This is a genomic window from Stenotrophomonas maltophilia (assembly GCF_003970865.1).
In the GTDB taxonomy this organism is placed as follows: domain Bacteria; phylum Pseudomonadota; class Gammaproteobacteria; order Xanthomonadales; family Xanthomonadaceae; genus Stenotrophomonas; species Stenotrophomonas maltophilia_AR.
This window is the reverse complement of record NZ_RXLZ01000024.1, coordinates 1-56,253: the sequence shown is the minus strand read 5'-3', so window position 1 is coordinate 56,253 and position 56,253 is coordinate 1. Positions and strand designations below refer to the sequence as shown.

At 67.7% G+C, this 56,253-nt stretch carries 51 protein-coding genes and 1 pseudogene (1 of these 52 only partly in view); 23 read left to right on the top strand and 29 right to left on the bottom strand.

Features of this window, described 5'->3' with window-relative positions; translation table 11 throughout:
* On the bottom strand, positions 1-692 hold the start of the coding sequence (locus EKL94_RS10020; protein WP_126928981.1) for an FdhF/YdeP family oxidoreductase. Its footprint begins 1,594 nt before the window's first position; 692 of the gene's 2,286 nt are visible here — the first part of the coding sequence; it begins with the start codon at positions 690-692; the stop codon falls past the left edge of the window.
* A 244-nt stretch (positions 693-936) separates the two neighbouring features.
* Between EKL94_RS10020 and fdhD the strand changes: the two genes are divergently transcribed.
* Positions 937-1,776 (top strand): formate dehydrogenase accessory sulfurtransferase FdhD, encoded by an 840-nt coding sequence (gene fdhD / locus EKL94_RS10015; RefSeq protein ID WP_126928980.1) that lies wholly within the window; start codon positions 937-939, stop codon positions 1,774-1,776.
* 71 nt (positions 1,777-1,847) lie between these two features.
* Here fdhD and EKL94_RS10010 read toward each other — a convergent pair whose 3' ends face one another.
* Positions 1,848-2,384, bottom strand: coding sequence for a carboxymuconolactone decarboxylase family protein (locus tag EKL94_RS10010; RefSeq protein WP_049396107.1), 537 nt, complete (start codon positions 2,382-2,384; stop codon positions 1,848-1,850).
* 112 nt (positions 2,385-2,496) lie between these two features.
* On the opposite strand from EKL94_RS10010, the gene EKL94_RS10005 reads away from it, so the two are divergent.
* A complete protein-coding gene (locus EKL94_RS10005) occupies positions 2,497-3,372 on the top strand; it encodes an AraC family transcriptional regulator (RefSeq protein ID WP_126928979.1) in 876 nt (291 codons plus the stop codon).
* Positions 3,373-3,557: 185 nt separating this feature from the next.
* Here the strand turns inward: EKL94_RS10005 and EKL94_RS10000 are convergent, their stop codons facing one another.
* The 8 genes from EKL94_RS10000 to EKL94_RS09965 all read right to left on the bottom strand — a co-directional run bounded on the left by EKL94_RS10000 (position 3,558) and on the right by EKL94_RS09965 (position 10,190).
* Positions 3,558-4,118, bottom strand: coding sequence for a TetR/AcrR family transcriptional regulator (locus tag EKL94_RS10000; protein WP_126928978.1), 561 nt, complete (start codon positions 4,116-4,118; stop codon positions 3,558-3,560).
* 4 nt (positions 4,119-4,122) lie between these two features.
* Positions 4,123-5,655: an MFS transporter gene (locus tag EKL94_RS09995; RefSeq protein ID WP_126928977.1), complete on the bottom strand. Its 1,533-nt coding sequence runs from the start codon at positions 5,653-5,655 to the stop codon at positions 4,123-4,125.
* A 153-nt stretch (positions 5,656-5,808) separates the two neighbouring features.
* On the bottom strand, positions 5,809-6,555 hold the full coding sequence (locus tag EKL94_RS09990; protein ID WP_126928976.1) for a hypothetical protein: 747 nt from the start codon (positions 6,553-6,555) through the stop codon (positions 5,809-5,811).
* Positions 6,555-7,175 carry a DUF3299 domain-containing protein gene (locus tag EKL94_RS09985; protein WP_126928975.1) on the bottom strand — a complete coding sequence of 207 codons (621 nt, stop codon included), beginning with the start codon at positions 7,173-7,175 and terminating at the stop codon, positions 6,555-6,557. The genes EKL94_RS09990 and EKL94_RS09985 overlap by 1 nt, the downstream gene beginning before the upstream one ends.
* Positions 7,165-7,716, bottom strand: a complete 552-nt coding sequence (locus tag EKL94_RS09980) for a DUF3299 domain-containing protein (protein WP_126928974.1) — start codon at positions 7,714-7,716, stop codon at positions 7,165-7,167. Before EKL94_RS09980 ends, EKL94_RS09985 begins: the two co-directional genes overlap by 11 nt.
* A gap of 2 nt (positions 7,717-7,718) precedes the next feature.
* Positions 7,719-8,972 carry an ABC transporter permease gene (locus tag EKL94_RS09975; RefSeq protein ID WP_126928973.1) on the bottom strand — a complete coding sequence of 418 codons (1,254 nt, stop codon included), beginning with the start codon at positions 8,970-8,972 and terminating at the stop codon, positions 7,719-7,721.
* Positions 8,965-9,660, bottom strand: coding sequence for an ATP-binding cassette domain-containing protein (locus EKL94_RS09970; RefSeq protein WP_126928972.1), 696 nt, complete (start codon positions 9,658-9,660; stop codon positions 8,965-8,967). Before EKL94_RS09970 ends, EKL94_RS09975 begins: the two co-directional genes overlap by 8 nt.
* Entirely contained in the window at positions 9,657-10,190 is a 534-nt protein-coding gene (locus EKL94_RS09965) for a ZrgA family zinc uptake protein (protein ID WP_126928971.1), read from the bottom strand. Before EKL94_RS09965 ends, EKL94_RS09970 begins: the two co-directional genes overlap by 4 nt.
* Positions 10,191-10,222: 32 nt before the next feature.
* On the opposite strand from EKL94_RS09965, the gene EKL94_RS09960 reads away from it, so the two are divergent.
* Entirely contained in the window at positions 10,223-10,696 is a 474-nt protein-coding gene (locus tag EKL94_RS09960) for a MerC domain-containing protein (RefSeq protein ID WP_126928970.1), read from the top strand.
* A gap of 153 nt (positions 10,697-10,849) precedes the next feature.
* Here EKL94_RS09960 and EKL94_RS09955 read toward each other — a convergent pair whose 3' ends face one another.
* Positions 10,850-11,752: a LysR family transcriptional regulator gene (locus EKL94_RS09955; protein WP_126928969.1), complete on the bottom strand. Its 903-nt coding sequence runs from the start codon at positions 11,750-11,752 to the stop codon at positions 10,850-10,852.
* 118 nt (positions 11,753-11,870) lie between these two features.
* Here EKL94_RS09955 and dkgB point away from each other — a divergent pair, with 118 nt between their 5' ends.
* The 8 genes from dkgB (at position 11,871) to EKL94_RS09915 (ending at position 18,445) form a co-directional block, all read left to right on the top strand.
* Positions 11,871-12,674 carry a 2,5-didehydrogluconate reductase DkgB gene (gene dkgB / locus EKL94_RS09950; protein WP_126928968.1) on the top strand — a complete coding sequence of 268 codons (804 nt, stop codon included), beginning with the start codon at positions 11,871-11,873 and terminating at the stop codon, positions 12,672-12,674.
* Between the two features lie 11 nt (positions 12,675-12,685).
* On the top strand, positions 12,686-13,660 hold the full coding sequence (locus EKL94_RS09945) for a TIGR03571 family LLM class oxidoreductase (RefSeq protein WP_126928967.1): 975 nt from the start codon (positions 12,686-12,688) through the stop codon (positions 13,658-13,660).
* A 19-nt stretch (positions 13,661-13,679) separates the two neighbouring features.
* Positions 13,680-14,618 (top strand): cyclase family protein, encoded by a 939-nt coding sequence (locus EKL94_RS09940; protein WP_126928966.1) that lies wholly within the window; start codon positions 13,680-13,682, stop codon positions 14,616-14,618.
* Positions 14,615-14,938 carry a MoaF-related domain-containing protein gene (locus tag EKL94_RS09935; protein WP_126928965.1) on the top strand — a complete coding sequence of 108 codons (324 nt, stop codon included), beginning with the start codon at positions 14,615-14,617 and terminating at the stop codon, positions 14,936-14,938. Before EKL94_RS09940 ends, EKL94_RS09935 begins: the two co-directional genes overlap by 4 nt.
* A 126-nt stretch (positions 14,939-15,064) precedes the next feature.
* Positions 15,065-15,442, top strand: coding sequence for a copper homeostasis periplasmic binding protein CopC (copC, locus tag EKL94_RS09930; RefSeq protein WP_126928964.1), 378 nt, complete (start codon positions 15,065-15,067; stop codon positions 15,440-15,442).
* A 10-nt stretch (positions 15,443-15,452) separates the two neighbouring features.
* Positions 15,453-16,337: a copper homeostasis membrane protein CopD gene (gene copD, locus EKL94_RS09925; protein ID WP_126928963.1), complete on the top strand. Its 885-nt coding sequence runs from the start codon at positions 15,453-15,455 to the stop codon at positions 16,335-16,337.
* A 45-nt stretch (positions 16,338-16,382) separates the two neighbouring features.
* Positions 16,383-17,081 (top strand): heavy metal response regulator transcription factor, encoded by a 699-nt coding sequence (locus tag EKL94_RS09920; protein ID WP_126928962.1) that lies wholly within the window; start codon positions 16,383-16,385, stop codon positions 17,079-17,081.
* Positions 17,078-18,445, top strand: coding sequence for a heavy metal sensor histidine kinase (locus tag EKL94_RS09915; RefSeq protein WP_126928961.1), 1,368 nt, complete (start codon positions 17,078-17,080; stop codon positions 18,443-18,445). Before EKL94_RS09920 ends, EKL94_RS09915 begins: the two co-directional genes overlap by 4 nt.
* A 65-nt stretch (positions 18,446-18,510) precedes the next feature.
* Here the strand turns inward: EKL94_RS09915 and EKL94_RS09910 are convergent, their stop codons facing one another.
* A complete protein-coding gene (locus EKL94_RS09910) occupies positions 18,511-19,452 on the bottom strand; it encodes a LysR family transcriptional regulator (RefSeq protein WP_126928960.1) in 942 nt (313 codons plus the stop codon).
* A 106-nt stretch (positions 19,453-19,558) separates the two neighbouring features.
* Between EKL94_RS09910 and EKL94_RS09905 the strand changes: the two genes are divergently transcribed.
* Positions 19,559-20,302 carry an SDR family oxidoreductase gene (locus EKL94_RS09905; RefSeq protein ID WP_126928959.1) on the top strand — a complete coding sequence of 248 codons (744 nt, stop codon included), beginning with the start codon at positions 19,559-19,561 and terminating at the stop codon, positions 20,300-20,302.
* 100 nt (positions 20,303-20,402) lie between these two features.
* On the opposite strand, the gene EKL94_RS09900 is transcribed toward EKL94_RS09905, so the two are convergent.
* The 3 genes from EKL94_RS09900 to EKL94_RS09890 are packed head-to-tail and all read right to left on the bottom strand — an operon-like array spanning position 20,403 to position 25,893.
* A complete protein-coding gene (locus tag EKL94_RS09900) occupies positions 20,403-23,480 on the bottom strand; it encodes an efflux RND transporter permease subunit (protein ID WP_126928958.1) in 3,078 nt (1,025 codons plus the stop codon).
* Complete coding sequence (locus tag EKL94_RS09895) at positions 23,477-24,649, bottom strand: efflux RND transporter periplasmic adaptor subunit (RefSeq protein WP_126928957.1); 1,173 nt, start codon at positions 24,647-24,649, stop codon at positions 23,477-23,479. Before EKL94_RS09895 ends, EKL94_RS09900 begins: the two co-directional genes overlap by 4 nt.
* The gene (locus EKL94_RS09890) at positions 24,646-25,893 is read right to left on the bottom strand and encodes a TolC family protein (protein WP_126928956.1); all 1,248 of its coding nucleotides are present in this window, start codon (positions 25,891-25,893) and stop codon (positions 24,646-24,648) included. The genes EKL94_RS09895 and EKL94_RS09890 overlap by 4 nt, the downstream gene beginning before the upstream one ends.
* Before the next feature lie 62 nt (positions 25,894-25,955).
* On the opposite strand from EKL94_RS09890, the gene EKL94_RS09885 reads away from it, so the two are divergent.
* A complete protein-coding gene (locus EKL94_RS09885) occupies positions 25,956-26,630 on the top strand; it encodes a response regulator (protein ID WP_057501575.1) in 675 nt (224 codons plus the stop codon).
* The gene (locus EKL94_RS09880) at positions 26,623-28,005 is read left to right on the top strand and encodes a sensor histidine kinase (protein ID WP_126928955.1); all 1,383 of its coding nucleotides are present in this window, start codon (positions 26,623-26,625) and stop codon (positions 28,003-28,005) included. Before EKL94_RS09885 ends, EKL94_RS09880 begins: the two co-directional genes overlap by 8 nt.
* 520 nt (positions 28,006-28,525) lie before the next feature.
* On the opposite strand, the gene EKL94_RS09875 is transcribed toward EKL94_RS09880, so the two are convergent.
* From EKL94_RS09875 to EKL94_RS09865, 3 genes and pseudogenes are all read right to left on the bottom strand, one after another.
* Positions 28,526-30,877 carry a GH92 family glycosyl hydrolase gene (locus EKL94_RS09875; protein ID WP_126928954.1) on the bottom strand — a complete coding sequence of 784 codons (2,352 nt, stop codon included), beginning with the start codon at positions 30,875-30,877 and terminating at the stop codon, positions 28,526-28,528.
* Positions 30,878-30,973: 96 nt separating this feature from the next.
* Positions 30,974-31,296, bottom strand: a pseudogene (locus EKL94_RS09870) (thioredoxin family protein).
* Between the two features lie 5 nt (positions 31,297-31,301).
* Positions 31,302-31,718, bottom strand: coding sequence for a baeRF12 domain-containing protein (locus EKL94_RS09865; protein ID WP_126928953.1), 417 nt, complete (start codon positions 31,716-31,718; stop codon positions 31,302-31,304).
* A gap of 188 nt (positions 31,719-31,906) precedes the next feature.
* Here EKL94_RS09865 and EKL94_RS22680 point away from each other — a divergent pair, with 188 nt between their 5' ends.
* Positions 31,907-32,035, top strand: a complete 129-nt coding sequence (locus tag EKL94_RS22680; RefSeq protein ID WP_254919678.1) for a hypothetical protein — start codon at positions 31,907-31,909, stop codon at positions 32,033-32,035.
* 261 nt (positions 32,036-32,296) lie between these two features.
* Positions 32,297-33,784 carry a glycine betaine/L-proline transporter ProP gene (gene proP, locus EKL94_RS09860; protein WP_126928952.1) on the top strand — a complete coding sequence of 496 codons (1,488 nt, stop codon included), beginning with the start codon at positions 32,297-32,299 and terminating at the stop codon, positions 33,782-33,784.
* An 84-nt stretch (positions 33,785-33,868) separates the two neighbouring features.
* Here the strand turns inward: proP and EKL94_RS09855 are convergent, their stop codons facing one another.
* From EKL94_RS09855 to EKL94_RS09810, 10 genes are all read right to left on the bottom strand, one after another.
* Positions 33,869-34,486: a hypothetical protein gene (locus tag EKL94_RS09855; RefSeq protein ID WP_126928951.1), complete on the bottom strand. Its 618-nt coding sequence runs from the start codon at positions 34,484-34,486 to the stop codon at positions 33,869-33,871.
* Positions 34,487-34,598: 112 nt separating this feature from the next.
* On the bottom strand, positions 34,599-35,222 hold the full coding sequence (locus tag EKL94_RS09850; protein ID WP_126928950.1) for an ATPase: 624 nt from the start codon (positions 35,220-35,222) through the stop codon (positions 34,599-34,601).
* Between the two features lie 3 nt (positions 35,223-35,225).
* Positions 35,226-35,567, bottom strand: coding sequence for a type II toxin-antitoxin system prevent-host-death family antitoxin (locus tag EKL94_RS09845; RefSeq protein ID WP_126928949.1), 342 nt, complete (start codon positions 35,565-35,567; stop codon positions 35,226-35,228).
* A gap of 70 nt (positions 35,568-35,637) precedes the next feature.
* Positions 35,638-37,233 (bottom strand): sensor histidine kinase, encoded by a 1,596-nt coding sequence (locus EKL94_RS09840; protein WP_126928948.1) that lies wholly within the window; start codon positions 37,231-37,233, stop codon positions 35,638-35,640.
* Between the two features lie 9 nt (positions 37,234-37,242).
* Positions 37,243-37,647, bottom strand: a complete 405-nt coding sequence (locus EKL94_RS09835) for a response regulator (protein WP_019337750.1) — start codon at positions 37,645-37,647, stop codon at positions 37,243-37,245.
* A 136-nt stretch (positions 37,648-37,783) separates the two neighbouring features.
* Positions 37,784-39,238, bottom strand: a complete 1,455-nt coding sequence (locus tag EKL94_RS09830; protein WP_126928947.1) for a surface lipoprotein assembly modifier — start codon at positions 39,236-39,238, stop codon at positions 37,784-37,786.
* A gap of 90 nt (positions 39,239-39,328) precedes the next feature.
* Complete coding sequence (locus tag EKL94_RS09825) at positions 39,329-40,093, bottom strand: Slam-dependent surface lipoprotein (protein WP_126928946.1); 765 nt, start codon at positions 40,091-40,093, stop codon at positions 39,329-39,331.
* Positions 40,094-40,146: 53 nt separating this feature from the next.
* Positions 40,147-43,269: a TonB-dependent receptor gene (locus EKL94_RS09820; RefSeq protein ID WP_126928945.1), complete on the bottom strand. Its 3,123-nt coding sequence runs from the start codon at positions 43,267-43,269 to the stop codon at positions 40,147-40,149.
* Between the two features lie 182 nt (positions 43,270-43,451).
* Positions 43,452-44,408 (bottom strand): FecR family protein, encoded by a 957-nt coding sequence (locus EKL94_RS09815; protein WP_126928944.1) that lies wholly within the window; start codon positions 44,406-44,408, stop codon positions 43,452-43,454.
* A gap of 82 nt (positions 44,409-44,490) precedes the next feature.
* The gene (locus EKL94_RS09810; protein ID WP_126928943.1) at positions 44,491-44,994 is read right to left on the bottom strand and encodes an RNA polymerase sigma factor; all 504 of its coding nucleotides are present in this window, start codon (positions 44,992-44,994) and stop codon (positions 44,491-44,493) included.
* Between the two features lie 185 nt (positions 44,995-45,179).
* Here EKL94_RS09810 and EKL94_RS09805 point away from each other — a divergent pair, with 185 nt between their 5' ends.
* Genes EKL94_RS09805 through EKL94_RS09790 form a run of 4 tightly spaced genes read left to right on the top strand, consistent with a single transcriptional unit; the run spans position 45,180 to position 51,830 of the window.
* On the top strand, positions 45,180-47,123 hold the full coding sequence (locus EKL94_RS09805) for a TonB-dependent receptor domain-containing protein (protein ID WP_126928942.1): 1,944 nt from the start codon (positions 45,180-45,182) through the stop codon (positions 47,121-47,123).
* Between the two features lie 2 nt (positions 47,124-47,125).
* Positions 47,126-51,034: a cobaltochelatase subunit CobN gene (gene cobN / locus EKL94_RS09800; RefSeq protein WP_126928941.1), complete on the top strand. Its 3,909-nt coding sequence runs from the start codon at positions 47,126-47,128 to the stop codon at positions 51,032-51,034.
* Entirely contained in the window at positions 51,031-51,507 is a 477-nt protein-coding gene (locus tag EKL94_RS09795) for a MotA/TolQ/ExbB proton channel family protein (RefSeq protein WP_126928940.1), read from the top strand. Before cobN ends, EKL94_RS09795 begins: the two co-directional genes overlap by 4 nt.
* Positions 51,507-51,830, top strand: a complete 324-nt coding sequence (locus EKL94_RS09790; protein ID WP_099554015.1) for a DUF2149 domain-containing protein — start codon at positions 51,507-51,509, stop codon at positions 51,828-51,830. Before EKL94_RS09795 ends, EKL94_RS09790 begins: the two co-directional genes overlap by 1 nt.
* A 106-nt stretch (positions 51,831-51,936) precedes the next feature.
* Here the strand turns inward: EKL94_RS09790 and EKL94_RS09785 are convergent, their stop codons facing one another.
* On the bottom strand, positions 51,937-52,863 hold the full coding sequence (locus EKL94_RS09785; protein WP_126928939.1) for a LysR family transcriptional regulator: 927 nt from the start codon (positions 52,861-52,863) through the stop codon (positions 51,937-51,939).
* A gap of 150 nt (positions 52,864-53,013) precedes the next feature.
* Here EKL94_RS09785 and EKL94_RS09780 point away from each other — a divergent pair, with 150 nt between their 5' ends.
* The 3 genes from EKL94_RS09780 (at position 53,014) to EKL94_RS09770 (ending at position 56,132) form a co-directional block, all read left to right on the top strand.
* On the top strand, positions 53,014-53,880 hold the full coding sequence (locus EKL94_RS09780) for a pirin family protein (protein WP_126928938.1): 867 nt from the start codon (positions 53,014-53,016) through the stop codon (positions 53,878-53,880).
* 72 nt (positions 53,881-53,952) lie between these two features.
* Complete coding sequence (locus EKL94_RS09775; RefSeq protein ID WP_126928937.1) at positions 53,953-54,633, top strand: hydrolase; 681 nt, start codon at positions 53,953-53,955, stop codon at positions 54,631-54,633.
* Positions 54,634-54,710: 77 nt separating this feature from the next.
* On the top strand, positions 54,711-56,132 hold the full coding sequence (locus EKL94_RS09770) for an alginate export family protein (protein WP_126928936.1): 1,422 nt from the start codon (positions 54,711-54,713) through the stop codon (positions 56,130-56,132).
* Positions 56,133-56,253: the final 121 nt, after the last annotated feature.

Genomic DNA, 56,253 nt, shown 5'->3' with positions numbered 1-56,253 from the left:
ATCATCCGCGGTGAATTGGTGCCGGTGTTCTGGCCGATCACGAAGATCGCCTCGGCGTGCTCGAAATCCTGCAGCACGATGGTGCCCTTGCCCACTCCGATGGCTGGCGGCAGGCCACGACTGGTCGGCTCGTGGCACATGTTCGAGCAGTCCGGGAAGTTGTTGGTGCCGAACTCGCGCACGAAGATCGAATACAGGAACGCGGCTTCGTTGGGGGTGCGGCCCGACGTGTAGAACTCGGCCTGGTGCGGGCTGTCCAGCGCCTGCAGATGGCGGCCGATCAGCGCGAAGGCATCGTCCCAGCTGCACGGCACATAGTGGTCAGTCGCCGCGTCGTAGCGCATCGGCTCGGTCAGCCGACCCTGCATCTCCAGCCAGTAGTCGGTCTGCGCCATCAGTTCGGTAACGGTGTGCTGGGCGAACAGCTCACGACCGGCACGGAACTGCGTGGCTTCCCAGGCCAGTGCCTTCGCGCCGTTCTCGCAGAACTCCAGCTTCTTGCGTTCGTCGGCGTCGGGGAACGCGCAGCTGGGGCACTTGAAGCCGCCGGGCTGGTTCATCGCCAGCAACGCCTTCGACCCCTTGCCGATCACGCTCTGCTGCAGCAGCACCTTGGCCGTGGCGCCGGCGGCTCCCCAGCCACCAGCGGGCTGGTTGTAGGGCTTGTAACGCGGCGGTTTCTGCTCGGACATGTTCGGGAACCTGACGGGAGGAACGCGGCAACAATGGGCACAACGCGGTCCGGCGGCGCTTTCAATCGCACGGCCAGCCCCACAGTCAAACACGGCCTGCGTGGCTTCGCCAGTGGGTGCACGCTGTTTTCAGCGCAGCCTGCCATGGCAACGGTTACACCTGCGTCAGCGCATGGCCACTGCGCTATTCTCGATGCCGTGGGTGGTCCACCACCTGCGTATCTCCCTTGTCCGGACGCGCTGCATGCCTGATTCGACCCCACCGCACACCCCGCCTGCCGGCACGGCCCAGCGCCCGTTGCAGCGCTGGCGCAGCGAGGGGCAACAGCCGCAGGTCGACGTGGTGGCCGAGGAAGTGCCGGTAGCGCTGCGTTACAACGGCGCCGCCTTCGCAGTGATGATGGCCACGCCCTGCGACCTGGAAGACTTTGCGCTGGGCTTTTCACTCAGCGAGGGACTGATCGCTACGCCCTCGCAGCTGCTGTCGATCGACATCCGCCCGCAACTGGAAGGCATTGAACTGCAGATGACGGTGACCGACGATGCGCCCGGCGCCGACCTGGATCCGGCCAATGGGCGCCTGCTGCCCGGCCGCGGTGGCTGCGGCCTGTGTGGCACGCGGCAGCTGGAGGAAGTGCTGCGACCGCTGCCCGAGGTGCGCGAACGGCGGACCTACCCGCCAGCAGCCCTGCAACGGGCGCTGGCCACGCTGGCGCAGCATCAGCCGATGAATGCGGTGAGTGGCTCGACCCATGCCGCGGCCTGGGCCGACGCCAGCGGTCGCATCGGCTGGGTGCGCGAAGACGTCGGCCGCCACAACGCGCTGGACAAGCTGATCGGCGCCCTGCATCACAATGAACACACGATCGAGGGTGGGCTGCTGGTGATTTCCAGCCGCGCCAGCTACGAAATGGTCAGCAAGGCCGTGCGGGCCGGGGTCAGTGTGCTGGCTGCTGTCTCGGCACCGACCGCGCTGGCGATCGACCTGGCCCGCAGTGCAGGCCTGTGCCTGGTCGGGTTCGCGCGGGAGAGCGGGTTCAATGTGTATACCCATCCCGAGCGGCTGCAGGCGGACGACAGCTAGAGTCGCCCCACCCCGGCTGCACCCTTCGGCCTGGCCCGGGCGGCCCACTGCCACCCGGGCCAGGCCGCATCTCAGCGCAGCGCGACCTTCGGGAAGTCCACCGGCACGTCAAACGCTACGTTGACGTAGTTGGTGAACAGGTTGAGCGCCACGTGGGCGAGGATCTCAACGATCTGCTCATCATCGAAGCCTGCCGCACGCAGCGCCTGCACATCGCCATCGGCAATCTGCGCACGCTGCTCGACCACCTTCAGCGCGAAGTCCAATGCCGCCGAGGTGGCCGGATCGCTGGACTGGCCGATCTGCGCGGCAGCCATCTGCTCGCTGCTGGCACCGGCCTTGCGGCCCAGCGCGGTGTGCGCGGCCAGGCAGTATTCGCAGGCATTGCGGTTGGCGATGGCCACCGCGATCTGCTCGCCCAGCAGTGGCGACAGGCGACCGCCGCCCAGCGCGCCGAACGAACCCCACATGCTCTGCAGCGCGGCCGGCGAGTTGGCCACGGCACGGAACATGGCCGGGGTGGCGCCGAAGGCGGCGTGGACCTGGCCCAGCAGAGCCTGGCGGTCAGCGGTGGTGTTGGCAGCATCGATCAGGGGGACACGGGACATGGTGAATCTCCTTGGGAAAGCGCCCGGGATTGGACGACCCGCTCATCCTAGGTAGACTCTCCGGACGCATCAGGCGTAATCAGCCACACATATTGTCTATTCGTCCACGAGCATGCCCGCCGACACCTCCGCACCCGACCGCCTCTCCTCCCTGCTGGAACGCTTCCGGGTGCAGGCCGCGCTGTTCCACAGCGGTCCGCTGTGCGGGCGCCACGTCTTCGAACCGCAGCCCGGCCGTGCCTTCCTGCACATCCTGCGCCAGGGTGAAATGGAGGTCCGTCATCCCGGGGGCGATACCGCGCTGCCCCGGTTGAAGATCGACACACCCAGCCTGCTGCTGTATCCGCAGCCGCTGCACCATGTGTTCTTCAACGCACCGCTGGATGGCCCGGATTTCACCTGCGCCACGCTGGACTTCGATGGCGGCGCGCGCAATCCGATCGTGCAGTCGCTGCCGCCGGTGATGGTGGTGCCGCTGGCGGCGATCGGCGAACTGGATGACACCCTGCATCTGCTGTTCGCCGAGGCCGATCGCCAGCGCTGCGGGTCACGGCTGCTGACCAACCGCCTGTTCGAGGTGGCGCTGATCCAGGTCCTGCGCTGGGTGGTGGACCACCCGGATGCGGCCGGCGTCAGCCATGGGTTGATGCGCGGGCTGTCCGATGCGCGGCTGGCCCGTACGCTGGTGGCGATGCACCAGGCGCCGCAGGACGAATGGACGCTGCCGCGCATGGCCGCGACTGCCGGCATGTCGCGCAGCGCGTTCGCGGCCGTGTTCAAGGAGGTGATGCAGGCGACGCCGGCCGCTTATCTGTTGGACTGGCGGCTGAGCCTGGCCTGCGCGCAGCTGCGGGCCGGCGTGGCGGTCAAGCAGGTGGCGATCGAGGTGGGGTTTGCCGATACCGCCTCGCTGTCGAAGGCGTTCCGCAAGCGATTGGGGGCATCGCCGAGGGCGTGGCTGGCCGCGAGCGCCTCACAGGCTGGGTAAATAGGTGAGGGGTAGAGTCGACCGCTGGTCGACTATCGCGCGACGCGCGGGGGTTTCGTTGTCTGACCGAAGGGCAGTCGACTGACAGTCGACCCTACCGAAGCGGCATTTTCGTGCCCTGACCGAAGAGCAGCCGACCAGCGGTCGGCTCTACCACGGGCGATGTCTGCGCGCCGGCTGGCCGCTCAACTGGACGTTCCGTCAGACTTCGCCAACAACCCGGCGATGCGCTCGGCCACACGGGCGCGCACGCCTTCGTCCAGCTGGCCTTCGTACATTGCCTCGTAGATCCACAGGCCATCGGCGGCCAGCCGCGCCACGAAATTGTCGAGCGCGGCGCTATTTTCCGCTGCACCCGCCTCCGGCGGCAGCGGTGCCCAGCGCCGCACCGCCGGTCCCCACGGGCGCTCATCGGCGTCCGGGTCGGCCGATTCCAGCATGAACATCAGCTCGGCACGGGTGGCACTCTGCGCCGAGACACGCACGAAGGTCTGGTAGCGCTCCAGTGCCGTCGCTTCATCCGCGCGCTTGCCCAGCAGCGTTTCCATCGACGTTTCCCAGGCCTGCACCAGGTGCTCGTCGATGCCGCGCAGCAGTGCCTCGCGCGACGGGAAGTGGTACAGCAGGCCGCCGCGGGTCAGCTTGGCCTCGGCCGCCACCGACTCGAAGGTCACCGCACGCACGCCGTCACGATTGATCACGTTGACGGCGGCGTCGAGGATGCGGTCGCGCTTGCTGGTTCTCATCGCTTCATTTTACGCGATCGGCCGCACCCTCGCGGCTGCCGACGCGGCCCCGCAGCAGGCGCGCCAGGATCGTCGCGCCCAGCGCCAGCACTGCGGTGATCACCAGCAGCACGATCTGGTAGCCACGGTCATACGCGGCCGCAGCCAGTGCGAACCACTCACCCTGCCCGCTCGCGCGCGCGGCATGCAGCGCCTGGGTGAAACCCTCGCGGGCAAGCGCCGGCATATCGGCCGAGACCGGCAGGAACGCGCTGTACATCGCGGCGCTCAGGCTGCCCAGCATCGCCACCGCCAGCAGGCCGCCGAATTCATAGGACACTTCTTCCACCGACGAGGCCATGCCCGCGCGGTGCGCGGGCACGTTATTGAGGATGGCAGTGGACGCCACCGAGATGGCCGAACCCATGCCGAAGCCGGTGATGGCCATACCAGCCACCACCCAACCAAGGCCGTGCGGGAAGCCGAACGCCACCACGCCGACGCCCAGCGCACCTGCGGCCAGGCCGCCACAGATCAGCGGGCGCAGGCCCACCCGGTGCAGGATGCTGCCGCCCAGCAGCGCGCTGGGCAGGCTGCCCAGTGCCGCCACCGAGACCAGCAGGCCCGCCTGCAGCGGCGTGAAACCTGCCACCAGCTGGAAGCGCTGGGTGGTGACCAGCTGCAGGCCGGCCATCGCGAACAGGGTGAACACCGCCGACAGCGTGCCGGCCAGGAACGCCGGGTTGCGGAAGATCGCGAAGTCCAGCAGCGGGTACGGCAGCTGCTGCTGGCGGCGTGCGAACATTGCGCCGCTTATGACGGCCAACAGCAGCGCGCCCGCGCCCAGTGCATACGACGGCGGCGTAGCGATCAACGACTTGATCGCCAGCACCAGGCCGGACAGTGCAGCCAATGCCAGAACCGAGGACACCAGGTCCCACGGCCGCGAGGTGTCGCGCTGTCCTTCCGGCGCCAGCAGCAACGTGGCCACGAACGCGACCACCACCACCGGCACGTTGATCAGGAACACCGAGCCCCACCAGAAGTGCTGCAGCAGCCAACCGCCAATGATCGGGCCGAGCGCCGCACCGACGATGGCCACCGAACCCCAGATCGCGATGGCGATGTTGCGTTCGCGCTCTTCGTGGAAGCTCAGTCCGATCAACGCCAACGTGGCCGGCATCATCGCGGCCGCGCCGATCGCCAGGAACGCCCGTGCGGCAATCAGCTGCGCTGCGGTGTCGGCGAACGCTGCTGCCAGCGAGGCGACGCCGAACACCACCAGGCCGATCAGGAACATGCGCCGGTGGCCGATGCGGTCGCCCAGCGTGCCCGCACCCAGCAGCAGGCCGGCCATCACCAGCGGATAGGCGTTGATGATCCACAGCGCCTGGCCGGCACTGGCCGAGAGTTCCTCGGTCAGCGTGGGCAGTGCGGTGTAGAGCACGGAGTTGTCGAGCGTGACCAGCAGCAGGCCGGCGGCGACGGTGAACAACAGTGCCCAGCGACGGGCACGCGACAGGGCCGGAGCACCGGCCAAGGGCTGGGACAAAGCCATGGGAGAACCTGATGGGGGATGGAGTACGGCCATAACTATACAGGATGTCCTGTATAGTTATGGCCGTCGGAGCCAGCCGGTTCAGCTTTTGTAGAGGCTGCCTTGCTCGGCTGAACCGCCAGTCAGGCATGGCCTGGCTCTACTGTTGAACGTTTACCGGCAGTCTTCCGGCAGCGCGGCGATGGCCGATACCACGGCCGCCTGCATGCCCTGCCCTACGGCCATGTCCAGCTCCCCGCCCGTTGCCCCATGCTGGCGCTGCAGCTCGTCCTCGCACAGCCCGCGCACACGCGAGCGCGCATTCGCGCGCAGGCTGCTGCACCGCCAATCGGTGCCGCCCAGCGGCAGCACCGAGTACACCACGCTGTTGCAGGCGTTGCCGGCGCGCTGCTGCAGCGACAGTCCACCGAAATCCCGCGGTTCGCTGCTGCGTTGCGGGTCGAAGTAGCTGTCCGGGAACGTGCGCGCGTACTGTTCGATGTCCACGGCCATGCGGCGCCCACCGGCCAACGGCATCTGCAGCGGCTGGCCGCACTGCGTCGCGTCGGCGCGATGCTGGATGTACTGGTAGATCGGCCGGTCCAGCCAAGGATCGTGCTGGGTCACCGCACTCACCGCCGCCAGCACCGGCAGTGACGCACGATTGGCCATGCGCGCCAGCAGCCCCGCCTGCGATGGCTGGCAGCGGTCGCGCAATGTTGCCGCGAGCAGGAACAGCACGTCGTTGCGGAACGCGTGATCGTCACCCAGGCGCTGTTCGATGCGCTGGCTGGCGTCGGACGCCGGTGCCGGAAACGCGACCGCCGGCGGCGCGATGGGTGCGCGCTGCTGCTGCCACCACATCAGCAGCACCACTGCACCCAGCAGCACCCCGGCAACCATGATCCAGCGTCGGCGCATCAATTGCGGATCGCCGTCAGCGTGGCTGCCGCGGCATCGTAGGACGCGCTGGCGATGTCCGCGTCGAAACGCTTCACCTGCAGGCGGCCGGCAAGCCGGTACGGATCCCACAGATCGCCCAGTGCGATCGGTGTCGCCAGGGTCACGTGGATGATCTGGTTGGGCGGCGGTGGTGGCACATGGATGCAGGCGCCGTAGAACGGCACGAACAGCAGTTCATCGACCAGGCCTGCATCGTTGGTACCGAGCGGTACCACGTAGCCATCCAGATCCACCGCGCGACCATCGACAGCATCGACCACGCGCGAAGAGCCGAACTGCTTGGCGCGGTCGGGGCTGGAATGGTCGATCTCCTGCCCCGGTGGCGTGCCCGAGCCGGTGTCGTCAATCAGGCCACCCACGCCGTCCATGCCATTGCGTGACAGGCCGATCTGCGGCGGCGGTCGCTGGTAGGTCACTTCGTCGGGCCGCAACGCGTCCCAACGGTCGATGGGGGCTTCGGCGGTGGCGGAGGGCGCCGGTTTGTCCTGCGGCGTGACCACCACCGCATCGCCGCCAGGCGCCGTACAGCCCGCCAACCACAGGCATCCCAACGCCAGCAACAGATGACTACGGTTCATAGGGCCTCAGCTGTGCATCGCGCATGGTGTAGGCGGAGCCGGCCAGATCATCATCCAACCGTTCGGCACGTAGGGTACCGGCCAGGAAGAACGGCGAATACATGTCGGGCATGTCGATCGGGCGCGGCAGCACCACGTGCACGATCTGGTTCGGTGGCGGTGGTGGCACGTGGATGCAGGCGCCGTAGTACGGCACGAACAGGAACTCGGTCAGCCGCCCGTCCTGCGCGTTGGCCAGTGGTACCACGTAGCCCGGCAGGCGCACCGGCCGCTGCAGTACCGTGTCCACGGTGCGGAAGGTGCCGAACTGCGGCATGCGCCGGTTGCCGTTGTGTTCGACTTCCGGGCCCTCGCCGCGTTCCAGCGCGGCCAGCTCGTCCTTGGGCATCATCTGCAGCCAGTCCAGCTCCTGCTCTGCAACGTCTGCAGGGTCATCGCGGTCGACAACCGGCGCGGGAGGCAGGGCCTGCACACCGGTATCCGCCGGCCGCTCACAGGCGGCCAGCGCCAGCGCCATCGGCAATACCCACATCCAGCGCATGCTCAGCCTCCCGGCGACAGGCCATCGACTAGCGTTCGCCGGTAGGCCAGCAATGCCGGCACCAGCCCGGCCACCGCACTGATCGCCAGCACGCCTGCCACCCAGGCCATCTCGCGGCCATCCGGCCAGACATGCGTGATCGACAGGCCGAAGGTGGCCAGTACCCAGCCGCGCCCGGCAATGCTGGCGGCCACCAGCAGCGACAGGGCCAGCACGCAGGCCACCGCACTGGTCGCCACCGCCTCCACCACCAGCAGGCCAGCGATGTAACCCGGTCGCGCGCCGGTCGCGCGCAGGATGGCCATCTCGCGCCGCCGCTCCTGCAGGGTCGAGACCAGCAGCGCCACCAGCGAGACCATGCCCAGCAGCACCACCATTGCACTGATCAGCTGCAACGCCCGCTCAGCGGTGCCCAGTGACTGCCACAGCTGTTGCAGCGTGACGCCGGGCAGGATCGCCAGCATCGCCTCGTCCGGATACTCGTTGATCCTGCGCTGTACCGAGAACGTGGCGATGCGCGAATTCAGGCCGAGCATGAAGGCGGTGATGCTGATCGGTGTCAGGTCCAGGTGACGCGCCTGCTCGGCGCTGACGCGCTGGCTGCGCAGCTGCACGCCCGATCGCCAGTCGACATGGATCGCCTCGATGGCCGGCAGCGAGACCAGCAGCGACGAATCCACCGGCGTGCCGGTGCGCTGCAGGATGCCGGCAATACGGAACGGCTTGTCGGCATGCGTGGCCAGCGTGACCGCGCCCGTGCCGTGTGCCAGCACGATCTCATCGCCGAGGCCGACCTTCTGCGCGCGTGCCACCTCCGCACCGATTACCGCGTCATACAGATCATCGAACGGCCGCCCCTGTGCAAAGGCCAGCTCGTGACCGGAACCATAGCGATAGTGTTCAAAGTAGCCGCCAGTGGTACCCACTACCCGGTAGCCGCGCCAGGAATCGCCCAGCGACAACGGCACCGCCCACTTCACCTGCGGCAAGGCGGACAGCTCCTGGTAGGACTGCCAGGACACGTTGTTGGTCGGGTCGCCGATATGGAATACCGAGTACAGCAGCAGGTTCACCGGTCCCGAGCGCGCACCGACGATCAGGTCGGCGCCCGATACGGTGCTGGCGAACCCCTCATGCGCCTGCGTGCGCACACGCTCGACGCCCAGCAGCAGCACCACGCTGAGGGTGATGACCAGCACGGTCAGGCCGACACTCAACGCACGGCTGCGCAGACTGGCCCAGGCAAGCTCAAGCATGGCCGGCACCTGCCTGGTTGATCTCGGACAGTGAAATGATGCGGTCGAACAACGGCTGCAGGCTGTCGTCATGGCTGACCACCAGCACCGTGGTGCCAGCCGCCTGGCACTGCGCGGACATCAGCTGCAGGAAGGCGGTCGCCGCTTCGCGGTCGAGCGCCGAGGTGGGCTCATCGGCCAGCAGCAACGCCGGGCGGCCGATCAGGGCGCGTGCCGCCGCCACGCGCTGCTGCTGGCCAACACTGAGCGTGCCTGCGCGCCGCTGCATCAGCGCCGGGTCCAGCTGCAGGGCCTGCAGCAGGCGGGCGATCTCGGCATCCAGCGGGCCGCTGATGCGTGCGCTGCGCAGGCGTGAGAAGCGCAGGCCCAGTGCAATGTTGTCGCGCACGCTGAGAAACGGCAGCAGGTTGAACTGCTGGAAAATCACGCCCAGCTGGTCGGCACGGAAACGATCCCGCGCCGCGCCTCCCATGTCCTGCAGCGCCTGGCCGGCCACCTCGACACGGCCCTTGCCGGGCAGCAGTACGCCCGCCAGCAGGCCCAGCAAGGTACTTTTGCCGCCACCACTGATTCCGCGCAGCAACACGCTGCTGCCCTGCTCGACCCATAACCGCGGGATATCCAGCACCAGCTGCATGCCGTAGCCGAACTGCACGTCTTCCAGCGAGATCACCGGTGCCGCGCTCACGGTGCCAGCACCACGCGCAGGTTGTCGGGCGTCAGCACACTGCGGTTCTGGCCATTGGCGGTTGCACTGTTGACGATGACTTCATGCAGGCCCGGGAACAGCACGGGCAGGCGCACGACGATCGCCCGCAGCTCGGCAGGTTTGGCACAGTGGTACTGCAGCGTTGCGCTGAAACCTGCGTGCCGGTGCTGACCGGATGGCGGTGCGGCAGCCGTCGCATCGAATCCCTCGGCCTTGGCATCGTTGCCTGAAAGGCGGCAGCCCGCGGCGGTAGGCAAGGTGACCCAGCTGCCGCCCTGCAGCAGCGCAGTCGCACGCGCCAGCGCGGCCTGCTCGGCTGTATTGGCCGGCGGCCGCTCGAAATCAAGGATGCCGATGCCGGGGGCCTGCAGGGCGAATTCCAGCGTTTGCTGGTCCAGTGCAACGTCCACGGTCGCTTGGCCGTGCACGTGCGGTGCGTGCTGGCGGATGTCATGGGCCTGCGCGGCACTGGCAGCCAGCAGCAGGAAAAGAGCAGCAGAACGCTTCATGGGGGAGGCTCCAATTGTTACTATGTAACATTATGGACCACATCCCCACGACGCCCGCAAGGGCCCTGGCCCAGCCGCCAACTTCGGCACGCTGGCACCCCCGCTTCGATCTTGCCGGGGCCTGGCTGTCCCTGGCCTGCGCCGCCCACTGCATCGCCCTGCCCCTTCTGCTGGCCTTCGTGCCGGCAGCGATGATGGCGCTGCGCTCCTTCCAGCATCCCGGCCATGGCGCGATGACACTGCTGCTGATGATGTCGCGCTGGGAGTGGCTGTTCGCGCTGCTGGCCTCGTCGCTGGCGTTGGCGAGTACCTCGGCCGGGGTGCACCGGCATGGACGCTGGCGACCTGTGCAGCTGGCCTGCACCGGCGCGATTCTGCTGCTGTCGGCCTCGCTGTACCTGCCGCTGAAGGAATCGCTGCTCTGGCATGGCGTGGCGACGGCATGTGGTGGCGTGTTGTTGGCGGCGGCGCACATCGGTAACCGGCGCGCGCTGCGCACCCGGTAACACCGGCCGCGGGTCGGCCGGAACACGCCATCCACGCATGGCGTGGATCTACCGAGACGCTCGACGCAGCCAACGGTAGTGCCGGCCGCTGGCCGGCAGCTGCAGTGATCCCGCAGATGGAGAAAGCCGGCCAGCGGCCGGCTCTACCGATCTCTATTCGTCAAACGGACGCTGGCCGAGCGTCTGCGTCACGTGGTCGACGAAACAGGTGATGCGGGCGGCCAGCGCGGTGTTGCGGTAGTACACCGCGTTGATCGGCTGCCGCACTTCCTGCGTCTGCCTGGCGAACAGCTGCACCAGGCGGCCATCACGCCGGTCCTGGCGGGTCAGGAAATCAGACAGGCAGGCGATGCCCAGCCCGGCTACCGCCATCTGCCGCAGCGTCTCGCCACTGGATGAAGCGATCGCCGGCACGATCACGAAAGGCCCGCCATCGGCATCCTGCAGCGGCCATTCGTTCAACGAACTGGGCTGGGTGAAGCCCAGCAGGTCGTGCTCGCGCAGCTGCTCCACGCGCGTGGGCGTGCCGTGCCGTCGCAGGTACTCGGGGCTGGCCACCACGCGGATGCGACTATGGCCGATCGGCCGCGCATGCAGGGTCGAGTCGCGCAGCACGCCGATGCGGAACGCCACGTCGGTGCGCTTCTCGATCAGGTCGGTGATGCCCTCGTTGGAATTCAGCTCCAGCTCGACCTGCGGGTAGCGCTCGCGGAAGCCCTCCAGCAACGGCACGATCACGTGCAGCATGAACGGCGTGGCGGCGTCCACGCGCAGGCGCCCGACCGGCTGCAGCCGCCGCGCGGCCATCTGCTCCTCGGCCTCGTCCACCGTGGCCAGGATCGTGCGCGCGTACTCCAGGAACGCTGCGCCTTCCTCGGTCAGTTCCAGCCGCCGCGTGGTCCGCCGCAGCAGCGTGGTCTGCAGCTTGTCCTCCAGCCGCGCCAGGGTGCGGCTGGTGGCCGAGATGGTCAGCTCCAGCGCCTCGGCCGCTGCCGTGATCGAACCACTGTCGACTACGGCCACGAAGGCCTTCAGCTCATCCAGGGTGGTTTTCATTTTTTACCTCGGCGCAAAAGCGTTTCCCGTATACACGGCTTAATCAACAAATGTAAAGCGCCCACACTTCGCCCTGTCCCGAGCCCACCGGCTCTCAACGAAGTCCCTGGAGTCCATCATGAGCGTTCCTTCCTTTGGCGTCGGCACCTTCCGCCTGACCGGCCAGACCGTCATCGACTCGGTGCGCAACGCCCTCGAGGTTGGCTACCGTGCAGTCGATACCGCGCAGATCTATGGCAACGAAGCCGAAGTCGGCCAGGCCATCGCCGAATCCGGCGTCCCGCGCGACCAGCTGTTCCTGACCACCAAGATCTGGGTGGACAACTACGCTGCCGACAAACTGATCCCGAGCCTGCGCGACAGCCTGGCCAAACTGCGCACCGACTACGTCGACCTGCTGCTGATCCACTGGCCGGCGCCGGGCAATGGCATTGAACTGCGCGAGTACATGACCGCGCTGGCCGAAGCCAAGACGCTGGGCCTGACCCGCCAGATCGGTGTGTCCAACTTCAACATCGAGCTGACCCGGCAGGCCATCGAGGTGGTCGGCGCCGGCGAGATCGTCACCAACCAGATCGAACTGAGCCCCTACCTGCAGAATCCGGCACTGACCGCCTTCCTGCAGGACCAGGGCATCACCGTCACCTCCTACATGACCCTGGCCTACGGCAAGGTGCTGAAGGATCCGGTGCTGGCCGCCATCGCCGAGAAGCACCAGGCCACCGTGGCCCAGGTCGCGCTGGCGTGGGCACTGCAACTGGGTTACTCGGTCATCCCGTCCTCGACCAAGCGCGAGAACCTGGCCAGCAACCTGCTCGCCCAGGACCTGCACCTGGATGCCGATGACATGGCCGCGATCGCTGCGCTTGACCGCAACGGCCGCGAAGTCGATCCGCCGGGCCTGGCCCCGGCCTGGGACTGAGGAGCCTCGCCATGGGCAGTGCGTTGGCGCGGCTGCAGGCCGGTGGTTTCAGCATCGGCATCGAAGCACCGCTGGACAATGACTGGACGCCGCTGGGCGAACAGGCACGACGCGCCGCGCGACGCTTGCCCGGCGAACCGGACCTGCAGCGCCATGCAGAACTGGCACGGTTGGCCGACCGCCTCGGCTTCCGTGCGCTGTGGGTACGCGACGTGCCGGTGTACGACCCGGCCTTCGGCGATGCGGCGCAGGTGTTCGAGGTATTCAGTTACCTCGGCTACCTGGCCGGCATCACCAATGACATCCTGCTGGGCACCGGTGCGGTGGTGCTGCCGATCCGTGAGCCGTTGCTGACCCTGAAGTCGGCGCGCAGCGTGCAGCGGCTCAGCGGCGACCGCCTGTTGCTGGGCGTAGCCAGTGGCGACCGCCCGGTGGAATACCCGCTGTTCGGCCGCGACTTCGACAGCCGTGGCAGCCGTTTCCGCGAGCAGATCGCATTGCTGCGCGAAGGCGCCACCGCGCACCTGCCGCAGGGCCTGGACGTGCTGCCCGCGGATGGCCCGGCCTTGCCGCTGTTCGTGGCCGGCCTGGCCCAGCAGCAACCGGCATGGATCGGCCAGCACATGGATGGCTGCCTGGCCTACCCGGGCACGCCGCAGGACCATGTACAACGCGTGGCGGCCTGGCGCGCCGTGGCCGGCAACAAGCCGTATGCCAGCTTCATCCACCTGGATCTGGTGGCCGATGCCGATGCCCCCCTGCAGCGCTGGCGCTTCGGCCTGCGCGGCGGCCGCAACGCCCTGCTGGCCGAGCTGCACGCCATGCAGGCGGCCGGTGTCAACCACATCGGCCTGCAGTTCCGCCGCAACGAACGGCCGCTGGCCGAAACCTTCCACGAAATCGCCGAGTACGTGCTGCCGCACTTCCCGGCCCATGCCGGCGCCGCCGCGTCGCATGCCCCGATTGCCGCCCCCGCGACGGCCTGACAGTTACCGGAGCTTTGCCATGAAAATGAAGACCCTGGCCGCGCTTGCGCTGGCCACCCTGCCGCTGTCCTTCCAGGCCACCGCCGAGGACTGGTATCCCTCTGCCTACGGCGCCAACGACGAGATCGGCGCGGCCAACCTGCTCACCGCGGACGTGGTCAAGCACGCGGTATCGCTGGTCAGGACCGGCAAGACCTATCCGCTGGCGGTGCCGGTGGACAAGAACCTGCCCGCGTTCCGCCACCGCAGCTTCCGCCTGTACAACGTGCAGGTCGGCCAGCAGGCCGGCAAGTCGCTGGGCCCCAACAAGTTCACCTTCAATGATGAACTGGTGAACGCCTGGACCGGCGTTGGCACCCAGCTCAACGGCATCGGCCATATCGGCATCGACAACGTCTACTACAACGGCAACAAGGCCGCCGACTTCGTCACCGTGGACGGTGTGCGCAAGCTCGGCGTCGAGAAGGTGCCGCCGATGGTCACCCGCGGCGTCGTGCTGGACATGACCGCGTACTACGGCAAGGCGATCGTGCCCGGCGGCACCGAGTTCACCGTGGCCGACATCCAGGCCGTGCTGAAGAAGCAGGGCCTGAGCCTGCGCAAGGGCGACGTGGTGCTGTTCAACACCGGCTGGCTGGAACTGATCGGCAAGGACGACACGCAGTTCCTGGAAGTGGAGCCGGGTATCGGCATGGAGGCAGCGAAGTGGCTGGCCGACCAGGGCATTGTCGCCTTCGGTGGCGACACCTGGGCCTCGGAGGTCTACCCGAACCCGAATGGTACCGAGGAGTTCCCGATCAACCAGTACATGCTGGCCAAGCGCGGCATCTACAACCTGGAGCTGATCGACAGCCGTGCCCTGGTGCGCGACAAGGCCTGGGAATTCCTGTTCGTGCTCGGCCAGCCGCTCTACGTCGGCTCGACCCAGGTCAACATCAACCCGGTGGCGATCCGATGAACACTGCCCCCGCCTTGCCGTTGTTCGCCGGCCGCCGCTTCCGCGTCAGCTATGACGGGCTGGCCGCCGACAATGTCTACAGCGCCGATGGCCGCCACGTGCAGTACGCCATCGTCTCCGGCGCCTATGCCGGTGCGCAGGGCGAAGCCGCCTGCGAGTGGCAGCAGATCAGCGAAGGGGTCTATGCCATTTCGTGGCAGGAAGCCGATGGCGCAACGGTCGTGCATGTCGATGACTTCGTCGGCGGGCGTTCGCTGGCCTGGTTCACCGCCACCGATGGCAGTTTCCATCGCATGCAGGGGCCGTTGGCAGTGCTGTGATGCCGGCCAGCGGCCGGCACCACCTGTGAGTGGACGGAACATTACAGATCGGTAATGTTCGGGTCAGGGCGGCGAAAGGCGCCGCTCTCCACTCTGGGGGCCACTTCTTCCAAAGGTGTCCCGCGCATGACCCGTTTCCAGCTCCGCTCCACCTCCCTGGCGCTTCTCCTGTCCGGCCTCGCGGTTGCGCCGCTGGCCCTGGCCCATCCCAGCCTGGTGCGTTCGACGCCGGCCGCCGACGCCACCGTGGCTCCGGCGACCGAGATCACGCTGCAGTTCAGTGAGAAGGTGATGCCGCGTGCCACCCGCATCGAACTGAGCATGGACCATGGCCGCATGAAGATGGCCATGCCCACCACCGCACAGGACATTTCCGAAGATGGGCACACGCTGCGCGCGCGTTTCGCCAAGCCGCTGCCCGCCGGCAGCTACGCACTGCAATGGCGCGCGGTCGGCCAGGACAGTCATCCGATGACCGGCAACTACCGCTTCACCGTGAAGTAAGGCCGCCGCCATGGCCGAGCTCTCGCCGTATGCGCTGCGGCTGGCGCTGTACCTGGTGCTGATGCTGCTGTTCGGGCGGCTGCTGTTCGTCCGCCCCGGACTGCCGCGCAGCATCTCGCTGACGCTCGCCGTGGTTGCGCTGATCCTGGTCGTCATCGATGCCGTGAACCGGTTGTCCGGCGTGCTTGGCGTCCCGGCAGCCGACATCGACCCAGCAACGGCGCACTGGTTCCTCACCGGCACGCCGGTGGGTGAGGCCGGCCTGCTGCGCACCGTGGCGGTGCTGGCGATGCTGCCCCTGCTGGCATCCGCCACGCCGCTACGGGGCCTGCGCCGCCTGGCGCTGCTCGCGTTGTCCGCCACCGCCCTGGCCAGCCTGTCATGGAACGGCCATGCCGCCGCCGGGGATGGGTTCGGTGGCACGTTGCGGCTGGTGGCCGGCATCGTGCACCTGCTGGCCGCCGGCGCCTGGGTCGGCGCGATCGCCGCCATCCTGCAGTTGGCGGCGCGACCGCAGGGCCTGCGCCTGCGCGAACGCACCCGCGAGCTGTGGCAGGCCGCCCACAGCTTCGCCCTGCCCGGCACGATCATCGTCGCCACCCTGGCGATGACCGGGACCTACACCTATGTCGATCTTGGCGGTTCCGTGCAGACCCTCATCGGCACCGCGCACGGACGCTGGCTGCTGCTCAAACTCGCCATGGTCGGTGGCATGCTGGGGCTGGCCGCCCTGCATCGCTGGCGGCTGGTACCTGCGCTGGCCAGCTCCATCCGCGGCGGCTGGCAACCACGGCCGCTGCGCTCCCTGCGCCACAGCCTGGCCTTCGAATCGATACTGGCCGTGCTGGTGCTGGCCTGCGTGGCCGTGCTCGGTACGCTGGATCCGCTGACATGAGCCTGCGCAGCCAGCCCACGCGCAAGCTGCGATGATGGGCGCATCATGAAACTGCTGATCGTCGAAGACGAACCCAAGACCGGCAACTACCTGCGCCAGGGCCTGATCGAGGCCGGCTACGTGGTCGATCTCGCCTGCAACGGCGTCGACGGGCTGCACCTGGCCAGCAGCGGCGAGTACCAGCTGGTCATCCTGGACGTGATGCTGCCCGGCCTGGATGGCTGGAACGTGCTGTCGCGGCTGCGCGAGGCCGGCTGGCAGGTGCCGGTGCTGTTCCTGACCGCGCGCAGCAGCATCGCCGACCGCGTGCAGGGCCTTGAGCTGGGCGCCGACGACTACCTGGCCAAGCCATTCGCCTTCGCCGAGCTGCTGGCGCGCGTGCGCACCCTGCTGCGTCGCGGCCAGGCGCTGCCGCAGGCCGAGCGCATCGTCATCGCCGACCTGGTGGTGGATACCCTGCGCCGCCGGGTCGAACGCGGCGGCCAGCGCATCACCCTCAGCCAGAAGGAATACACCCTGCTGGAGCTGCTGGCGCGCCGACGCGGCGAAGTGCTGCCGCGCTCGTTGATCGCTTCGCAGGTGTGGGACATGAACTTCGACAGCGACACCAACGTGATCGACGTGGCCATCCGCCGCCTGCGCGCGAAGATCGACGATGACTTCGATGCAAAGCTGATCGTCACCGTGCGCGGCATGGGCTACGTGCTCGAAGCACCGGACGACGGCGCTGTGGGCAACGGATGAACCTGCGCCGTTCCATCGCGGTACGGCTGACGCTGCTGTTCGCCATCGTGGCCACGCTGGTGCTGGCCGCGTTGGGCGTGGCGATCTATGTCAGTGCCCGCCACGACCTGGTCGCCCAGGACTTCGTCGAACTGGAGAACAAGGTCGCGTTGATCCGTGACCTCGCCGATAACGGGCCTGCGTCCGCACGCGGGCAGCGGTTGGCAGAGGCGCTGGGCCACCATCCGGATATCGCCTTCCACATTGTTGATGGGACAGGCGCGGTGCTGTTCTCCACCGCACCGGCACTGCTGCGCGAGCATGCACGCAGCCAGCCGATCGACGCCGCGCCACGGCGGCACGACTGGATCCTCACCGATGGTCGCTGCATGCATGCCCTGCACCTGCGCCAGACCCTGGCCGACGGCAGCGAGCTGGTCACCCTGCTGGCCATCGATGACGACCGCCATGCCGATTTCCTGCAGCGCTTCCGCCATCTGCTGGCGATCGCCATCATCGGCGCCGCCGTGGCCAGCAGCCTGCTCGGCGGCTACGTGGTGCGGCGCACGCTGCGGCCGCTGCGCACGCTGGCCGATGAGGCCCGGCAGATCACCGCTGGTCGCCTGCAGCGCCGCCTGAGCGCGCGCAGCGCACCGGCCGAACTGGAGCAGTTGGCGCAGACCCTCAACGGCATGCTTGCACGCCTGCAGCAGGACTTCGCGCGGCTGACCGAGTTCTCCGGTGACCTCGCCCACGAGCTGCGCACCCCGATCACCAACATGCTGACCCAGGTGCAGGTGGTGCTGGCGCACCCGCGCAGCAACGAGGCCTACCGCGAGACGCTGGCGTCGTGTGCCGAGGAACTGCAGCAGCTGGCGCAGACCGTGGGCGACCTGCTGTACCTGGCGCAGGCCGAGTCGCCGGGCGCGTTGCCCTCGCGCGAGCCGGTGGCGCTGGATGGAGTGGTGGATTCGCTGCTCGAGTTCTACGACCTGCTGGCCGAGGACCGGCAGTTGACCCTGCGCCGCGACGGCACCGCACGCGTCGAGGGCAATCGCTTGATGCTGCACCGTGCGATCGCCAACCTGCTGTCCAACGCGTTGAAGCACGCCACTGCCGGTAGCGAGGTGCGGGTGCGGCTGGCCGAAGCCGATGGCGTGTGCAGGGTCAGCGTGCACAACCTCGGCACACCGATTGCCGCCGAAGCGCTGCCGCGCCTGTTCGATCGTTTCTTCCGCGGCGAGCGTGGCCGCCACGAAGGTGCCGGGCTGGGGCTGGCGATTACCCGCGCGATTGCACAGGCGCATGGCGGCAGCGTGAGTGTTGTGTCGGATGACACCGGCACCGTGTTCGAGCTGGTGCTGCCGGACGCAGCCGCCCGGTAGTGCCGGCCGCTGGCCGGCACCCCTGGTACATCAAGCGCATTGCAGTTGCCGGCCAGCGGCCGGCACTACCCAGCGCGCGCCCCCCTGGTCGGTAGTGCCGGCCGCTGGCCGGCAATCCCGGCCTGGTCGAACACCCCGGCCACCCAGTCGATGAACACCCGCAACCGTGGCGACGGCGTGCGGTTGCGCGGGTAGACCAGGCTCAACGGGCTCGGCGTCGGGGGCACCTCCGGCAACAGCTCAACCAGCTGCCCGCGCGCGATATACGGGTCCATCCGGTAGCGCGGTGCCTGGATGATGCCCAGGCCCGCCAACGCGGCCCCAAGGAATGCATCCGCGCCGGAAACACGCACCCGCGCCGGCAGCGGCACGTAGCGCACCTGTCCAGCCTGTTGGAACTCCAGGGGAATCAGCTGGCCGGTGGCGCTGGAGCGGTAGCCGACCATCTGATGCCCTTCCTCCAGCGATTCAATGGTGTCGGGCAGGCCGTGCGCCTGCACATAACCCGGCGCGGCCACCGTGACCTCGCGCAGCATCGCCAACCGGCGCGCCGCCAGATCGCTGTCGGCCAGCGTCCCCACCCGCAACGCCGCATCCACACCTTCGCGCAGCAGGTCGACATAGCGGTCGCCTTCACTGACGTCCAGTTCGATCTCCGGGTAGCACTGCAGGAATTCCGGCAGGTGCGGAAACAGCAGGTGCCGGCCCAGCGTGCCATGCACTTCAATGCGCAACGGACCGCGTGGCGGCGCGTCACGGAACGCGGCCTCGGCATCGTCCATGTCGGCGATCAGACGCAGGCAACGGCCATAGAAGGCCTCGCCTTCCAGCGTCGGCACCACCAGCCGCGTGGTCCGGTGCAGCAGGCGCACGCCCAGCCGCTGTTCCAGCGCCTTGATCGCGTCGGTCACCGTGGCCCGCGGCAGGCCCAGGTCCTCGGAGGCCCGGGTGAAGCTGCGGCGCTCGACGATACGGACGAAGGCGCGCATGGCCGTGAAGCGATCCATTATTCGGCTATCCGGATGATGTTGACGGATTATGCAGGATTATCCGGAGCACCGATGTGGCGAAGATGGCTCTGCGCCACGCCGGCGTGCCCTGCTGGAAGCCACCATGACCCCCTCCCCCGCCCGTTCTGTCGCCCTCGTCACCGGCGGCTCCCGTGGCATCGGCGCCGCCATCTCCCGCCGCCTGGCCGCCGATGGCCACGCGGTCGCGATCAACTATGCGGGCCGCCGCGACGACGCCGAAGCCTTGGCGGCCGAACTCAACGCAGCCGGCGCGCAGGCCATCGCGCTGCAGGCCGATGTCGCCGATCCGCAGGCGGTGCGGCAGCTGTTCGACGCCATCGAAGCCCGTTTCGGCGGCATCGACGTGGTGGTCAACAGCGCAGGCGTATTGCAGCTGGCGCCGCTGGCCGACACCGACGACGCATTGTTCGAGCGGGTGATCGGCATCAACCTCAAGGGCGCCTTCAACGTGCTGCGCGAAAGCGCGCGACGGGTACGCGACGGTGGCCGGCTGATCACCCTGTCCACCAGCGTGGTTGGCATCAAGCTGGAGAACTACAGCGTGTACGCGGCCAGCAAGGCAGCGGTGGAGACGATGGGCGCGATCCTCAGCAAGGAGCTGCGCGGGCGCAACATCACCGTGAACGCAGTGGCGCCCGGCCCGACCGCCACCGACCTGTTCCTGGACGGCAAGTCGCCCGAGCTGATCGAGCGGCTGGCGAAGATGACCCCTCTGGAGCGGCTGGGTACGCCGGAAGACATCGCCGGCGCGGTGGGGTTCCTGGCCGGTGCCGATGGCCGGTGGATCAATGGCCAGGTCCTGCGCGCCAACGGCGGGATGGTGTAGGTCGCGGCCATCGCACACCGGTAGTCGCCCACCTTGGTGGGCGCTTCGCCGTTTGCCAACCAAGGTTGGCATCTACCGGGCGGAGAACCGGGCATCGTCGTCAGCCCGTCCGCGCCTCGCGGCGACGATGTACCCAGTAGTACAGCGTGGGCAGTACCAGCAGGGTCAGCAGCATCGCCGACAGCAGGCCACCGATCACCACCACCGCCAGCGGTTTCTGGGTCTCGGCACCAATCGCATGCGAGGTGGCCATCGGCAGCAGACCAAACATCGCCAGCAGCGCGGTCATCAGCACCGTGCGCAGGCGCTGCAGCGAGCCCTGTACCACCGACTGCAGCAGGTCCATGCCCTGCTCTCGCAGCTGCGCGAAGCGACTGAGCATGACCACCCCGTTCAGCACCGCTTGCCCGAACAATGCAATGAAGCCGATCGCCGCAGACACCGACAGCGGGATGCCGGTCAGCCACAGGGCGAGGATGCCGCCGATCATCGCCAGTGGCACATTGGCCAGGATCAGCGCCGCACTGCTGATGTCCTTGAAGGCATCGAACAGCAGCACGAAGATGATCAGCACCGACAGCGGGATCACCCAGCCCAGCCGCTTCATCGCACGCTGCTGGTTCTCGAACTCGCCGGACCATTCCAGGCGGTAGCCTTCCGGCAGCTGCACGCTGGCGTCCACGCGCTTGCGCATGTCGGCCACCACGCTGCCCATGTCGCGGCCGGCGATGAAGATGCTCACCGCCTTCACCCGCTGTGCGTTCTCGCGCGAGATGTTGATCGCACCGCTGGCCATGCGGAAGTCGGCCACGTCGGACAGTGTCACCGTGTGGCCATCGCCGATGCCCACCGGCACCGTGCGCAGCCGCTGCAGGTCACGGTCGGCGTCGTCCAGGCGCAGCGTGATCGGGAACCTGCGGTCGCCCTCCCACAGTTCGCCGACCTGGCGCCCGCCCAGCGCGGTCTCGATCACCTCGTCGATGTCGCGCACATTGAGCCCATAGCGCGCAGCACGGTCGCGGTCGATCTCGATCTGCAGCTGCGGCAATGAACCGTCGCGGTCGATGAAGGCGCTCTCTACGCCCTCCACGCCACGTACTTGCCCCAGGATCGCCTGTGCCTGCTGGTTGAGCACGTCCAGATCCGAGCCGCTGACCTTGATCACCACCTGGCCCTTGATCTGCGAGATGCTCTCCAGAATGTTGTCGCGCACCGGCTGCGAGATCGAGAACTCCGGCCCGGGAATGCGCTGCTCCAGCGTGCGCTGCAGATCGCTGACCAGCTGTCGCTTGTCCACACCCTTCGGCCATTCCTTCTCCGGCTTCAACGCCACCAGCGCCTCGATCTGGTTGGCGCCCTTGGCATCGGAGCCGTCTTCCGGGCGCCCCAGTTTGGCCACCACCGTCGACACCTGCGGGAAGGTGCCGACCAGCTCACGGATGCGCCGCGACTGCTGCTGCGCCTCAGCCAGGCTGGTGCTGGGATCCAGCGTGGCGGTCAACCATATCGAGCCTTCGTCCAGCTCGGGCAGGAACTCCGACCCCAGCCGGGTGCCCAGCGCCAGCGTACCGACCAGCAGCGCAACCGCGGTCAATACCACCGCACGCGGACGGGCCAATGCGCGCTCCAGGATCGGCCGGTACCAGCCGGTCAGGCGGTCCATCAACGGATTGCCGTCGCGCATGCGGTCGCGCCGCAGCCACCAGTAGCAGAACAGTGGCACCACGGTCAGCGCCAGGATCAACGCACCGATCAACGCCGAGGTCACCGAGTACGCCATCGGCGCGAACATGCGGCCTTCCTGGCGCTGCAATGTGAAGATCGGGATGTGCGCGGCGATGATGATCAGCATCGAGAAGAACGTCGGCCGCCCCACTTCCGACGCTGCCGAAAGAATGGTCGAGAACCGTGTCTTCCGGTCGGCCGTAGGGGGCAGCTTCGACAACCGCGAGACGATGTGCTCGGTGACGATCACCGCGCCATCGATGATGATGCCGAAGTCCATCGCACCCAACGACAGCAGGTTCGCCGGCACGCCCCACAGATGCAGGCCCAGGAAGGTCGACAGCAGCGCCAGCGGCATCATCGCCGCCACGATCAGCGCGGCGCGGGCGTTGTACAGGAACAGCCACAGCACCAGGAACACCAGAACCGCGCCTTCCAGCAGGTTGCGGAAGACCGTCTTCAGCGTGGTCGTGACCAGCCACGAGCGGTCGTAGAACGGCTCGATGCTGACCCCGGCCGGCAACTGGTTGGCCTCGATCTCGGCGATGCGCGCATGCAGGGCGTCCAGTACGTCGGACGGATTCTCGCCCTTGCGCATCAGCACCATGCCGAACACTGCATCGTCGTTGTCGTCCTGGCCGACCAGGCCCTGACGCGGCAGGCCGGTGTCGGCGATGCCGGCCAGGTCGCGCACCAGGATCGGCGTGCCCCCGCGCTGCGCCACCACCACGTTGCCGATGTCGGCCGGCGAACGCATCAGGCCCACACCGCGGATCAGGAACTGCTGCTGGCCACGCTCCACATAGCCGCCGCCCGCATTCGAGCTGCCTTTTTCCAGCGCCTCGGCGAACTCACCCAGGCTGATGCCGCGGTCACGCAGCTTGTCCAGGTCCGGCTTGACCTGGAAGGTGCGCGCGAAGCCGCCGAAGCTGATCACATCAGCCACCCCGGGTACGGTGCGCAGACTGCGCTCCATCGTCCATTCCTGAACGGTGCGCAGCTGGGTTGGCGTCATGTGCGGGCCTTTCAGCACATAACGGTAGATCTCACCTACCGCCGAGCTCATCGCCTCCAGTTCCGGGGTCACCCCTTCCGGCAGCTCCACGCCCTGCAGGCGCTCCAGCACCTGCTGGCGCGCGAAGTAGTCATCGGCCTTGTCGTCGAAGGTCAGGATGATCATCGACAGGCCGAACTGCGTATGCGAGAACACCCGCACCGAATGCGGGATGCCGGACAGTGCCACCTCCAGTGGCATCGTCACCTCGCGCTCGACCTCTTCGGCGGCCCGGCCCGGGTGCAGCGATACCACTGTCACCTGGGTGTCGGACACATCCGGGAAGGCTTCCACCGGCAGCACGCGGAACGCGGCAATGCCAGCGCCAATGAACAGCAGCAGTGCCAGCATCACCATCAATGGCTGGCGCAGGCAGTAGGCAATCAGGCGATCGATCATGGGGCGGCGTGCCCCGTGCCGGTACTGGCGGCAGCCGGCGCGCTGTCCGCCAGCTGCTGCAGCAGCAGGCCGCCCTCGACCACCACCCTGGCGCCTGCGGCCAGGCCCTCACGCACCCACAGCCGGCCATCGCCCAGTTCCTCGGCGTGCACGGCGTGGCGCACGAAGCGGCCCTTGCCCTCCTCCACGAACACCACCTGCTTGCCGTCGATCAACAGCACGGCCGCATCGGACAGCGAGACACCGCCCTCGGCCGGCAACGCCACCTGGGCGCGCACGTACTGTCCCGCCTTGAAGCCGCGTGCGCGGTTGTCCAGCTCGGCGCGCGCCTGCACCACGCGGCGTTCGCTGTCGACGAAATCATCCACGTGCTGCAGGGTCGCCTGCAGCGGCTGTCCATCGGCGCCGGGCACGGTCACCTGCATGCCCGCCTTCAAGCGTCCGGCCAGGTTCTCCGGAACATCCAGCAGCAGCCACAGGCGGTCCGGATCGCCAATCACCGCCAACGGCTGTTCGCTGTCGGGGCTGACCGCCATGCCCGGGCTCATCCGCCGCTCCACCAGCACGCCATCGATCGGCGCGCGCAGCGGCAGGCGCTGGTCAACGTGCTGGCCATTGCCATACGCCTTGGCGAAGGCGGTTGCACGCGCATGATCGGCCTGGCTGCCGGCGAAGTTGGCCTCGGCCTCGTCCAGTTCGCGGCCCGACGCCACACCCGCCGCATGCAGCTCGCGGGTGCGCTCCAGCTCCTTGCGTGCCTGCTGCAGCTCGGCGCGGCCACGCACGCCGTCGGCCTGGGCCTGGCCGAATTCGGGCGAGGTGATCCAGGCGATCACCTGGCCAGCCTTCACTTTCTGCCCCGGCTGCGCCTCGATGCGCGCCACCTGCCCTGCCAACGGCGTGCGCAGTGCACTGGAACGGGCCTCGTCCCATACCACCCGGCCCGGCAGCTTCAGGCAGGCGCTGGCGCCGGCGGTCACCGCCTCGCTGCGCAGCACGTCCAACTGCCGGCTGCCGGCAGGAAACTGGATCTGGCCGGCACTGATCTGCGGCGCATCCTCGGTGTAGGACGCCGGCTCGCGGCCACAGCCGCCCAGCAGGGCCAGCGCCAGCAAGGCCGGCAGCACAGCGTGTCGCGCCCGCGGGCGATGGGCGACGGTGGACTTCATCGGGACTCTCCTTCAGCAATGGATGTGGCCGCTTCCCAGCGCGCCAGGGCAATGGCATGGTCGGCTCGCGCTTCAATCAACGCAGCCTCGAACTCGCGCCAGCTGCGGCGCGCATCCAGCAGATCGGTCAGGCTGGCGGCGCCGCGGCGGTAAGCCAGTTCGATGCCCTGCACTGCCTTGCGTGCAGCGTCGGACTGCAGTCCTTCGTAGTCGCTGCGGCGCTGCGCGGCAGCCTGTGCACTGGCCTGCAGCTGGTCCAGTTCGGCGCGTGCTTCGCGCTGCCGCACCTGCAGCTCCAGCGCGGCGTTGTCACGGTCGGCCTCGGCACGCTGGATCGCGCCACGTGCACGCGACGGGCCGCCCAACGGAATGGTCAATGACACACCCCAGGTGACGCCGCTGATGTCGGTCGGTTCGCGCTCGGCCTCCACGCCCAACTGGATGTCGCGGTAGCGCTCACTGCGCGCCAGCGCCACACCGGCATCGGCTGCGGCCAGGCGCGAACGTGCCGCGCGCAGATCGGCGCGCTGCTGCGGATCGAACGCACGCGCATCGGCCCTGCCCGCGGGGTCTGGCCACGGATCATCGGCGCTGAGGTCATGGCTGTCGTCGCGGCCGAGCAGCAGTCCCAGCGCATGCCGCGCATCGCGCAGATCCAGCGCCGCCTCGCGCGCCGCATCGGCCACCGCCAGGTCGTCCACCGCCAGCCGCGCGCGGTCGACCGGCGCCATCGCCCCTGTCGCAACCTGCTTGTCCGCCGCCGCCATCTGCTCGGCCGAACTCTGGCGGTTGGCATCGGCGATCTGCGCCCGCTCCTGCGCGCTCTTCAGGCCGAAATAGGTTTCATGCAGGGCCACCTGCTGGCGGCGCCGCGCATCGAGCATCTCCAGCCCGGCCACTTCCAGCAGCGTGTCTGCCTGACGGATGCGCAGTGCGCGCTTGCCACCACGTTCCCAGGTCCAGCCCAAGCCCACGGTGCTGTCCACCCGCTTGTCCTGCCAGCGCCCAGGGCCGATACCATGCTTGGGGCTGATCTTGCTGGTGCCGATCGACAGTTCGGTGGCCGGACGCAGCGCCGCCGTCTGCGCATCGCCCTGCACACCGCGCAGCTCCAGTGCCGCCGCGCGCAGGTCCGGGTTGTGCGCTTCCATTGCGCGCTGCGCTTCCTGCAGGGACAGCGCCGAAGCCGCAGGCGCGCACAGAAGAGTGGCCAGCACGGCCGCAAGACGAGAGGAGAAATTCATGCACGTCACGGTAAGGTGATGCACTTGCGCCAAACTTGCCCCAACCTTGCACGAAGCTTGCAATGCGAATTCTGCTGATCGAAGACGACGCCGCTCTGGCCGATGGACTGATCCGCGCCCTGCAGGGTGCCGGTCATCTGTGCGACCACCTCTCGCGTGGACTGCACGCGCCGGCGGCACTGGCCAGCGCACCGTATGACGTGATGGTGCTGGACCTTTCATTGCCCGACGTCGATGGTCTGGACCTGCTCTCACGCCTGCGCAACGACGGCGCCACCCTGCCGGTGCTGATCCTCACCGCACGCGATGGTGTGGAGGACCGCATCCTCGGCCTCGACCGCGGTGGCGACGATTACCTGGCCAAGCCGTTCGCACTCGGTGAGCTGGAAGCCCGCCTGCGTGCACTGTCGCGCCGCCGCAGCGATGCGCCCGCGCAGAAGCGATTGGGCCGGTTGTGCTTCGACAGCATCCGCAATGAAGTGCAGGTTGAAGGCCAGCGCATCGAACTGACCGCGCGCGAGCTGTCGCTGGTCGAGGCACTGATGCAGCATCCCGGCCGCACGGTTACCAAGCAGCGCCTGTTCGATGCGCTGTACAGCTGGGACCACGAGGCCAACCTGTCGGTGATCGAAGTGCATGTCAGCCGCCTGCGACGCAAGCTGGAACAGGCGCATGCCGGCGTCGGCATCCGCATGCTGCGTGGCCTGGGTTATCGCCTGGAGGCCGTGGGTGACTGAGCGCGTGCACAGCCTGCGCGGCCTGCTGCTGAGACGCCTGTGGCTGCCGCTGCTGGTACTGCTGCTGTGCAGCGCAGTGGGTTCATTTGCGCTGGCCCGGTTCTATGCCGGCCAGGTCTACGACCGCTGGCTGCTGGATTCGGCGATGTCGTTGTCCGAACTGGTGACGGTGCAGGATGGTCGCGCTTCGATCGAGATCACCCCGGCGGTCTCGCGAATGTTCACCTGGGACACTGCCGACGAAGTGCATGGCGAGGTGGTCGATGCCGAGGGTGGGCGTCTGTATGGCGACCTGCCCGAAGCCCTGCCACGCCCCGCAATCGCAGCGGGAAATGATGACGACGCCGTCTACTACGATGCACGTGTGCGTGGTCAACCGGTGCGCATGGTCGAAGTGGTGGTCAGCGCCGGGCCGGGCCATGACATCCGGCTGCGCGTGGCCGAGACACTGCGCAAACGCCACCGGCTGGAGCGCAAGCTGCTGCTGACCAGCGTTCCCTTCCAGGCCGCAATCCTGGCACTGGCGGCGTGGCTGGCCTGGTCCGGAACAGGCGCTGCCGCTCGCCATGCCAACCTGGTTGCGCGGAAGCTGGCCAGCCCGCGGCCGGATCCGTTGGCACCGTTGGACCCTGCGCAGGAGGCACCGCGCGAACTGTGGCCGGCGGTGGAGGCCTACAACGCGCTGCTGCAGCGCCTGGACGCGATGCAGGATGCGCAGCGGCGCTTTGTCAGCAATGCCGCGCACCAGCTGCGCACGCCGCTGGCGGCCATGCAGGTGGAGCTGGAGAGTTCATTGCGCCAGCACGACCCGCAGGCCCAGCAGCTGGCGCTGTCCGGCACGCTGGCCGGGCTGGCCCGCTTGCAGCATCTGGTCAACCAGCTGCTGATGCTCAGCCGCTCGGAAGATCCGCATGGCAGTGCACTGCCACTGCAATCAGTGGACCTGACTGCGTTGGCACGCGGCGTGGTGGAGCGCTACGCCGACCGTGCGTTGGCGGCGGGCGTGGATCTGGGCTACGAGGGGCCAGACGACGGCGTGCAGGTACAGGGCGATCCGCAGCTGCTGCGCGAAGCGTTGGGCAACCTGTTGGACAACGCGCTGCGCTACGGTGCCGTGCCCGGTGTGATCACCCTTGGCGTTCGGCAGGAGGCCGATGGCGTGCAGGCATGGGTGGACGATGACGGCGCCGGCATTGCCGAAGCCGAACGCACGCGCGTCACGGAACGCTTCTACCGGGCCAGCAGCGAAGGCGATGGCTGCGGGCTGGGGTTGGCGATCGTGGCCGAGATCGCGCAGCGACATGGCGCGACCCTGATGATTGATACCGCCCCGATCGGTGGCGCGCGGGTGGGGTTGCGGTTTCGTTCCCGATGATGTCCTGCGTGCCAACCAAGGTTGGCACCCACCCAAGGCACCCCGGCCTCCGGATTCCGGTAGACGCCCACCTTGGTGGGCGCCGTTGATCTCCTGCGTGCCAACCAAGGTTGGCATCTACCAAAGGCACATCGGCCGGCGGATTCCGGTAGACGCCCATCTTGGTGGGCGCCGTTGATCTTCCGCGTGCCAACCAAGGTTGGCACCTACCAAAGGCGCCCCGACCCACGGATTCCGGTAGACACCCACCTTGGTGGGCGCCGTTGGCCACCTGCGTGCCAACCGAGGTTGGCACCTACCAAAGGCACCCCGGCCGGCAGATTCTGGTAGTCGCCCACCTTGGTGGGCGCCGTTGATCTCCTACGTGCCAACCAAGGTTGGCACCTACCAAAGGCGCCCCGACCCACGGATTCCGGTAGACACCCACCTTGGTTGGCGCCGTTGTCCTCCTGCGTGCCAACCAAGGTTGGCACCTACCACGTGCGGGGCAATGACGGCGGCAATGCGGCGCCGCCCCGCATCACCGGCTCATCGAATACGGCGCCTGCGCGCCCTGCCCCGGCCAGTCCTTGTTCGGTTCGGCCTGCATGCTGAAGCGCAGCTCGCCACCGGCCAGGATCTCGTCATGGCGCAGGAAGGTACGCTGCAGCGGCTTGCCGTTGAGGCTCACGCTGCCCACATAGGTGCGCTTGTCATCCAGCCCCTCGGCCACGATGGTGAACGTCTTGCCATTGGGCAGGCGCATCGCGGTCTTCGGCAGGAACGGGCGGCCGAGGATGTACTCGCCCGAGCCCGGTGCCACCGGGTAGAAGCCCAGCGCGGTGAACACATACCACGCCGACATCTGGCCGACATCATCGTTGCCGGCCAGGCCATCCGGACGGTCGGCGTACTGGGTGTCCATGATCTGCTTCAGGCGCGCCTGGGTGCGCCACGGCTGGCCAGCGTACGAGTACAGGTAGGCCACATGGTGGCTGGGTTCGTTGCCATGTGCATACCAGCCGATCAGCCCGGTGATGTCTTCCATGTGCTCGAAGATGGACGGATCCACCTTGGCGTTGAACACCTCGTCCAGGCGCGCGAGTAGCTTGTCGCTGCCACCGTGCGCTGCCGCCAGGCCGGCGACGTCCTGCGGCACGTACCACGAATACTGCCACGCGTTGCCCTCGGTGTAGTCGGTACCGTAGCCGCTGGCGCTGGGGTCGAACGGAGTGCGGAAGCTGCCGTCGCGCTTGCGTGCGCGCATGAAGCCGGTGTCCTTGTCGAACGCGTTGCGCCAGTTACCCGCGCGCTTGTCGAATGTCGCCGCGATATCGCCCTTGCCCATCGCCTGCGCCATTCGTGCGATGGTCCAGTCGTCGAAGGCGTATTCCAGCGTCTTGCTGGCCGCTTCACCTTCCTCGTCGATCGGCACGTAGCCCAGCTCGCGGTACTGCGCGATGCCGTCATAGGGGCCGTAGTTGGCGGTCTCGACCATCGCCTTCAGCGCCTTGTCCGCGTCGAAGCCACGAATGCCCTTCACGTAGGCGTCGGCGATCACCGGCACGGCGTGGTAGCCGATCATGCACCAGTCTTCCAGGCCATGGAACGACCACACCGGCAGCATGCCGTATGGACTGTGCTCATGGTGGGCGAGCATGGAATTGACGAAGTCGCTGTTGCGCTTCTCCGGCTGCACCAGCGTCAGCAACGGATGCAGCGCGCGGTAGGTGTCCCACAGCGAGAACGTGGAGTAGTGGGTGAAGCCATCGGCCTTGTGCACCGCGTTGTCCGAACCGCGGTACTGGCCATCGGCATCCATGAACAGCGTCGGCCCCAGCATCGTGTGGTACAGCGCGGTATAGGCACTGCGGCGAGCGTGCTCGGGTGCATCGATATCGAGCACCGACAGCGCCTGCGTCCATTCCTGTTTCGCCTGCGCACGCACGCGGTCGAAATCGAAGTCGGCCACTTCCGCGTCGAGGTTGGCAATGGCGCCGGCCTCGCTGACCGGCGAGATGGCAACCTTGACCACCAGCGGTGCATCCAGCTTGCCGAATGCGAAGGTACCGACCAGCTGACGGCCCTCGATCTGTGCGCGCTGGGACGGATCCTTCTCGCCCGGCGGCGGGAAGCCCTTGTAGACGATGTCCTGCTCGGTGTTGTGCAGCTCATGCCCGGCCAGCGGGCGCGAGAAACGCATCGCGAAGTACAGCTCGCGGCCCGGCGCCCAGCCGCGGGTTTCGCGGAAGCCGGTGACCGTGCCATCAGCACGCACCCGCACCCGCGACCACAACACCTTGCCCGGGTAGTCGTACATGCTGGTGCGCATGTCCAGCAGCACCTTGGCGTCGGTGCCCTTCGGGAAGGCGTAGCGATGCACACCCACGCGGGTACTGGTGGTCAGCTCCGCACGCACCTTGTAATCGTCCAAGGTGACCGCGTAGTAGCCCGGCTCCGCTTTCTCGTCGTCATGGCGGAAGCGCGAGGCATAGCCGCTGCGCGGCTTCTCGGGATCGCCACGCTCCAGGCCGGGACTGCCGGTGAACGGCATCAGCAGGATGTCGCCCAGATCGGAATGGCCAGTGCCGGAAAAATGGGTGTGCGAGAAGCCGACGATGCTGCTGTCGTCATAGCGGTAGCCGGCCGCCCAACCATAGGCCTTCTCGCGCGGCTGGATGCGCGTATCCGGGCTGAGCTGGACCATGCCGAACGGCACCGTTGCACCCGGATAGGTGTGACCTTCGCCACCGGTGCCGATAAACGGGTCCACCGATGCATAGGCCTTGTCGGCGGCGGTTCTGGCAGGCGCGGCCGAAGCCAGGCCGGAAGCGAGCATCGCCGTGGCGGCGACAGCGATCAGGAGACGACGGTCCAGCGTGGGCATCGGCATTTGGATCGATTCAGATGGTAGCCGGATGCTAGCACCGGGCCTGTCACGCCGCATGCTGCAGTGCGACTGCCCCGCGTCCCACGCCCGGTTCAATCTTCAATCGGGAAGCGCGCTCTGCAACGCCATGAGGTCCGCGCTGTCCAGCGGCCTTACCACCCGCGCGACCTCTTCTCCATCGTGCAGCAGCACCACCGTAGGCCACAGCTTCACCTTGAACGCCCGCCCCAATGGCCTTCCCTTGCCATCCTCGATCTTCCAGTGCGGCAGATCATTCGCTTCGACAAAGGCTGCAACGCGGTCTGCGCGGCCTGGCAATGGCCACACCAGGGTGCACCGAACTCAAGGAGCTGCCAGCTGACCCGTGCCTCCACATCCGGGCGACCGGGCTCCGCCGACAGGTGATCGCGCATGAAAGGCATCCGCGCTACGCCGCCAGCGCCTTCTGGATATCCGCCAACGGCGCGTTGGTCAGGTCCTTGGCGATGTCGCCCAGCAGGCGGGCCTGGGTTTCCTTGTGCAGCAGCGGACGGATGCGCCCCAGCGTGGTCGGATCCGCGATCAGCACCAGATGTGCATAGCGGTTCTTCAACGCATCCTCATTGAGCTGTTCCGCCACCTGCTTGGCGAACGTGGCCTCATTGAGCTGCGAGACCGACATGTCCTTCGGCACTGCACCCGCAGGCCCCTGCCCGGATACACCCTGCTCGCTGATGTCCTGCAGGCGCAGTTCGCCTTCCTGCTTCAGCGTCAGCTGATGATCGCTGCCGACGTTGGTGAACACGCGAGCCGAACCGCCATCGGCGACAATGATCAGCGTACCTTCGGGAATGCGACGGGTCATGCGATGCTCCTTCTCGATTGCGTTATTGCGTTCACCACCACCGTAGACAGGATCATGTGAGCGCTACGGCCAGAGTTCGTTCAATGCACGTCATCGCGTTCAGTGCAGATGAACAGGCGCGATGGAACACAGCGTGCAGATCAGTCCGCTTCGCTGCACGCTCACGCCGATGCCGTTATGATGAATCAATGATCGACAAGACCCACTACGTGACGGGCGCACCTGTTACGTGGGAAGCACTGCCGACCGGCGCTTCGCTTGCCACGAATGCTCCCGCCCTGCATTTCCATCGCCTTGCGCTGGATCCCGGCGGATGACGCCCGCAGGCCCTCTTGCCTGCACCCCTACGCTGATGTGATACCCGGCCGCTGACTGCGCGGTCGTTGTGATCCCGTTGTCGCGTCTCCGCCCCTGCGGCGGTGCTTTGCCGTGCGCGTGGCGTTGCGCCTGCACACATTCCCCGGCCCCCACGCCACCCATCGATGCCTCCGCGCCACTTGCGCCCGCATCGCCGTTTCCGATTTCCGGGACACACCACACCACCCATTCCCCTATTCCATACCTACAAGGGAGCCCCCATGCAGGACACGCCCGAGGCACATGCCCATTTCGGCTGGTTCAAACGCCGCCGCCACCTGAAGGTCGATGAGATCACCGTCGTCGACAAGCCCATGCTCAAGCGCGCCGTCGGCGCCGCCGCACTCGGCAATGCCATGGAGTGGTTCGACTTCGGTGTCTATGGCTATCTCGCCGTCACCATCGGCCAGGTGTTCTTCCCGTCCAGCAACCCTACCGCACAGGTGATCGCCGCCTTCGCCACCTTTACCGTGGCATTCCTGGTGCGTCCGCTCGGCGGCCTGGTGTTCGGCCCGCTCGGCGACCGTTATGGGCGCCAGAAAGTACTGGCGTTCACCATGATCCTGATGGCGCTGGGCACGTTTGCGATCGGCCTGATTCCCTCCTATGAGCGCATCGGCATCTGGGCGCCGGTACTGTTGCTGCTGGCGCGCGTGGTACAGGGCTTCTCCACCGGCGGCGAGTATGGCGGTGCGGCAACCTTCATCGCCGAGTATTCCACCGACCGCAACCGTGGGTTGATGGGCAGCTGGCTGGAGTTCGGCACGCTGGGCGGCTACATCGCAGGCGCCGGTACCGTGACCGCGCTGCACATGCTGCTGAGCAGCGAGCAGATGCTGGACTGGGGCTGGCGCATTCCGTTCCTGGTGGCCGGCCCACTCGGCCTGCTCGGCCTGTACATGCGCATGAAGCTGGAGGAAACACCGGCATTCCGCGCCTTCGCCGAAGAAGCCGAGAAGCGCGAGCACGATCGTCCGGGGCTGGGCGCGCTGTTCCAGGTACATGGCCGCCAGCTGCTGGTGTGCATGGGCCTGGTGCTGGTGTTCAACGTCACCGACTACATGCTGCTGACCTACATGCCCAGCTACCTCAGCGTCACCATGAACTACGCCGAGAGCAAGGGCCTGCTGCTGATCATCATCGTGATGCTGGTGATGATGCCGCTGAACATCGTCGGCGGATTGTTCAGTGACAAGCTTGGCCGCCGCCCGATGATCATCGGTGCCTGCATCGCGCTGCTGGTGCTGGCCGTGCCCTGCCTGCTGCTGATCGGCAGCGGCAACGACTGGCTGATCTTCCTCGGCCTGATGCTGCTGGGACTGGCACTGGTGTGCTTCACCAGCTCGATGCCGTCCACGCTGCCGGCACTGTTCTACACCCCGGTACGCTACAGCGCGCTGTCGATCGCCTTCAACGTCTCGGTGTCGCTGTTCGGTGGCACCACGCCACTGGTGACCGCGTGGCTGGTGGAACGTACCGGCGACCCGCTGGTGCCGGCCTATTACCTGATGGGCGCGGCGGTGATCGGCCTGGTGACCATGCTGTTCGTGAAGGAAACCGCCGGCCTGCCGCTGCGTGGTTCACCGCCGGCGGTCGCCAGCGACAGGGAAGCTGCGGCGTTGTTGAAGAGCGATGTGCCGGTCACGGTGGACCCGAGCCTGCCGCCGCTGCCGGACGTTGCGGAGCCCGAGCAGGTGAAGCCGGCCTGAGGCCGGGCGCGAAACGCGATCCACGCATAGCGTGGATCTACGGGGCCAGTGGCGCCGGGTGGATACGCCCGGCGCTGCCTGGCGCTACGTCTTGATGCGGGCCAGCTTCCCCGGCGTCCAACGCAGCGTCCAAGTGTAGTTTCCGTCCGGCGGACAGACGTGGCGGTTCGGGCTCTTCCATTCGCAGACCGTCGCACCGGCACTGACGGTGAAATCGACAATGATGCGATCACCCTGGATGCGAATGGCACGGATGGCGCCTGGAATCTGTTCAACCGCGTCGTCACCATAGCCATACTGGCGGATGGCGGCATAGTCCTCTGCTTCCACCGGCGACAGGCTGTTCGGGTTCTCCTGGCCGCGCGGATCGTTTGCCGTCAGCGCCGTCATCACCGCCACCACATTGCGCTGCGCGAAGCTGCCGCCGGTGTAGGTGGACGTGTAGAAGTACACGACCTCGGCACGGCCATTGCCATCGAGGTCGGCAACAGCGGTCCACACCGGACGGAAATCGGATTCAATGTCGTCGCCGGGAATCAGCCGCAGGTTGGCTTCGGCGGCCCGATAGGCCTGTACCAGGCTTGGCGGCGGCGCCACCCGCTTGGACGCGACCGGCGCGGCCATCGCCGTCAGGCTGGACAGCGCCAGCGCAGCAAGCACCAGGCAGATCGAAGTGGAGCGGAATATCGCGGGTCCGTGCATGTCATCCTCCTTGAGTGTGCGGTCAGTCTAACCGCAGCTCCGGTGACGCCCAGTCGTGCACGGCGCGGTTTCGCGCGATGTGTGAAAGGTATCCACGCATGGCGTGGATCTACTACGGGGTATCCAACTCCATCGCACGCATTACGATGGGCTTGGCCCAGTCCGGCGTATGCAGCAGTTCGGCCACCGACACCGGGTACTGCAGCTGGCCATGCGCCATCGCCAACACCGGCAGCGGCTCGACGCAGCCGCCGGCGTCGGCCGGCGCGCTGTTGTCGTAGACATGCAGCTCGGCCAGGTGCGGCAGCAGGTCCAGCAGGTTCTCGCGCGCCGAATCGAAGCGGGCGTGGATCTTCTCCACCGGAATGTCATGGCCACCGGCCGCTACCCGCGCAGCGACGCGGGCGATGTGCAGCTCGACGCTGGCCAGGCCGCAGAACCATACCGCCACATGATGCTGCTCACAGGCCTCGCGCAGCAGGCCTGGAATGGTGTTGCCGCCCAGTGTGGTCTCGAAGGCGAAGTCCGTGCCGTCGGCCATGGCCTGGCGCAGGCGGCGGGTGCCTTCCTGCCAGGCCTCGGCATTGGCGTCGGGCAGCGGCCAGCCTGCCTCCACCAGGCGGCGGGTGAACGAATCGGGGTTGAACCAGCCCAGCCCTTCGGCTTCCAGCCAGGTGCCCAGCAGCGAACTCTTGCCGGCGCCATTCACGCCGGCCAGCACCAGGATCCGCCCCATCGGTCAGAGCGGACGGCCGAGGGTGACCTTGCGACCACGGCGGATCGGCCGGCCCAGCACCTTGCCCAGCCCCTCCCCGCGCTGCAGGCTGGCCAGGGTCTGGTCAAACTCACCGCGCAGGCGCAGCAGTTCTTCGCTGCGCTCACCGGCATCGCCGCCAGCGGCCTTGGCCAGCAGTTCCTGGTAGGTGCGGATGTCCACGATCACCGCTTCGGGGTGGTTGTGGTTGGTGATGACCAACGCCTGCTTCTCGCGCACGGTGCGCATCAGGCTCGGCCAGCCACGGGTCTTCACCGACGACGCGGGGGCCTTTTCGAGGCCAGGCAGATCCAGCGGCAGGGTCATGGCACGGCTCCAGACGGGGACAGTTGAGGCCATTATGCCCAATTTGGCCCAATTGGGGATAAATGGACCTTTACCTGCCGGAACCGTCCGCCGTCGCGCCCGGGGCGTCGGTCTGCAGCAGGCTGTCGCGCTCGCGCAGCGGGAAGCGGATCCAGGCATCCAGGCCTTGCGGGCCAAAGCGCAGCTCGCCGCTGCCGGCCAGCTCGTAGGGCACGCGCTGCTCGATCAGCGCCCGGCCAAGGCCACGCTGCCGGGGCAGCTCCCAGTCCTCCACCTCGGCATGGCGCTCGCACCAGTGCAGGCCCAGCCATGGCTGGCCGGCCTGAACCTGCAGATCCCAGGTCACCTCGATCCTGCCATCCTCATGGGTCAGTGCGCCATGCCGCAGGGCATTGGTCGCCAGCTCGTGGATCGCGAGGGAAAGCACTTCGGCCGCCTTCGGCGGCAGCAGCACGTCTTCGCCCTGCAGGCGGTAGGCGGCCGCTGCCGGCGTCTGCGCCGCGATCTCCTCGTCGAGCATGCCACGCAGGCAGACCCCGGCATTGGCGCCTCGGGTCAGCAGGCTCTGCGTGCGTGCCAGCGACATCAGTCGCCCGCACAACCGTTCAGCGTATTCATCCACGCTGCTGACCGACTCGCGGGTCCGCCAGGCAATGGCATGGATGGTCGACATGATGTTGCGCACCCGGTGCTGCAGTTCGGCCAGCAACACAGACTGGCGCTCGGTGGCACGCTTGAGATCGTCGATGTCCACGGCGATGGCGAATACCCCGCTGACCTCACCGTCACCATCGCGCAGGGGCGCGGCCGCGACCCGGGTCCAGCGCGCGCGGCCATCATCATGCAGGTACTGGAACTCCAGCCCCGGCACCACGGTCTCGCCGCGCATCGCACGGGCGATGGCGAAATCCTCCGGCCCGATGGCGCTGCCGTCCGCATGCCAGCCGCGCCAGCGATGCAGGTTGGCCTCATCGGTGGAAGGTACCTTGCCGCTGGGCAAGTAGGCACGCATCTGGTCGTTGGACAGCAGCATGCGGCCCTGCAGATCGACGATGCACAGGCCCACCGGCAGCATCCTGAAGGCCAGCTCGAGGCGTCGCTCGCTCTCGCGCCGCCGTAGTTCCTCGCGCTCGCGCGCGGCCAGCGCCAGATGCGCGGCGGTGGTCTCGAACATCGTCACCAGCACGCCGTTGATGCGCCCTTCCTCGCCGCGGATCGGGCTGTAGGTGATGGTGAACCAGATGTCCTCCAGACGCCCCCGGCGGACCAGCGGGTACAGCTTGTCCTCGAAGGTGAGCGTCTCGCCCTGCCAGACACGGGTGTAGAGCGGGCCGTTGATGTGCCAGACCTCGGGCCAGCACTCGCGGGTCGGCTGGCCGAGTCCACCGGGATGCTTGTCGGCCAGGATCTCGGCATAGCCATCGTTGTAGAGCTGCACCAGCTGCTCGCCCCACAGCACGATCATCGGGAAGCCATGGGCCAGCATCAGGTCGACGGTGGCGCGCAGGTGGGGCGGCCACTGCTCGCAGGCACCCAATGGCGTGGATGACCAGTCGTGGCGGGCGATGCGCGCGGCCATGCCATCGTGGCGCGCATGCAGGCGCGGCGCAGGTGGCATCGCGCCACGCAGCTTGGCGGCGTGGATGCCTTCAGGACGGCGCGACATGCCGCGCAATCAGGCGATGCCCGCAGAGACCTGCGGCGCCGCCACCAGCCCGGCCAGCTGCTGCACCAGGGTTTCGATGTGATAAGGCTTGGTGCAGCGCGGCGCGCTGGCGAAGCGGCTGGGCAGGTTGTCGTCGTAACCGGAGGTCAGCAGGAAGGGCGTACCCGCCTCGGCCAGCCGATCGGCCAGCGGATAGACCTGCTCACCGCCCAGGTTGATGTCCAGCAATGCCACATCGATGGGATGGGTATCGACCAACTGCCCCAGCGCCTGCAGGTCACCGGCAGGCCCCACCACCTGTGCGCCTTTCAGCTCCAGATAGTCGACCAGGAACATCGCGATGGCGAATTCATCCTCCGCCACCAGTACACGCAGCCCTTTCAGGCCCTCTGGTTTGTTGCCCGCTTCCAGCACGACCGGCGCTCCTCGATACACGCGGCCCACCTCTGCCGCAACGCCCGCAGGATGCGCGAACCGGGCTACAAGAGCGCGTGATGATGGATGAAGATCGCGGCCACGGCACGTTCACCACCGCGTTGCAGCGGCGCGTTCAGAAGGCCCGCTCCCATTTCAGGCTGAGCAGGCTGCGGTCGTGGCTGTACAGCCAGCCGACGTTGCTGTCGATGCGCGCGTAGCGCAGGCTCAGGCTGGGCACCAGCCCGGCCACCGCCAGGCGCTCGCTGCGGACGACGGCGATCAGGTTCTGTTCGCTGTCCTCACGCCGCGCCTCCAGCAGCGGGCTCCACGCGTCGTAGTCGCGCTCGCGCAACGACACGAACACGGTGGCGGTGGTACCCGTCCACTGGCGTGCCGCCCCCAGGCGCAGGCCACGCTGGCGATAACCGTTGGCCGGATTGGCGGCGCGGCTGTCACTCAGGTCCAGCCCGGCAAAGAGGGTCCAGCGCGGGTTGAGCGCACGGAACCAGGTGGCATACACCGCGGCCAGTTCACCATCGTAATTGCTGGCCAGGCCGCGCTGGCGATAGCGCTGGCGCTTCCAGTCGGCCTCGAGCTTGAGCAGGCTGCGCGCGTCCAACGCATATTGCCATTCGCCATGCAGCCCGCTGCCGCCCTGCAGGGCCCGGTTGCCCAGGCCCTGGTAGTCATAGCTCGGCGCGATCTGCAGGGTATGCCGTGCGCTGCGCCAGCTATAGCCCGCCTGCACGCTCGCATTGAGCTCGTTGTAGGCGCTGTGCCCGCGCCATGCCTGGCCGAACGCGAGCCCGCGCACATAGACGCCGTGGTGACCGGCCAGTGCCCAGCGACGTTCCAGGTTGCCGTCGTAGTCCAGGCCCATGGCGCGCTGGGCATCGGGAAGATTGCGCTGGATGATGCAGGTGTCGCCCACCCCGAACAGGCAGGTGCGGCTGGCCGAGCTGCGGTTGATGTTGTCGCTCCATGCCGGGCCGGCTGCCAGCGCTCCTTTCCAGCGCTTGCGCGCCTGCAGCGCAGCCAGGTAGGCGTCCACCCGCCCGCGCACACCTGCGGTGGCGGGGTCGTCGGCATTGATGCCACCGGCGATGGCCGTGAACAACGCCTCCGCATCGCGGTCGCGCTGGTCCTCGGCATAGACACGTGCAAGCTCAAGGCGGGCCGGCAGGAAATCCGGCTGCGCCGCCAGCAGTGCTTCGTACTCGTTGGCCGCGCGGTGGTGATTGCCGGCCACCCGCGCCAGGCCGCCCTGCGCGTAGTGGCGCAGCAACGGGTCGTGGCCAGGCAGCTCGATGTATTCGTCCAGGAAGCGCTGCGCTGCGCCCCATTGCTGATGCTGCAGCGACAGGTACAGCGCCTGGCCCAGATCGTCGACCGTGCGTTCCACGCGCAGGGTCTGGCCGTCGATGGTGATGGTCGGTCGCGCCGACTCGGCCTGCTGCAGGCGCTGCTGGTCCTGCTGCTGGTGGCGCAGTTCGCTGCCCTGCTCCAGCACACGACGAAGATCATCCTGCTGGGCGCGCACATCGGCAGCCGCCAGCAACAGGATCACAAGGAAGATGGGATGGCGCATGGTCGATCCGTGGTGATGCATGCAGCGGGCCGAAGCAGGGACTGGCGGATCGCGGCTTGTCCCTGCCCTGCCCCGTCAGGGGCGTGGCAATCAGTTCTTGCTGCCGCCGAAGGCGGTGTCGTACTGGCTGTTGCCGGCGAAGGTGGCGATGCCGGCCAGGGTGGCGGCGTTGGCGCCGAAGAACTGGCCCTGGGTGGTGCCGTTGACGCTGCCATTGGCGTTGGCCGAACCGGCGAACGATGCATCGGCACTGTTGATGTTGGCAACGATGGCCAGGGTCAGGCCATTGCCGGACAGCGCACCGTCCAGGGTGCCGGCGCCGAAGTCGGCGTCGAAGGTGCCGCTCAGCAGGTTGCTGCCGTTGAACTTGTTCAGGCCGGCCACGGTGTAGGACGCCACGCCGGCGGGCAGCGTGGTGCCGGCGCGGTCACCAACGAAGTAGACCTGGCGGTTGTTGAAGCCACCGGCGGCGCCATCCTTGGACCATTCGCCGAACCAGACATCACCACTGCCGACCTTGACGAAGTTGAAGTGGCCCATGCCGGCGTGGCTGCCCGGTGCGCCGGTGATCGGCATGGCCAGGGTACGTACCGTCACGCCATTGACGGTGGTCGGTGCCGAGTAGGCGCTCAGGCCCTGGAAGTCCACCGGCTTGGCCTGGGACACGGTGCCGACACCGATGCCGGCCTTGCCAGCGCGGTGCGGGCCGCCATTGACCTGCGATTCGCCAACCGCCACGTACAGCTCGGCATCGGTCTTGGCACTGGCGGCACCGACGATATCGGCAGCATGCGCGGCACCGACCAGAGCCAGCGAGGCGGCAACGGCGAGCACCGAACGGGAGATCATTTTCATGGTATTGCTCCTTGGTTGAGGGAACTACGGGTACAACGCTTGAAGGTGGGAGATCAGAAGCGCGCGGTGACGCCGAGCTTCAGGGTGCGCCCCGGGGCCGGCAGCGTGGACCGCGTGGCTGGATCGACGTAGTAGCGGTTGCCGAGGTTGCTGCCGACCAGTTCGACGCTGGCATGCTCGTTGAAGCGCCAGCGCGCATAGGCATCGACGGTGGTGATGTTTCCCCAGGTGAACGGCACGTTCTGCCAGAGCAGGCCGCTGCCACCGCTCAGCAGGCGATCACGGTAGGCCTGCAGGTCAGGATTCTCGTGGCGCTGGTAGTGCACGATGCGGCTGCCCAGCTCCAGGCGCTCATCGAACAGGCGCGTGCCCAGCGACCAGTTGATCGACAGCTTGGGAATGGCCTGGGTCAGCAGGTAGCCACCGACGAAACCATCCTGCACGCAGTTCGGGACCAGGCCGCGGTTCGCGTCCAGGAGCACCGCCGTGCTCTCGTCACACACCTCGTTTTCCAGCGTGCGGGTGATGCCCAGATCGGTGAAGAAGCGCCGGTTGTCGAAGCGCGCCTGCAGTTCGATACCACGGATGGTCTGCTTGTCGATGTTGTCGAACAGGAAGTTGCCATCGCGTTCGATCACGTCACGGGTCTTGTGCACGTAGTACGCCAGCTTGACGTCGGCATCGGCGGTGTTGCCGAACAGGGCCGACAGGTTGTGCACGTAGCCCACCTCGTAGTTGTAGGCGTGCTCGGGCTTGAGCGCATGCAGCGGATTGAGGCTGCCGGAGAAGGCGATGGTGCTTTCGAACATGCTCGGGAAGCGCACCGCTTCGCTGTAACGCACGTAGGCACGGGCGGCCGGGGACAGGTGTGCGGTGGCCGAGAAGGTCGGCAGCCAGGCATGGTCGCGGCGGCGGCTGTTGCGACCATCGACCGGCTGCGACTGTACGCTGTTGCCGATGTTGCAGACCTGGTCGCTGCCGGCGAACACCGGCTGCACGCCGGGAATGGCCGCCACTTCGCCATTGAGGCAGGGATTGCCGGCACGGGTGTAGTTGCCATCGGCATCGGGCAGCCAGGGCCGCGTGTACCGGACCGGACGCGGCGTCTCGTACGGTGCCAGCAACGCACGGATGCTGTCGTCGATGAACCAGCCCATGCCGCGCTTTTCCCATACGGCGCGGCGTGCTTCCAACGCGTCGATGCGGGCCTGCAGATTGGCCGGACGGGGCGGCAGTTCGTTCACGGTGTACTGCGCTTCCTTGCCACCTACGCCCTTGGTCAGCAGCTCGGGGTGCGCCTCGAGGAAATCGTCGAAGGTCCAGTAGCGGCTGTAGCGAACGCCTGCATTGAGGGTGAGGAAGTCGACCGGCCGCCACTCCAGGGTGAGGTAGCCTTCGCCCTCCTGGCGGCGCCCGGCACGCGGGAACATGCGCCAGCCATCGGTGGTGCCGAAGTACGGATCGCGGGACCCCAGCTTCTCGTACTGCCAGTTGCCGCCCACGGTCAGGTCCAGGGTCGAATGCAGCGCGAAGCGGTTGCTCAGGATCAGGCCGGTGCGGTCATTGCGCGCGTTGGCCAGCGCGGTGTTGCGCAGGATCGGGCTGGCGTCCGGATTCCATGCCGGATTACCCACCGCGAAGTTGGGAAAGCCGCCGGCGGTGTAGGTATCGCTTTCCGTTTCCGTGCGCCACAAGTTGGCGTACAGGTCCAGCCAACGACTGCCGGCGGGCTGGAAACGGTACTCCAGGTTCCACGCATCCGAATCGACCCGGCTGAGCGGCCACTGGATGCGACCGTAGTCCGGGGCCGACAGGATGCGCGACGGCATGATCTCGCCGTAGTGCGACAGCGTGCGCCGCCAGGTCGCCTTCAACTGCTGGTCATCGTTGATCTGCCAGCTGCCCTTGACCAGCCAGGACTCCTGTTCGCTGGAGGTATTGGGCACTTCATCGCCGGGCTTGAAGTAGCGCGCCAGCGTGGTGATGTAGTCGATGCCCTGGTACTCGAACTGCTCGCGCCGGTCCTGTTCGTAGTAGGCGCTGCCTTTGGTCCCGGAGAAGTAGTTGCCGCGCTTGCGCCAGGCGTAGGCGGCCATCAGGTCGACGTTGTCGCCACGCACGCCCAGCGCCAGGCGCCAGGCCTGGTCCTCGCCATCGAAGGGATTGTTGCCACTGCGCGACTTCACCGGCACCACCAGGGTGCGGTCGTCGTAGGGTGAGTTCGGCGAGCCCTGCGGGAAGCCCGGCACGGTGCGGTAATCCTCGCCGGTGTGCAACCGCGGCAGGCGCGGTGCCACTGCATTGCTGCTGCCTTCGATCTTCAGCTCCCCGCCGAAGCGCTCGCCGGCAGCGACGATGTCATCGACGTCGATGGTCTTGATCACCAGCGCGCCACCGATCCCGCTGTGCACATCGCGCACCAGCCCTGGCCCCTTGATGACCTGGATGCCACCAATCAGGTTGGGATCGATGTAGTTGCGGTTGCTGACGCCGTTGTAGCCACGCCAGACCGTGAGCGCCTGTTCGCCGCCGTCGATGCTGACCGGCACCCGCCCGGGCCCCTGGATGCCACGGATGTTGACGTCCAGCGCGCCGCTGTTGCGCGCATCGCCACTGAACACGCCGACCAGATCCTTGACCACGTCGGCCGGATTGGAGCCACGGTAACGCTCCACCCGGTCGCGCCCCGAATACGCCGTGGTCAGGTCCAGCGCGAACACATCGTCGTAGCCACGCCGATCGCGGGCCTCACCCCCTTCCGACTGAAGGCGACCGGCCACGTCCAGTGTTTCGGTCACCCGCACCCCTTCGCCCTCACCCGCCTCCGCTGCGGCCCGCAGGCTCCAGGTACCGTCCATGCCGCGCTGTGCACGCACGCCGCTGCCGCGCAACAGCTGTTGCAGCGCCTGCATCTGGCTGTATTCACCCTTCACTGCGCTGGAGCGCCGGCCTTCCACCAGGTCGCTGCGGAACACCACCTGCACATCGGCCTGGCGGCCAAAGGCGCGTACGGCATCAGCCAGTGGCTGCTCCGGAATGGTGTACTGGTGCACCGGCGCGACGATCGCCGGTTGCGCCTGCACGGCCGGCACCCAGGCCAGCGGCAGCAATGCGGTGGAAACAGCCAGGGCCAGAGCGGTGGCGCGACGATGACAGGCGGATGCCGTGGACGGCATGGACGGGAACTCCTCAAGCGTGGCGGAACCACGGGCACATCCGGTACCGGTGGCATGTCTGGCTTGAGGAGAAACGGTGTTTCGCTCTGGCTATACCTCTATAGACAGTGGGGCACTGCGGGTGCCCACGGTTTTTTCATGTCTTTTTCATCTGGCGGGCCGTGCGCTGCGTCGCAGGCACCTCACCACACCACCAGCGCGCCACCGGGCAAGCGCTGCACGCGTAGTCCGGCCTGTGCGGCTACCGCGTCAATGGCGGTCTCCGGCTGCTGCAGATGGAACAGGCCACTGACCCGTACGTCCGTGCCCTGCCCGCCCAGTACCCACACCGGAGCACGGCGGTAGCGCGCCAGATCGGCGATGGCCTGCGCGGCCGGCTGATCGTCGATCACCACCTCGCCCCGCCGCCACGGCGCCACGGCATCCGGATCGGCCTGCCGCAGCGGCTGCAGCCAGCGACCGTCACGGAACACCCGTGCCTGCCCGGCATGCAGGCGCTGTACGCTGCCATCGCCAGGGCGCACATCCACTACACCCTCACTGACCTGGGTCACGACCGTGGTGTCCTGCATCGACACGCTGAAGGCGGTGCCGATGTCACGGATCTGGCCACCGCCGGCCTCGACCTGGAACGGTCGCTGCTCATGCGCCACCTGGAACCAGGCCTGGCCGCGCAGCAGGCGCAGGTGCCGCTGCTGGCCATCGAACTCAACCGCCAATGCGGTGCCCGCATCGAGTACGGCGGTGCTGCCGTCCTCCAGCTGCACCACGCGCGGTGCATCGCTGCTGCGCAGGTCACTGCGTGCCAGCAGCAGCGCGTGTGGCGCGGCGGCAACCATCAGCACCACTGCGGCTGCACTGGCCAGCAGCCACGGCAGGCGCCGACGCGGTGCGATCGGGCGCAACCCTTGGCGATCAGCCGTCAACCCGGGCATCGCGGCCAGCACGTCGGGCCCGGCGGCATCCAACCCTTGCCAGAAGGCCTGCTGCTGGCGCCAGGCCAGCGCGTGGCGCGGATCGGCCTGCAGCCAGCGCTGCAGGGCTCGTTGCTGGCGTTCCGGCAGCGGGCCTGCACTGCACTGGATCACCCAGCGCAACGCCTGCCTGGCCTGACGCGGCGAGGGTTCGGACGTGGTCATGGTTGTGGCCTGCCGCACCACGAACGGGTGCGCCTTCCTGTTGTGACAACGGCGGGCGCGATCTGCCCACGGCAATCGCCGCTCATCGAGGTATTCCCTGCTGGTGCTGCTGGATCAACAGCGCCGCGCGCAGCACGTGCTTGCCCACCAGGCTCTTGGAAATACCCAGCCGGGTGGCGATCTCGCGCTCGCTCAGGCCCAGGTAGCGGTTGAGCACGAAGCACTCGCGCACCTGGGCCGGCAGCGCGAGGATGGTCTGGGTGATCTCGCGCAGCTGCGCCTGGTCCAGCGCCTGCGCCTCGCCATCGCGGCTGGCCTCGGCCATGTCGAGGGCGTACTCGGCCATCGCACGCCGCTCGCGGGCGTCGGACTGGCTGCGGTTGAGCGCGTGATGGTAGGCCATCCGGTACAGATAGCCGCGCGGCTCCAGGATGGGCGGATCGCCGGGCACGCTGCTGGCCTTCAGGTACAGGTTCTGCAGGGTGTCCTCGGTACTGGCCGGGTCGAGATAGCGCGCGATGAAGCGAGACAACGCACGGCGCTCGCGGATCAGCAGCTCGACCAGCGCCAGGGCATTGGGAGACATAGGTGCCAAGGCCGGACCGGGGAATGATGGGCGTGATGGCGACGGTCCGAGCCGGAATTGTAGGCGTCCCGCCGCGATACCGCACCCCCGTTCAGCGAAATCGCCACAGGCAGGACCTTCGGCCCATGAAGATTTCGTGAAGACAATGCTATGTTATATCGTCACATTAGCAGCGACCCCTTCCCATGTCCCGTTCCATCCCCGCCCGCCGACTGTCCGGCGCGATCCTCCTTGCCCTGGCGCCCGCACTGGCAGCGGCGGCCGACGCCCCTTCGCAGCTGGATCCGATCGTGGTGACCGCCACTGCCACCGATCGCCTGGCCAGCGACGCGCCCGCCTCCATCAGCGTGATCACCCGCGAGCAGATCCAGCTGCGGCCGGTGCTGGACCTGGCCGACGCACTACGCGGCAGCCCGGGCGTGACGGTGGCTGGGGTCGGCTTCGGTCGCCGCGGCATCCGCATCCGCGGCATGGATCCGGGCTATACGCTGGTGCTGCTGGACGGCCAGCGCGTCAGTGCGTCGGCCGATGCCATCGCCCACTCGGATTTCGATCTGGGCTGGCTGCCTGCCGCCGCGATCGAACGCATCGAGGTGGTGCGCGGTCCGATGTCCTCGCTGTACGGCTCGGAGGCACTGGGTGGCGTGGTCAACGTGATCAGCCGCCGCGCCACCGACGACTGGCAGGGCAACCTGGTCTACAACGCCGGTGTGGTTGGCGGTGACCGAGGCGGCAATACCGCACAGGCCGGCTTCTACGCCGGTGGCGCACTGTTGCCCGGCACGCTGGGCCTGAGCGTGTTTGCCGAACACCGGCAGAAGGACGCCACCCGAGACCCGATCGACGACCGTCTGGACGAACAGGAGGGCCGGCGGGTCAATACCGGCCGCGCGGTGCTTACCTGGACCCCGGACGCGCACCAGCGCATCGACCTGTCACACCTGCAGGGCAGCGAGGAACGCCGCCGCCATGCGCTGCAGGCCGGCGCCGCACCCTACGTCTACGAGACCATCGACGACATCCGTCGCCGCCAGACCACGTTGAGCCACCAGGGCGAGTGGGACTGGGGGCAAACCCGGGTGAGTGCCTACCGTGCCACGCTGGACCGCGACAACCGTCGCGACCGCGGCGACGCCTCGCGGCCGCAGCAGCTGACCGACCAGATCGTCGATGCACGCGCGACGGTTGCACTGGGTGCACGCCACCGCGTCAGCATCGGCGGCGAATGGCGGCGCCAGGAACTGGACGATGCTGCGGGTGCGCGCTCCGGCCATCTGCAGTCCGACCAGAGCGCGGTGTTCGTGCAGGACGAGATCCAGGTCAGCGACGCACTGTCACTGGTGTTCGGCAGCCGCGGCGACCGCCATCCCGAGTTCGGCTGGCACCACAGCCCGCGCACCTATGCGGTGTGGCACGCCACCGAAGCACTGACGATCAAGGGCGGCATCGGCAGCGGCTTCAAGGCGCCGAGCCTGAAGCAGCTGTCGCCGGAGTACTCCGCGGTGGGCGGCGGTGGGCGTTTCACCATTGTCGGCAACCCGCAGTTGAAGCCGGAGCAGAACACCAGTGCCGAACTGTCGGTAGCCTGGCAGCAGCAACGCTGGTCGCTGCAGGCCACCGCCTTCCAGAACGACCTGAAGGACCTGATCCAGACCACCTGCGTGCGTGCCTGCGGCGTGCGCGGCCGCGAACTGCGCAACTACACCAATGTGGCCCGTGCGCGCATTCGTGGCCTCGAGCTGGCCGGCACCGCGCCGATCAGCGAGCATCTGTCCTTCGAGGCGAACTGGAGCTGGCTGGACCCACGCGACCGCCAGACCGACCAGTGGCTGCCAGAGCGTCCGCGCCGTAGCGGTGCAACTGCGCTGAACTGGCAGCGCGGACCGCTGCAGGCCGCCGTGCGCGGCGAGTACATCGGCCCGCAGCAGCAGGTGGCCGGCAGCAGCCAGGTGACCCTGCCCGACTACTGGCTGTGGTCGTTGGACGCGCGCTGGCGCGTGACCGCGGCGGTGAGCGTGGTGGCCGGCATCGACAACCTGGCCGACAAGCGGCTGGACGAAACCGGTGCGCTGTACCCGTACCCGGAAACCGGCCGCTACGTGCATGCCGGCATCGAACTGGCCTTCTGACCATGCGCAGCGGGTGGACATGGCTGCTGCTCGGGTGGCTGATGCTTGCCGCATCGGCCCGTGCCGAGCCCGAACCCCTGCGGGTGGAGGTGGTCAGCAGCAGCTTCGTGCTGCCCGGCAGGATCGCCCGCCTGGATGCGCTGGGCGCGCCCGCAGGGGTGCGCTTCCAGCAGCGCGTGGTGGACCCGGCGGCCACGTTGCCCGCTGACTGGCCGGCAGGCGCCGACCTGGTACTGCTGGATACGCCGCGACCGACCGATGTCGAACAGGTCATGGCGGTGGTCGACGGCCCCCTGCAGAAGGGCAAGGTGCCGTGGCTGCGCGTGGGCGGCGGTGCACCGGCCTCCGGCCACCTGCCCGCCGAGGTGGCGCGCAGGATCGCCGGTTACTACGGCAACGGTGGCGAGGCCAACATCCGCACGCTGGCGGCCTACCTGCAGGCGTGGCGCAGCGGTGCCGGGACCGACGCACTGCCACTGCCCCAGGTGCTGCCGGTCACCGGCTACAGCACGGGCGGCAGCCAGTGGCTGGACACCCCGCAGGCGCTGCAGGCGCAGTGGCAGCACCTCGATCAGGCGACGTGGACGAAGGTGGCCGTGCTGATCTCCGGCAGCATGCTCAGTGGCATGCAGACCCAGGTGCTGGACGCGCTGATCGAGGCAGGACGCGCGCGCAGGATTGCGCTGTTCGGGGTCTGGTTCGACGCCGCCGCCGACGACGGCCTGCAGCAGGCGCTGCGCGGCATCGAGGTGGATGCGCTGGTCAATCTGACCCATCTGCAGAACGGCAGCGCGCGTGCCACCGAATTTTCCGTGCTGGACGTGCCGGTACTGCAGGCACTGAACCATCGGCAAGGTGATGCGGATGACTGGCGCGCGGCGACCACCGGCATCCCGATGGCCACGCTGGCGACCTTCGTCGCCGTGCCCGAAGCCTGGGGCGCCAGTGATCCGATCGTGGTCTCGGCCAATGCGCGCGGTGACCTGCAGCCGATTCCCGAACAGGTCGATGCACTGGCCGCCAAACTGCAGCGGCTGGCCGCGCTGCGCCACACCGCCGCGGCCGACAAGCGCCTGGCACTGCTGTTCTGGAATGCGCCGGATGGCGAACGCAACCTGTCCGCCTCGCATCTCAACGTGCCGCGCAGCATCGAGGCGCTGCTGCCACGGCTGGTACAGGCCGGGTATTCAATGCAGCCGGTGGATGAGACGACCCTGATCGAACAGCTGCAGGCGCTGCTCGGTGGTTACTACCATCCGGAGCGATTGGACGCGCTGCTCGATGCCGGGTTGGCCGATACCCTGCCGGTGGCGGACTATCGCCGCTGGCTGGCCACCCTGCCCGCTTCGCGCCGCGACGAGCTGCGCGCACAGTGGGGCGATCCTGCACACCACCCCGCGGTACGCCAGCGGCATGGACAGGCCGTGTTCGTGCTGCCGCGCCTGCGCCTGGGCAACCTGCTGCTGATGCCGCAGCCGCCACGCGCGGGCCGCGTCGGCGAGGCCACCCACGATACGGCGTCGGTGCCGAGCCACTACTACCTGGCGGCGTACCTGTACCTGCGCCAGCAGTGGAAGGCCGACGCGCTGATCCACTTCGGCACCCACGGCACGCAGGAATGGACCCCGGGCAAGGACCGCGGCCTGTGGGCCGCCGACTATCCGTGGCTGGCGATGGGCGAGCTGCCGGTGTTCTACCCGTACATCCAGGACAACGTCGGCGAGGCGATCCAGGCCAAGCGCCGTGGCCGTGCGGTGGTGGTCAGCCACCAGACTCCGCCGTTCGCGCCGTCCGGGCTGTACGACGAACTGCGCGACCTGCACGCGGTGGTGCACGAACTGCAGCAGCTGGACCAGGGGCCAGTGCGTGATGCCACCGCCGCACGCCTGCGCACCCTGGCCACCGATAGTGGCATCGCCGCCGACATGGGCTGGAGCGCGGTGGACATGCAGGCGCGCTTCGACAGCTTCCTGCCGGTGCTGCATGACCACCTTCATGAGCTGGCACGGCGCAACCTGCCGCTGGGGCTGCATACCTTCGGCCAGCCGGCCTCGCCCGAGCACCGCCTGCTGATGGTGATGCAGCAGCTGGGTCCGGACTATCTGAAAGCGCTGGGCGAGGATCCGATGGAGGCCACTGCGGTGGACTACCGGCACATCCAACAGGGCCTCGGCTATCGCACGCTGCTGCACCATCTGCGCGAAGGTGCGCCGATCAGCAGCGTCGCCACCCCCGATCTGCGCGCAGCGCTGCAGCATGCCGTGCAACTGGATGCTGCTTTGGCCGATACGCAGGAGATCGAATCACTGCTGCACGGCCTCGCTGGCGGCTTCGTGCGGCCCGGCGCCGGCGGCGATCCGATCCGCACGCCGGAACTGCGCAGCGGCCGCAACCTGTTTGCGTTCGAGCCGGACCGCATTCCCACCCGCGCAGCGTTCGACACTGGCGAGCTGGCCCTGCAGCAGCTGCTGCAGGCCTATCGTGATGATCACGATGGGCAGCTGCCACGCAAGCTCGCCATCAGCCTGTGGTCGAGCGAGGCCATCCGCCATCTCGGCGTGCTGGAGGCACAGGTGCTGCACGCGCTGGGCCTGCGCCCACGCTGGGACAGTGGTGGCAAGGTGATCGCGCTGGACATCGTGCCCGACGCGGAACTACAACGCCCGCGCATCGATGTGGTGATCCAGGCCACCAGCGTCTACCGCGACCAGTTCGATCCGTTCCTGCGACTGCTGGCTGGCGCCATCGAGCAGCTGGCGGCGATGCCGGCCTCGCCCGGCAACCCGATTGCCGGCAATGCACGGGACGTGCAGCAGCGCCTGCAGCGCGACGGCGTCCCTGCGGAGCAGGCGCAACGCCTGTCGCGCCTGCGCATCTTCAGCAATGCGCCGGGCGAATATGGCAGCGGCCTCAATCATGCCGTGCTGGCGCGCGGCGGCACGGCGGGCAAGGACGATGCGGCGCTGGCCAGCGGTTTCCTGGATCGCCTGCAGCACGGCTACGGCAGTGACGGTCAGGCCACCACCCTGCCCGGCGGCAACCTGTTCGCCGAACAGCTGCGCGGCGTGCAGGCGGCAGTGCTGTCACGCTCCTCCAACACCCATGGCCTGCTCAGCACCGACCATCCCTTCGAGTATCTGGGCGGGCTGGCACTGGCCGTGCGCCACCTCGACGGTGCCAGCCCGGCGCTGTACGTCTCCGACCTGCGCGAACCGGCACCGCGCACGCGCAGCACCGCACGCTTCCTCGCCGATGAGCTGCGCGCGCAGACGCTCAACCCGCAATGGATCGGTGCAATGCAGGCCGAAGGCTATGCCGGCACGTTGGAGGTACTGAAGAACGTCGACAACCTGTTCGGCTGGCAGGTGACCGCGCCAGACACCGTCCGCGCCGACCAGTGGCAGGCGGTGCATGACACCTTCGTGCGCGACAGCCGGCAGCTGGGTCTGGCGCAGTGGTTCGAGCAGCACAACGCCAGCGCGCAGGTGCAGATGATCGAGCGCCTGCAGGAGGCGATCTCGCGCGGCTACTGGCAACCCGATGATCGCACCCGTGCGGAGCTGCAGGCGCGGCTGCAGCAGCTGCAGGCTTCGTCAGCGTCGGAACCGGCACCGCCGCAGGCACATGCCGGCTATGGGCTCGGCCGCGCGGCGGCCGCCACACCGGCACCCGATGCTGCCGCCACCGCCGCCCAACAACCCGCCACCGTCGAACCGGCCGCCACCCCAGCGCCCAAAGTGCAAGGCCAGGTGATGCGGCGGGTGCCTCCGCCGGCGCAGCACTCGCCTGCCACGCGCTGGGCGCTCGCCGTGCTGCTGGCCCTGCTTGGTGCAGGCGCCGTGCTGCAGGCTCGCCGCAACGCTCGGCGCGCCAGCCCTTCCCATTCCCCTTCCACCACGGCTTCCGCATGAACGCGCTTGAATCCACGCTCTACGATCTCTCCCACCTGTTCCTCGCTCCGGTCCTGCTGCTGATCCTGCTGTCGCTGGCCTACGCCTTCCTCAGCTTCGGCGCCTTCCTTTGGGAAGGGCTGCAGCGCCGGCGCGGCCGCCACCGCCCCGAGCTGTTGGCCTGGCAGGCCCGCCACGGCGGCAGCAGTGACGACCTGGAACTGCATATCCTCAAGCGCCTGGAAGGCCTGCGCATCGTCTCGCGCACTGCGCCGATGCTGGGCCTGGTGGCAACCATGATCCCGATGGGCCCGGCGCTGCTGGCGCTGACCCGCAGCGACGCGCAGGGCGTGGGTGAGAACATGGTGGTGGCCTTCTCGTCGGTGATCCTGGCCCTGGTGGCTGCCAGCCTGACCTATCTGGTGCTGACCGTGCGCCGGCGCTGGCTGCTGCAGGAACTGCGCCAGTTCGAGCGCCTGCAGGAGGCCAACTGATGCGCTTCCTGGATGACGACGAAGCCGACGACCCGATCCTGTCGGTGGTGAACCTGATCGACCTGTTCCTGGTGGTCACCGGCATCCTGATGATCGTGATCGTGCGCAATCCGCTCAATCCATTCACCAGCCAGGACGTGACCGTGATCGAGAACCCCGGGCAGGCCAACATGCGCATCACCGTCAAGCAGGGTGAGGAACTGACCCGCTACCAGTCCACCGGCGAGATCGGCGAGGGTGGCGGGGTCAAGGCCGGCGTGACCTATCGGTTGCCGGATGGACGCATGGTGTACGTACCCGAGGGCGCTACCCCGGTCCAGTAGATCCACGCCATGCGTGGATAGGCCCGCGGCTTCCACGCAGTCGAGCAAGCTCGACTCTACCGAATATGATCAAACAGGCGCACCACGCCATGCGTGGATGGAAGACCTAGGGTTCCTCCAGCGCCTCGAAGCGTTCGGCGAGGTAATCGATCAGGGCACGCACCGCCGGCAACAGGCCGCGTCGCGACGGGAACACCGCGTGCACGATCCCGTACTTCGGTTGCCACTCCGGCAGCACGGGCACCAGCGCGCCACTGGCCAATTCGTCGCTGATCATCATCCGCGGCAGCATCAGCAGGCCCACTCCGGCCACCGCGGCGGTGCGCAGCGCGATCATGTCATCGCTGACCAGCTGCGGGCGATGGTGCACGCTGGCCAGCACGTCGTCCGGCCCGGTGAATTCCCATACATGCTGCTGGCTGGGCGATGCAAGATCGACGGTCGGCATCATCGCCAGGTCGGCCGGCACCTGCGGCGTGCCCAGCCGCTGCAGCAGCGCCCGGCTGGCACTCGTACACCAGACCCGGCGCGCCAACACGCGTACCACCAGATCACTGTCCTCCAGTGGCGGCGGCCGCACGCGGATCGCCACGTCCACACCCTCGCCCACCACGTCAACGCGCCGGTTGGTGGCGTCCAGCTGCACCGTCACCTGCGGGTGCAGGGCCAGGAAGTCGGCCAGCATCGTGCCGATGCGCGCATGCAGGATCGCGATCGGGCACGCCAGGCGGATCGTGCCGCGCGGCTCGGCGCGTGACATCGCAATCGCTTCTTCGGCCGCCTCCGCCTCGACCAGCATTGCCTTGCAATGGCGGTAGTAGTCCTGGCCGACCTCGGTGACCGAGAAACGCCGGGTCGAGCGCTGGATCAGTCGCACGCCCAACCGTTCTTCCAGCAGCGCGATGCGCCGGCTCAGTTTCGACTTCGGCATGGCCAGCGCCCGGCCGGCCTGCGAGAAGCCGCCGTGCTCGACCACCATGGCGAAGTAGAACAGGTCGTTGAGGTCACAACGGCGGATATCTGCGATGAACACGGGGCGATCTCCTGCGGCCCATGGCCTGCGACCATTGTTCACCAAATAGGACTATGACGGCAAATATTGGCGTCTACCGGGCCAATTGTCGCGGCGATATCGTCTTCGCAACGAAGAACAGCGGCCGGCAACCCCGGCCAGGAGATCGCCATGAAGCGTGTCACCGGTACCTACAGCGCCCCCCGCCCGCACTGGGTGGGCGACGGATTCCCCGCCCGCTCGATGTTTTCCTACAACACCCACGGCCAGCACCTGAGCCCGTTCCTGCTGCTGGACTATGCCGGCCCTTACACCTTCGCCCCCAGCGATACGCCGCGTGGCGTCGGCCAGCATCCGCATCGCGGTTTCGAGACCGTCACCATCGTCTATGAGGGCGAGGTCGCCCACCGCGATTCGACCGGCGCCGGCGGCACCATCGGCCCGGGTGACGTGCAATGGATGACCGCGGCCTCCGGCATCCTCCATGAGGAGTTCCACACACCGGAGTTCAGCAAGCGGGGCGGCACGCTGGACATGGTCCAGCTATGGGTGAACCTGCCGGCGCAGGACAAGATGGGTGCACCGGGCTACCAGACCCTGCTCGACGCACAGATCCCCTCGGTTGAACTGCCTGAAGGCGCAGGCCGCGTGCGTGTCATCGCCGGTCGCTTCGACGGCCACGCCGGTCCGGCGCGTACCCACACGCCGATGGATGTCTGGGACATCCGCCTGCGGCAGGGCCAGCACGCCGAACTGCCGGTGGCCGATGGCCGCACGCTGGCGCTGGTGGTGCTGAAGGGCACGGTGCGGATCAACGGCGGCCAGCCGGTCGGCGAGGCACAACTGGTCACCTTCGACCGCAGCGGCGAGGACGTGTTCGTCGACGCCGACAGCGACGCCACCGTGCTGCTGCTCAGCGGTGAGCCGATCGATGAGCCGGTGGTGGGCTATGGCCCGTTCGTGATGAACAGCCAGGCCGAGATCGCGCAGGCGGTCAACGACTTCAACAGCGGCCGCTTCGGCCAGATCGCGCACTGATCGTTTCAATGCGGCGGGCACTGGCCCGCCGCATCTTCCGGGCCATCGCCCACCTTCTCCAGGAGACTGACCATGAGTACCCCCGCCAACTTCAACGGTGCCCGCCCGGTGATCGATCCGGACAACGCCGCGATGCTGCTGATCGACCATCAGAGCGGCCTGTTCCAGACCATCGGTGACATGCCGTTCACCAGCGTGCGCGCCCACGCCACCGCACTGGCCAAGATGGCCACGCTGGCAAAGATGCCGGTGATCACCACCGCCTCTGTTCCGCAGGGCCCGAACGGCCCGCTGATCCCGGAGATCCACGACGCCGCCCCGCATGCCCAGTACGTGGCGCGCAAGGGTGAGATCAACGCCTGGGACAACCCGGAATTCGTTGCCGCGGTGAAGGCCACCGGCCGCAAGCAGCTGATCATTGCCGGCACCATCACCAGCGTGTGCATGGCCTTCCCGTCGATCGCCGCCGTTGCCGAGGGTTACCAGGTGTTCGCGGTCATCGACGCGTCCGGCACCTACTCGAAGATGGCCGAGGAAATCACCCTGGTCCGCGTGGTGCAGGCCGGTGTTGTGCCGATGGACACCGCCGCGGTGGCCTCGGAGATCCAGCGCACCTGGAACCGCGACGATGCCCAGCAGTGGGCCGAGGTCTACACGAAGATCTTCCCGAACTACCAGCTGCTGATCGAAAGCTACCTGAAGGCGCAGGACGTGCAGAAGAACCACGAACAGCTGGATTCGCAGCGCAGCTGACGCCATGCGGGGCGGTGCGCCACAGCGCCGCCGCCCTGCTTTGCCCTTCCTTCTTCCATCCTGCACCGGAGGCGATCATGCGTTGGCCAGGTTCCCCTGCAGCAGGCATTGCGGCGCGTTCGATGGGCGCGCTTGCCGCCCTGTTCGCCGCTGCGGCCGGCGCGGAAGAGATCGTGCCGTCACCACCGGCCATCGATCCGTGGCGCTACAGCGAAGACTACCGCTACCTGCAGGATCCGGCCTTCCGTTCCGGCGCCTGGTGGGAGAAAGGAAAATGGATGCCGTTCGGTGCATCCGGCAGCCTGACCGTCGGCGCCGAGCTGCGTGCGCGCTACGAGCACTACACCAGTAATGAGTTCGGGCACGCACCTGTCAAGCGCGACGGCAGTGCGCTCTATCGTGCGCTGCCGTATGCCGATCTGAAGCTCAACGAGCATGCCAGGGTTTTCACTCAGCTCAACCTGACCCGTGCCCGTCGCGACGGCAGCACCATCGGCCCGGTGGACGATACCGGCGCTGAGGTCCTGCAGGGCTTCGTCGATCTTTCGCTGCCCTCGCGCGACGCAGGTGCGACCTTGCGCGTGGGCCGGCAGGTAGTGGCCTACGGCAGCGAGCGCCTGGTTTCGGTGCGCTATGGACCCAATGTCCTGCGCACATTCGACGGTGGCCTGCTCGCGTGGCGGACGTCGCACTCGCGCAGCGAAGCCTTCCTGCTGCGCCCGGTACGCAATGTCATGGGTTCCTTCAATGACCGTGGTGATCCACAGCGGCGCGTGTGGGGCGTGTACACCACCTTCCAGGACCCCGGAAACCACCGCGATACCGGTCTGGATCTCTACTACCTGGGCCTGTCCAGCGATCGCGCCCGCTACGATCAGGGAGAAGGTGCCGAAACCCGCAATACGCTGGGCAGTCGCTGGTTCGGCCGTCGCAACGGATGGAGCTGGGACCTGGAGGGGTTCTTCCAGTACGGCAGTTTCGCCGGCGCGCCGGTACGTGCGTGGTCAGTCGCCAGCGATGTGCGCCATCGCTTCGACGCGTTGCCGCTGACGCCACGGCTCGGCCTGAAGGCCAACATCATCAGCGGCGACCGTGACCCCGACGATCGCGCGTTGCAGACCTTCAACGTGATGTTCCCGAAGGGCAAGTACTTCGGCGAAAGCGGCCAGGTCGGCCCGAGCAACCTGATCAATCTGCACCCCTCACTGGAACTGGATCTGGGCGGTGGCTGGTCATTGGCCAGTGCAGTCGTCTTCTACTGGCGGCAGAGCGTGCGCGACGGCGTGTATGGCGTTGCCGGAAACCTGCTGCGGCCGACGGGCAACAGCCGCGCCCGCTACATCGGCACGCAGGCGGATCTGGTGCTGGGGCGCGAGATCTCCCGCCAGCTCAGCGTCGAAGCGGCCTATTCGATCTTCACGCCGGGTCGCTTCATCCGGGATACCGGGCGCGCCGACACCGTCCATTTCATCGGCCTCGAGGCGCTCTGGCGCTACTGAGGCCACGGCGCTCCAGCAACCTGTCGGATGCCTCCGCCACCCCCCCCCCTGTCCCTTTTCCACCCCTGACCCCCCCCCCCCCCCCCCCCGTCCCCCCCCCCTGGGCCCCCGGCTCAGAAAA

Excerpts from the sequence above, each read along its gene's own strand:
- EKL94_RS09920 (WP_126928962.1), top strand. The coding sequence starts at position 16,383 with ATGAAACTGCTGATCGTCGAAGACGAACCCAAGACCGGCAACTACCTG.
- dkgB (WP_126928968.1), top strand. The coding sequence starts at position 11,871 with ATGAGCGTTCCTTCCTTTGGCGTCGGCACCTTCCGCCTGACCGGCCAG.
- EKL94_RS09945 (WP_126928967.1), top strand. The coding sequence starts at position 12,686 with ATGGGCAGTGCGTTGGCGCGGCTGCAGGCCGGTGGTTTCAGCATCGGC.
- EKL94_RS09810 (WP_126928943.1), bottom strand. The coding sequence starts at position 44,994 with ATGTCTCCCAATGCCCTGGCGCTGGTCGAGCTGCTGATCCGCGAGCGC.
- EKL94_RS10005 (WP_126928979.1), top strand. The coding sequence starts at position 2,497 with ATGCCCGCCGACACCTCCGCACCCGACCGCCTCTCCTCCCTGCTGGAA.
- copC (WP_126928964.1), top strand. The coding sequence starts at position 15,065 with ATGACCCGTTTCCAGCTCCGCTCCACCTCCCTGGCGCTTCTCCTGTCC.
- EKL94_RS09795 (WP_126928940.1), top strand. The coding sequence starts at position 51,031 with ATGAACGCGCTTGAATCCACGCTCTACGATCTCTCCCACCTGTTCCTC.
- EKL94_RS09790 (WP_099554015.1), top strand. The coding sequence starts at position 51,507 with ATGCGCTTCCTGGATGACGACGAAGCCGACGACCCGATCCTGTCGGTG.
- EKL94_RS09890 (WP_126928956.1), bottom strand. The coding sequence starts at position 25,893 with ATGAATTTCTCCTCTCGTCTTGCGGCCGTGCTGGCCACTCTTCTGTGC.
- EKL94_RS09820 (WP_126928945.1), bottom strand. The coding sequence starts at position 43,269 with ATGCCGTCCACGGCATCCGCCTGTCATCGTCGCGCCACCGCTCTGGCC.
- EKL94_RS09900 (WP_126928958.1), bottom strand. The coding sequence starts at position 23,480 with ATGATCGATCGCCTGATTGCCTACTGCCTGCGCCAGCCATTGATGGTG.
- EKL94_RS09960 (WP_126928970.1), top strand. The coding sequence starts at position 10,223 with ATGGACCACATCCCCACGACGCCCGCAAGGGCCCTGGCCCAGCCGCCA.
- EKL94_RS09840 (WP_126928948.1), bottom strand. The coding sequence starts at position 37,233 with ATGTCGCGCCGTCCTGAAGGCATCCACGCCGCCAAGCTGCGTGGCGCG.
- EKL94_RS09830 (WP_126928947.1), bottom strand. The coding sequence starts at position 39,238 with ATGCGCCATCCCATCTTCCTTGTGATCCTGTTGCTGGCGGCTGCCGAT.
- EKL94_RS09955 (WP_126928969.1), bottom strand. The coding sequence starts at position 11,752 with ATGAAAACCACCCTGGATGAGCTGAAGGCCTTCGTGGCCGTAGTCGAC.
- EKL94_RS09850 (WP_126928950.1), bottom strand. The coding sequence starts at position 35,222 with ATGGGGCGGATCCTGGTGCTGGCCGGCGTGAATGGCGCCGGCAAGAGT.
- fdhD (WP_126928980.1), top strand. The coding sequence starts at position 937 with ATGCCTGATTCGACCCCACCGCACACCCCGCCTGCCGGCACGGCCCAG.
- EKL94_RS09935 (WP_126928965.1), top strand. The coding sequence starts at position 14,615 with ATGAACACTGCCCCCGCCTTGCCGTTGTTCGCCGGCCGCCGCTTCCGC.
- copD (WP_126928963.1), top strand. The coding sequence starts at position 15,453 with ATGGCCGAGCTCTCGCCGTATGCGCTGCGGCTGGCGCTGTACCTGGTG.
- EKL94_RS09825 (WP_126928946.1), bottom strand. The coding sequence starts at position 40,093 with ATGAAAATGATCTCCCGTTCGGTGCTCGCCGTTGCCGCCTCGCTGGCT.
- EKL94_RS09865 (WP_126928953.1), bottom strand. The coding sequence starts at position 31,718 with ATGACCCGTCGCATTCCCGAAGGTACGCTGATCATTGTCGCCGATGGC.
- EKL94_RS09885 (WP_057501575.1), top strand. The coding sequence starts at position 25,956 with ATGCGAATTCTGCTGATCGAAGACGACGCCGCTCTGGCCGATGGACTG.
- EKL94_RS09995 (WP_126928977.1), bottom strand. The coding sequence starts at position 5,655 with ATGGCTTTGTCCCAGCCCTTGGCCGGTGCTCCGGCCCTGTCGCGTGCC.
- EKL94_RS09980 (WP_126928974.1), bottom strand. The coding sequence starts at position 7,716 with ATGCGCTGGATGTGGGTATTGCCGATGGCGCTGGCGCTGGCCGCCTGT.
- EKL94_RS09905 (WP_126928959.1), top strand. The coding sequence starts at position 19,559 with ATGACCCCCTCCCCCGCCCGTTCTGTCGCCCTCGTCACCGGCGGCTCC.
- EKL94_RS09895 (WP_126928957.1), bottom strand. The coding sequence starts at position 24,649 with ATGAAGTCCACCGTCGCCCATCGCCCGCGGGCGCGACACGCTGTGCTG.
- EKL94_RS10000 (WP_126928978.1), bottom strand. The coding sequence starts at position 4,118 with ATGAGAACCAGCAAGCGCGACCGCATCCTCGACGCCGCCGTCAACGTG.
- EKL94_RS09985 (WP_126928975.1), bottom strand. The coding sequence starts at position 7,175 with ATGAACCGTAGTCATCTGTTGCTGGCGTTGGGATGCCTGTGGTTGGCG.
- EKL94_RS09855 (WP_126928951.1), bottom strand. The coding sequence starts at position 34,486 with ATGCACGGACCCGCGATATTCCGCTCCACTTCGATCTGCCTGGTGCTT.
- proP (WP_126928952.1), top strand. The coding sequence starts at position 32,297 with ATGCAGGACACGCCCGAGGCACATGCCCATTTCGGCTGGTTCAAACGC.
- EKL94_RS09805 (WP_126928942.1), top strand. The coding sequence starts at position 45,180 with ATGTCCCGTTCCATCCCCGCCCGCCGACTGTCCGGCGCGATCCTCCTT.
- EKL94_RS09910 (WP_126928960.1), bottom strand. The coding sequence starts at position 19,452 with ATGGATCGCTTCACGGCCATGCGCGCCTTCGTCCGTATCGTCGAGCGC.
- EKL94_RS09875 (WP_126928954.1), bottom strand. The coding sequence starts at position 30,877 with ATGCCGATGCCCACGCTGGACCGTCGTCTCCTGATCGCTGTCGCCGCC.
- EKL94_RS09990 (WP_126928976.1), bottom strand. The coding sequence starts at position 6,555 with ATGCGCCGACGCTGGATCATGGTTGCCGGGGTGCTGCTGGGTGCAGTG.
- EKL94_RS09940 (WP_126928966.1), top strand. The coding sequence starts at position 13,680 with ATGAAAATGAAGACCCTGGCCGCGCTTGCGCTGGCCACCCTGCCGCTG.
- EKL94_RS09845 (WP_126928949.1), bottom strand. The coding sequence starts at position 35,567 with ATGACCCTGCCGCTGGATCTGCCTGGCCTCGAAAAGGCCCCCGCGTCG.
- cobN (WP_126928941.1), top strand. The coding sequence starts at position 47,126 with ATGCGCAGCGGGTGGACATGGCTGCTGCTCGGGTGGCTGATGCTTGCC.
- EKL94_RS22680 (WP_254919678.1), top strand. The coding sequence starts at position 31,907 with ATGATCGACAAGACCCACTACGTGACGGGCGCACCTGTTACGTGGGAA.
- EKL94_RS09975 (WP_126928973.1), bottom strand. The coding sequence starts at position 8,972 with ATGCTTGAGCTTGCCTGGGCCAGTCTGCGCAGCCGTGCGTTGAGTGTC.
- EKL94_RS10010 (WP_049396107.1), bottom strand. The coding sequence starts at position 2,384 with ATGTCCCGTGTCCCCCTGATCGATGCTGCCAACACCACCGCTGACCGC.
- EKL94_RS09780 (WP_126928938.1), top strand. The coding sequence starts at position 53,014 with ATGAAGCGTGTCACCGGTACCTACAGCGCCCCCCGCCCGCACTGGGTG.
- EKL94_RS09815 (WP_126928944.1), bottom strand. The coding sequence starts at position 44,408 with ATGACCACGTCCGAACCCTCGCCGCGTCAGGCCAGGCAGGCGTTGCGC.
- EKL94_RS09770 (WP_126928936.1), top strand. The coding sequence starts at position 54,711 with ATGCGTTGGCCAGGTTCCCCTGCAGCAGGCATTGCGGCGCGTTCGATG.
- EKL94_RS09915 (WP_126928961.1), top strand. The coding sequence starts at position 17,078 with ATGAACCTGCGCCGTTCCATCGCGGTACGGCTGACGCTGCTGTTCGCC.
- EKL94_RS09775 (WP_126928937.1), top strand. The coding sequence starts at position 53,953 with ATGAGTACCCCCGCCAACTTCAACGGTGCCCGCCCGGTGATCGATCCG.
- EKL94_RS09965 (WP_126928971.1), bottom strand. The coding sequence starts at position 10,190 with ATGAAGCGTTCTGCTGCTCTTTTCCTGCTGCTGGCTGCCAGTGCCGCG.